The 46,334-nt window shown below is 38.3% G+C and carries 52 protein-coding genes and 5 pseudogenes; 31 read left to right on the forward strand and 26 right to left on the reverse strand.

Annotated features, from left to right (window positions below; genetic code table 11):
• The first annotated feature begins 1,071 nt into the window (after window positions 1-1,071).
• Both JCM19033_RS26635 and JCM19033_RS26640 read left to right on the forward strand, forming a co-directional pair.
• Window positions 1,072-1,326: a hypothetical protein gene (locus JCM19033_RS26635; protein WP_269758404.1), complete on the forward strand. Its 255-nt coding sequence runs from the start codon at window positions 1,072-1,074 to the stop codon at window positions 1,324-1,326.
• Window positions 1,327-1,929: 603 nt separating this feature from the next.
• The gene (locus JCM19033_RS26640) at window positions 1,930-2,064 is read left to right on the forward strand and encodes a hypothetical protein (protein ID WP_269758405.1); all 135 of its coding nucleotides are present in this window, start codon (window positions 1,930-1,932) and stop codon (window positions 2,062-2,064) included.
• A 761-nt stretch (window positions 2,065-2,825) separates the two neighbouring features.
• Here JCM19033_RS26640 and JCM19033_RS19140 read toward each other — a convergent pair.
• From JCM19033_RS19140 to JCM19033_RS19185, 11 genes and pseudogenes are all read right to left on the reverse strand, one after another.
• Window positions 2,826-3,911, reverse strand: a complete 1,086-nt coding sequence (locus JCM19033_RS19140) for a Ger(x)C family spore germination protein (RefSeq protein WP_054637506.1) — start codon at window positions 3,909-3,911, stop codon at window positions 2,826-2,828.
• A gap of 154 nt (window positions 3,912-4,065) precedes the next feature.
• Window positions 4,066-4,998 (reverse strand): annotated as a pseudogene (locus JCM19033_RS26645) (GerAB/ArcD/ProY family transporter).
• Between the two features lie 23 nt (window positions 4,999-5,021).
• Window positions 5,022-6,512, reverse strand: a pseudogene (locus JCM19033_RS28480) (spore germination protein).
• A gap of 874 nt (window positions 6,513-7,386) precedes the next feature.
• A complete protein-coding gene (locus JCM19033_RS24505; RefSeq protein WP_198153578.1) occupies window positions 7,387-7,896 on the reverse strand; it encodes a glucosaminidase domain-containing protein in 510 nt (169 codons plus the stop codon).
• Entirely contained in the window at window positions 7,863-8,726 is an 864-nt protein-coding gene (locus tag JCM19033_RS24510; protein ID WP_198153579.1) for an N-acetylmuramoyl-L-alanine amidase, read from the reverse strand. Before JCM19033_RS24510 ends, JCM19033_RS24505 begins: the two co-directional genes overlap by 34 nt.
• 523 nt (window positions 8,727-9,249) lie before the next feature.
• Window positions 9,250-9,456 (reverse strand): hypothetical protein, encoded by a 207-nt coding sequence (locus tag JCM19033_RS24515; RefSeq protein WP_198153580.1) that lies wholly within the window; start codon window positions 9,454-9,456, stop codon window positions 9,250-9,252.
• Window position 9,457: 1 nt separating this feature from the next.
• Entirely contained in the window at window positions 9,458-9,742 is a 285-nt protein-coding gene (locus tag JCM19033_RS24520; protein WP_054637509.1) for a UDP-N-acetylglucosamine 2-epimerase, read from the reverse strand.
• A gap of 78 nt (window positions 9,743-9,820) precedes the next feature.
• Window positions 9,821-10,255 carry a UDP-N-acetylglucosamine 2-epimerase gene (locus tag JCM19033_RS24525; protein WP_269758411.1) on the reverse strand — a complete coding sequence of 145 codons (435 nt, stop codon included), beginning with the start codon at window positions 10,253-10,255 and terminating at the stop codon, window positions 9,821-9,823.
• Window positions 10,256-10,393: 138 nt separating this feature from the next.
• Complete coding sequence (locus tag JCM19033_RS26650) at window positions 10,394-10,672, reverse strand: SAF domain-containing protein (protein ID WP_269758412.1); 279 nt, start codon at window positions 10,670-10,672, stop codon at window positions 10,394-10,396.
• Window positions 10,673-10,684: 12 nt separating this feature from the next.
• Window positions 10,685-11,436, reverse strand: a pseudogene (locus JCM19033_RS19180) (N-acetylneuraminate synthase family protein); the annotation flags it as partial.
• A gap of 47 nt (window positions 11,437-11,483) precedes the next feature.
• Complete coding sequence (locus JCM19033_RS19185) at window positions 11,484-12,587, reverse strand: DegT/DnrJ/EryC1/StrS aminotransferase family protein (RefSeq protein ID WP_054637511.1); 1,104 nt, start codon at window positions 12,585-12,587, stop codon at window positions 11,484-11,486.
• 250 nt (window positions 12,588-12,837) lie between these two features.
• Here JCM19033_RS19185 and JCM19033_RS19190 point away from each other — a divergent pair, with 250 nt between their 5' ends.
• From JCM19033_RS19190 to JCM19033_RS19295, 24 genes and pseudogenes are all read left to right on the forward strand, one after another.
• The gene (locus tag JCM19033_RS19190) at window positions 12,838-13,809 is read left to right on the forward strand and encodes a polysaccharide biosynthesis protein (RefSeq protein ID WP_054637512.1); all 972 of its coding nucleotides are present in this window, start codon (window positions 12,838-12,840) and stop codon (window positions 13,807-13,809) included.
• 176 nt (window positions 13,810-13,985) lie between these two features.
• Window positions 13,986-14,342: a hypothetical protein gene (locus tag JCM19033_RS24530; protein WP_054637513.1), complete on the forward strand. Its 357-nt coding sequence runs from the start codon at window positions 13,986-13,988 to the stop codon at window positions 14,340-14,342.
• Complete coding sequence (locus JCM19033_RS19200) at window positions 14,342-15,166, forward strand: CDP-glycerol glycerophosphotransferase family protein (protein ID WP_054637514.1); 825 nt, start codon at window positions 14,342-14,344, stop codon at window positions 15,164-15,166. Before JCM19033_RS24530 ends, JCM19033_RS19200 begins: the two co-directional genes overlap by 1 nt.
• 33 nt (window positions 15,167-15,199) lie before the next feature.
• Window positions 15,200-15,922, forward strand: coding sequence for a cytidylyltransferase domain-containing protein (locus JCM19033_RS19205; RefSeq protein WP_054637515.1), 723 nt, complete (start codon window positions 15,200-15,202; stop codon window positions 15,920-15,922).
• Window positions 15,906-16,613 (forward strand): SDR family NAD(P)-dependent oxidoreductase, encoded by a 708-nt coding sequence (locus JCM19033_RS19210; protein WP_198153582.1) that lies wholly within the window; start codon window positions 15,906-15,908, stop codon window positions 16,611-16,613. The genes JCM19033_RS19205 and JCM19033_RS19210 overlap by 17 nt, the downstream gene beginning before the upstream one ends.
• On the forward strand, window positions 16,582-16,701 hold the full coding sequence (locus JCM19033_RS28485) for an SDR family oxidoreductase (RefSeq protein ID WP_198153587.1): 120 nt from the start codon (window positions 16,582-16,584) through the stop codon (window positions 16,699-16,701). Before JCM19033_RS19210 ends, JCM19033_RS28485 begins: the two co-directional genes overlap by 32 nt.
• The gene (locus tag JCM19033_RS19215) at window positions 16,695-17,021 is read left to right on the forward strand and encodes a hypothetical protein (protein ID WP_054637516.1); all 327 of its coding nucleotides are present in this window, start codon (window positions 16,695-16,697) and stop codon (window positions 17,019-17,021) included. The genes JCM19033_RS28485 and JCM19033_RS19215 overlap by 7 nt, the downstream gene beginning before the upstream one ends.
• The gene (locus JCM19033_RS19220) at window positions 17,012-17,635 is read left to right on the forward strand and encodes a hypothetical protein (protein ID WP_157049978.1); all 624 of its coding nucleotides are present in this window, start codon (window positions 17,012-17,014) and stop codon (window positions 17,633-17,635) included. The genes JCM19033_RS19215 and JCM19033_RS19220 overlap by 10 nt, the downstream gene beginning before the upstream one ends.
• The gene (locus JCM19033_RS19225) at window positions 17,619-18,443 is read left to right on the forward strand and encodes an SDR family oxidoreductase (protein WP_054637518.1); all 825 of its coding nucleotides are present in this window, start codon (window positions 17,619-17,621) and stop codon (window positions 18,441-18,443) included. The genes JCM19033_RS19220 and JCM19033_RS19225 overlap by 17 nt, the downstream gene beginning before the upstream one ends.
• 37 nt (window positions 18,444-18,480) lie before the next feature.
• Window positions 18,481-18,954 carry a Gfo/Idh/MocA family oxidoreductase gene (locus JCM19033_RS19230; RefSeq protein WP_054637519.1) on the forward strand — a complete coding sequence of 158 codons (474 nt, stop codon included), beginning with the start codon at window positions 18,481-18,483 and terminating at the stop codon, window positions 18,952-18,954.
• Between the two features lie 504 nt (window positions 18,955-19,458).
• The gene (locus JCM19033_RS19235) at window positions 19,459-20,430 is read left to right on the forward strand and encodes a Gfo/Idh/MocA family oxidoreductase (protein ID WP_054637520.1); all 972 of its coding nucleotides are present in this window, start codon (window positions 19,459-19,461) and stop codon (window positions 20,428-20,430) included.
• The gene (locus tag JCM19033_RS19240) at window positions 20,430-20,729 is read left to right on the forward strand and encodes a hypothetical protein (protein WP_054637521.1); all 300 of its coding nucleotides are present in this window, start codon (window positions 20,430-20,432) and stop codon (window positions 20,727-20,729) included. The genes JCM19033_RS19235 and JCM19033_RS19240 overlap by 1 nt, the downstream gene beginning before the upstream one ends.
• Complete coding sequence (locus tag JCM19033_RS19245; RefSeq protein ID WP_054637522.1) at window positions 20,729-21,901, forward strand: UDP-N-acetylglucosamine 2-epimerase; 1,173 nt, start codon at window positions 20,729-20,731, stop codon at window positions 21,899-21,901. Before JCM19033_RS19240 ends, JCM19033_RS19245 begins: the two co-directional genes overlap by 1 nt.
• Before the next feature lie 15 nt (window positions 21,902-21,916).
• Window positions 21,917-22,348: a hypothetical protein gene (locus JCM19033_RS19250; RefSeq protein WP_054637523.1), complete on the forward strand. Its 432-nt coding sequence runs from the start codon at window positions 21,917-21,919 to the stop codon at window positions 22,346-22,348.
• A 99-nt stretch (window positions 22,349-22,447) separates the two neighbouring features.
• Window positions 22,448-23,395, forward strand: a complete 948-nt coding sequence (locus tag JCM19033_RS19255) for a hypothetical protein (protein WP_054637524.1) — start codon at window positions 22,448-22,450, stop codon at window positions 23,393-23,395.
• 5 nt (window positions 23,396-23,400) lie between these two features.
• Window positions 23,401-23,967 (forward strand): cytidylyltransferase domain-containing protein, encoded by a 567-nt coding sequence (locus JCM19033_RS19260; RefSeq protein ID WP_198153585.1) that lies wholly within the window; start codon window positions 23,401-23,403, stop codon window positions 23,965-23,967.
• A 148-nt stretch (window positions 23,968-24,115) separates the two neighbouring features.
• Window positions 24,116-24,226: a hypothetical protein gene (locus JCM19033_RS26655; protein WP_269758406.1), complete on the forward strand. Its 111-nt coding sequence runs from the start codon at window positions 24,116-24,118 to the stop codon at window positions 24,224-24,226.
• Window positions 24,227-24,237: 11 nt separating this feature from the next.
• A complete protein-coding gene (locus JCM19033_RS19265) occupies window positions 24,238-24,741 on the forward strand; it encodes an acetyltransferase (protein ID WP_054637526.1) in 504 nt (167 codons plus the stop codon).
• Between the two features lie 187 nt (window positions 24,742-24,928).
• Window positions 24,929-25,336 carry a hypothetical protein gene (locus tag JCM19033_RS19270; protein ID WP_054637527.1) on the forward strand — a complete coding sequence of 136 codons (408 nt, stop codon included), beginning with the start codon at window positions 24,929-24,931 and terminating at the stop codon, window positions 25,334-25,336.
• Between the two features lie 23 nt (window positions 25,337-25,359).
• Window positions 25,360-25,584: a YheC/YheD family protein gene (locus tag JCM19033_RS28490; RefSeq protein WP_374701272.1), complete on the forward strand. Its 225-nt coding sequence runs from the start codon at window positions 25,360-25,362 to the stop codon at window positions 25,582-25,584.
• Between the two features lie 31 nt (window positions 25,585-25,615).
• Window positions 25,616-26,040, forward strand: a pseudogene (locus JCM19033_RS28495) (YheC/YheD family protein).
• A gap of 216 nt (window positions 26,041-26,256) precedes the next feature.
• A complete protein-coding gene (locus JCM19033_RS19285; RefSeq protein ID WP_054637544.1) occupies window positions 26,257-27,582 on the forward strand; it encodes a S8 family peptidase in 1,326 nt (441 codons plus the stop codon).
• A 485-nt stretch (window positions 27,583-28,067) separates the two neighbouring features.
• Entirely contained in the window at window positions 28,068-28,712 is a 645-nt protein-coding gene (locus JCM19033_RS23800; RefSeq protein ID WP_054637530.1) for a hypothetical protein, read from the forward strand.
• Window positions 28,658-29,431, forward strand: a complete 774-nt coding sequence (locus tag JCM19033_RS19295) for a YheC/YheD family protein (RefSeq protein ID WP_083465600.1) — start codon at window positions 28,658-28,660, stop codon at window positions 29,429-29,431. The genes JCM19033_RS23800 and JCM19033_RS19295 overlap by 55 nt, the downstream gene beginning before the upstream one ends.
• A 590-nt stretch (window positions 29,432-30,021) precedes the next feature.
• Here the strand turns inward: JCM19033_RS19295 and JCM19033_RS19300 are convergent.
• The 5 genes and pseudogenes from JCM19033_RS19300 to JCM19033_RS19315 form a co-directional block, all read right to left on the reverse strand.
• On the reverse strand, window positions 30,022-30,228 hold the full coding sequence (locus JCM19033_RS19300; RefSeq protein WP_054637532.1) for a hypothetical protein: 207 nt from the start codon (window positions 30,226-30,228) through the stop codon (window positions 30,022-30,024).
• Between the two features lie 511 nt (window positions 30,229-30,739).
• On the reverse strand, window positions 30,740-31,144 hold the full coding sequence (locus tag JCM19033_RS19305) for an ectoine synthase (RefSeq protein WP_054637533.1): 405 nt from the start codon (window positions 31,142-31,144) through the stop codon (window positions 30,740-30,742).
• A gap of 193 nt (window positions 31,145-31,337) precedes the next feature.
• On the reverse strand, window positions 31,338-32,084 hold the full coding sequence (locus JCM19033_RS28500; RefSeq protein WP_374701273.1) for a DJ-1/PfpI family protein: 747 nt from the start codon (window positions 32,082-32,084) through the stop codon (window positions 31,338-31,340).
• A gap of 201 nt (window positions 32,085-32,285) precedes the next feature.
• A pseudogene (locus JCM19033_RS28505) lies at window positions 32,286-33,472 on the reverse strand (catalase); the annotation flags it as partial.
• Between the two features lie 346 nt (window positions 33,473-33,818).
• Window positions 33,819-34,373 (reverse strand): HPP family protein, encoded by a 555-nt coding sequence (locus JCM19033_RS19315; RefSeq protein ID WP_054637534.1) that lies wholly within the window; start codon window positions 34,371-34,373, stop codon window positions 33,819-33,821.
• Window positions 34,374-35,111: 738 nt separating this feature from the next.
• Here JCM19033_RS19315 and JCM19033_RS19320 point away from each other — a divergent pair.
• Window positions 35,112-35,309 (forward strand): cold-shock protein, encoded by a 198-nt coding sequence (locus JCM19033_RS19320; RefSeq protein WP_054637535.1) that lies wholly within the window; start codon window positions 35,112-35,114, stop codon window positions 35,307-35,309.
• A 1,487-nt stretch (window positions 35,310-36,796) separates the two neighbouring features.
• On the opposite strand, the gene cobT is transcribed toward JCM19033_RS19320, so the two are convergent.
• Window positions 36,797-37,849 carry a nicotinate-nucleotide--dimethylbenzimidazole phosphoribosyltransferase gene (gene cobT, locus JCM19033_RS19325; protein ID WP_054637536.1) on the reverse strand — a complete coding sequence of 351 codons (1,053 nt, stop codon included), beginning with the start codon at window positions 37,847-37,849 and terminating at the stop codon, window positions 36,797-36,799.
• A gap of 298 nt (window positions 37,850-38,147) precedes the next feature.
• On the opposite strand from cobT, the gene JCM19033_RS19330 reads away from it, so the two are divergent.
• Window positions 38,148-38,405, forward strand: coding sequence for an AbrB/MazE/SpoVT family DNA-binding domain-containing protein (locus JCM19033_RS19330; protein ID WP_054637537.1), 258 nt, complete (start codon window positions 38,148-38,150; stop codon window positions 38,403-38,405).
• Window positions 38,405-38,794 carry a type II toxin-antitoxin system death-on-curing family toxin gene (locus tag JCM19033_RS19335; protein WP_054637545.1) on the forward strand — a complete coding sequence of 130 codons (390 nt, stop codon included), beginning with the start codon at window positions 38,405-38,407 and terminating at the stop codon, window positions 38,792-38,794. Before JCM19033_RS19330 ends, JCM19033_RS19335 begins: the two co-directional genes overlap by 1 nt.
• Window positions 38,795-39,437: 643 nt before the next feature.
• Here JCM19033_RS19335 and JCM19033_RS19340 read toward each other — a convergent pair.
• From JCM19033_RS19340 to JCM19033_RS26670, 6 genes are all read right to left on the reverse strand, one after another.
• On the reverse strand, window positions 39,438-39,635 hold the full coding sequence (locus tag JCM19033_RS19340; RefSeq protein ID WP_054637538.1) for a hypothetical protein: 198 nt from the start codon (window positions 39,633-39,635) through the stop codon (window positions 39,438-39,440).
• Window positions 39,636-39,754: 119 nt separating this feature from the next.
• Window positions 39,755-39,886 carry a hypothetical protein gene (locus JCM19033_RS26665; protein WP_269758409.1) on the reverse strand — a complete coding sequence of 44 codons (132 nt, stop codon included), beginning with the start codon at window positions 39,884-39,886 and terminating at the stop codon, window positions 39,755-39,757.
• A 187-nt stretch (window positions 39,887-40,073) separates the two neighbouring features.
• A complete protein-coding gene (locus JCM19033_RS19345; RefSeq protein WP_083465601.1) occupies window positions 40,074-40,427 on the reverse strand; it encodes a toprim domain-containing protein in 354 nt (117 codons plus the stop codon).
• A 699-nt stretch (window positions 40,428-41,126) separates the two neighbouring features.
• Window positions 41,127-41,390 (reverse strand): propanediol/glycerol family dehydratase large subunit, encoded by a 264-nt coding sequence (locus tag JCM19033_RS28510; protein WP_198153586.1) that lies wholly within the window; start codon window positions 41,388-41,390, stop codon window positions 41,127-41,129.
• Window positions 41,314-41,577 carry a hypothetical protein gene (locus JCM19033_RS19355; RefSeq protein WP_157049979.1) on the reverse strand — a complete coding sequence of 88 codons (264 nt, stop codon included), beginning with the start codon at window positions 41,575-41,577 and terminating at the stop codon, window positions 41,314-41,316. Before JCM19033_RS19355 ends, JCM19033_RS28510 begins: the two co-directional genes overlap by 77 nt.
• Before the next feature lie 3 nt (window positions 41,578-41,580).
• Entirely contained in the window at window positions 41,581-41,709 is a 129-nt protein-coding gene (locus JCM19033_RS26670; RefSeq protein WP_269758410.1) for a hypothetical protein, read from the reverse strand.
• A gap of 224 nt (window positions 41,710-41,933) precedes the next feature.
• Between JCM19033_RS26670 and JCM19033_RS27730 the strand changes: the two genes are divergently transcribed.
• Window positions 41,934-42,167 (forward strand): hypothetical protein, encoded by a 234-nt coding sequence (locus tag JCM19033_RS27730; protein ID WP_306301408.1) that lies wholly within the window; start codon window positions 41,934-41,936, stop codon window positions 42,165-42,167.
• A gap of 565 nt (window positions 42,168-42,732) precedes the next feature.
• On the opposite strand, the gene JCM19033_RS23805 is transcribed toward JCM19033_RS27730, so the two are convergent.
• A complete protein-coding gene (locus tag JCM19033_RS23805) occupies window positions 42,733-42,894 on the reverse strand; it encodes a hypothetical protein (RefSeq protein WP_157049980.1) in 162 nt (53 codons plus the stop codon).
• Window positions 42,867-43,691, reverse strand: coding sequence for a helix-turn-helix domain-containing protein (locus JCM19033_RS19365; protein WP_054637542.1), 825 nt, complete (start codon window positions 43,689-43,691; stop codon window positions 42,867-42,869). Before JCM19033_RS19365 ends, JCM19033_RS23805 begins: the two co-directional genes overlap by 28 nt.
• A 383-nt stretch (window positions 43,692-44,074) precedes the next feature.
• On the opposite strand from JCM19033_RS19365, the gene JCM19033_RS19370 reads away from it, so the two are divergent.
• Window positions 44,075-45,226, forward strand: coding sequence for a tyrosine-type recombinase/integrase (locus tag JCM19033_RS19370; protein ID WP_054637543.1), 1,152 nt, complete (start codon window positions 44,075-44,077; stop codon window positions 45,224-45,226).
• Window positions 45,227-45,499: 273 nt separating this feature from the next.
• On the opposite strand, the gene JCM19033_RS19375 is transcribed toward JCM19033_RS19370, so the two are convergent.
• On the reverse strand, window positions 45,500-46,334 hold an 835-nt coding region (locus JCM19033_RS19375), incomplete at its 5' end, for a transposase (RefSeq protein WP_157049981.1).

Here is a 46,334-nt window from a genome sequence, read left to right on the forward strand (position 1 = left end):
CCTATCCTCTTGAGTTATTGTGTTGTATCACCCCACTGTTTGCTTCTCCCAATAAATATTTATGATTTAAGGGCTCCCTCAGGTAACGCCAATTCACTTTTTATTCCGTACACCTCCAAATAGTAAATATTCATTGTAAAGAGTTGATCTTTTCTCTACTTAATTGTGAGATTTCCATTTCATTGGTTGGCCATATATAAGGATAAACATTAATTGTGATGAAAGTTTGATTAAAATAAAAATGAGCCTTAAAAAACCCTGTCGACGATTATCAATAGGGTTTTTAAGGCTCATTTTAGACTTATTATATTAATGAGTTGGTATGTCGCTATATAAAGGGTGAGGACGATCATTTTGATATTCAGCATCACTGTCGTTAGACATGTTAGTGATGGATATATTAATCACAATAAACAAAACAACTAACAACCAAAACCACCATTTTTAATCATATGAAACCTCCTTTTATAATGTTTCACTGATAACCTTTCTATTTTCAATACCTTTTTATCCTTAAACCACAAAATAGATGTCATTGTGTTTTACAGCATGGTCGAACATAATATTCTAAGGGCCGATACACAGTACTGTATTCAAAATACAAAAAGGATCGTTCTCTTTGATAGAAACCTCTACTATCTTGATTTATAAAAGAAAGGAAGCTAGGCATACCTGTTGTCTGACTTTGCTAAATTGGGTATTTTGTACGCCGCTCCATATCAAATAGACGTGAAATTGCTTATGTATTTTCATTTTGCAACTTAGTAGAGATTCTATTGCCTTTTTTTGTACGTACTCAAGTTTTACAAACAGTAAAGAATTTACAAAGCGTTTACTTAAGTAGAAGTATCTGTCTTCACTCTCTCTACATAAATTTTTGTTATACTGAGATTGTGTAATAAATTTAAAAAGAAGGTTATCTTCATTTGAGTAAAACACCACAGGCAAACAATAATTCTAATAAACAGCCGCGTCCACCAAGCACACCACGGTGGGTAAAAGTTTCAGTCCTTTCCCTGATCGTAATACTCTTGTTGGTAATAATTATTATAATCATTACCGGAGGAAACCATGGACCTGGGATGCATTTTGGGCATTAAGAATAGAGGAAAGAAAGCGAATACACACTTTCGTAAGTTTGCATTAACCGTTCACGTTACAGTTTCGATCGGATGGATAGGAGCAGTATTCGCCTATCTAGCTTTGGTCATTACAACTTTAACTAGCCGGGATGCTCATATAATACGTGCAGCTCTTATCTCCATGGAACCAATCACCTATTATGCTGTTGTTCCCTTAGCGTTGGCCTCCCTGCTTACCGGCTAATTATGTCACTGAGTACACATGGGGATTATTTCGTCACTATTGGGTTTTGGCAAAATTTTTGCTGACTATAATAGCTATCTTTATCCTATTCCAATACACGCAGACTATCAGTTTTGTAGCAGAATTAGCAAGAGAACCAAGTACTGATCTTGATGAGCTAAAGAGAGCCCATGGTCTCCTCCATTCAGTAGGATCTCTAGTGGTACTGCTTCTTAATGTGATTTATCAATGTATAAACCAAAAGGTATAACCAAATATGGATGGCGTAAACAATACGAAAAGTCTAAACGAATATAGGGCACCAATAAACTTTATAAAGCAAATAATTCAGGCAGTTTATGCTCACAACTGCCTGAATTACTTTTCATTTCTTGGTACTCTGAGTGATTTATTAAAAAATATTGCTCTCTTGTTTTTAGCAGAGCCGCTATAAGACACTTGTGTCCATGTTCTCTTCAAATATCTAAAAAACTCTAATTCTTAAATTTCTAAGAAAGAAGGGAATTTCTAAAACAAGTAAGAACAACTCTACTTCCTCGAGAATAACGTTTGCATTGCTTGGTTAAAATAATAGAAAAGATAACATAGAGGGAGTGAGTTAATTTGAAAAAAGTGTTTGAGTTAACAACCACGAGCCTGTTAATTTTAGGCCTTATTGTTTCATTGTACAACCAGGTAGAAAGTAATCAAAAGAATTCAAATACAGAAGTAGTGAAACATGCCTGTTTTCCAAATTAAGGAACGTCTTTTATAAAAAATAAGGGATGCTGCATGTTAAAAAACTCGTAAAAATCCGATTTAATGACCACACCTGAATCATACTCTTACTTAGTCCTGTTATGTAACTTTATAAAATATTTTATATTCATTAAATGTGTATTTCACGCAAATATATTAATTTTAACACTCCTCTTTTGGATTTTACTATGCAATGCTATTTCCTTTATTTAGAGGTAAGTTGTAGGGAAATCCCCAGAGAGTTGAATACCTTATTATAAAGAAAAACGATAACGTAGGCCACAAGCGGGTACATTTAGCCAAAATGATGCTACTTACAAACTTCTTTTAGCGCACGAGGGTGAATGTGGGTTAAACTATGCAAATTCTAAAGGACAAAAAAGGGCGAAATCCAATGGCGGTGTTGGGCAAGTGCGTTAATAAATGCCTGATTAAGTCATTTGAATTCTGAGAATTCATGTATGGTTACGCTCCCCTAATCCAAAAAAACCTCTTCATTTGATTCTAATCCCGTCATATTGATTTTCTGAATGTTAAAGGCGAATAAAAGACCGACTCTCTCATTTCCCGCACCACATGAATTGCACGTGCACATTTCCGAATCTTGGGCTTAGTTTTATATTTCCCTCAATTCCCAACGTATTTTCAGGTCCATGGCTTGGGCTTTTTCACATACTTGGTTTTACATCCTATCCCATCCTCTCCTGCCGTTTTGTTGTTCTATTTCTCTTGCACTTAGTGGATTACTATTACTACCAAATTCACTCTACCACTCCAGCATTGGATACTTGAACATTTGTTTCCACTTTTATGTCCAAACGTGCGTATTTTCTTTTCCAGTTTTCATAATCCCACTTTCTTGTCCGAGAACGAACCTGATCGCCAAAACCAATCGGATCCACTTCTAAGGCTTGAAATTGTGTAATCATCTTTTTTGCTCGTTTTTGAAGTTCTTCTTCTGCTTTATGTTGTATCTCTTCGATTTTTTGGTCATCAAGCTTAACTCCGGAATATTCACTAATCCTCCCTTCAATATCTAAAGTTACCGTGATTTCAGGGGTTTGATTCCCATTTTCTACATGATAGCTAGACCGTGCTTGTAAATTGAATATATCTGCGTATTCATCTGGTGACAAAGTGACCTCATAGAATCCATTATCAAAGTTTTCGACAAACATCTTAAAGATAAACATCTCTTCCCTATCTATTGTGGTGACCATCTTGTCGTCTTTTAAGATGGCCAGTCCTTTCACTTCTACTTGATCTTCTGTTTGCTCAAGCAACGGGAGATAGGGATCCATGCCGGGAGCATTAAAATGATACAAGTAGACATGCAGATTGGTTGTCGGAAGCCCTTGAGCTTCGGTATTTTGACTGATAAGATCAGACAAATATTGTGAAATTTCAGGTTCTAATGGGGAATCCAAGTTTAAAAGCTGTTTTGTTTTCCCTTCCAATACGGCTAAAAATACCCTTCTCCCTATGATCGGATCGCGACGCAAGGTATCAACAAGTTCCATAATCCCGTATTTAGCCAATTCATCATTGTAAAGGACGATCGCAAGTTTGCTGCTATTTAACTCATACCGGGATCTTGCATTTAGTTGAGCCCGAAGGTCTTTGCTCGTACGGGCTATTCCGGAAATTGTTTCACTCCTTACGCTGCCCCCACCTTCATGTAGTTCCGGTCCATAAATGGGAACACTCACACTCCCCTCCACGACATCATCCTTGACAAAATCATATCCGATGGTACTTATGAGTTGAATCTCATCAATAATTTCCTGATTCACACAAGCCCCAAGAGTGCAAAGAACCAAGATAAAATACATCCACAGCTTTCTCACTCTCTTCCCCTCGCCTTCAATATTACGTGTTGAGTTATCCATAAAAAAGGAATATACACATATACAAAGTAAAAGCCGACTTCAGAAACATAAGAATTTAGGTATTCAATTTGCTGTCGGGTTTGAAACAAAACAGTACCAATCAATACAATAATTAGTAACAAAAAGAGTATCCTTCGTTGATTACAAGAAAAGAGAAGACGTATCCCTCGGCTAGCAGCCACAGTGCTAAACAGATATTAGGAATCACCACCAACAACCATAGGGAAATTCCGGTATACTCAAATCGTTCTAAAAAAGGAAGCTCAAAAATTTGCCAAAGAGAGACGGTGGCCCAAATCGTTATTTCAAGCTGTTCTTGGCTAAAGAACACAAAGGAGACAAAGGCGATGAAAAGATAAGTAAATGTCGTAATTATGTTTCCGACTTGCGCCCATTTCATAGCTTGTTCAGGATTTTTGATAAAAGGATAGTAAAAGAAAGCTAACTTTATACCAAGGAAACTAAGTGCCATGGCTTTTGTACCGGCTAACAAATCAATCATATTATGATCCAGTACAGGTAAAACATTTCGGTAATTAGCAAACTCCAAAGCAGGCAAAAATGAGAAAAGGGTTAAAAGAGAGACCATGGTTCCGATAAAACAAAGACCTACAACCAGGCGAAAGCCTTTGGTTACCACCTAAAAGCTTAGCAGTAATAAACCAAACGCCATTGCCCAAGTAGGCATCGTCGGAAACATCCAAACTTGTATCACTTCTATGTACGTTCTAGTCACTACCAAGGCCAAAGAAAGAAAGTATAGAATTAAAAGACAGCTTAGCAAGCCGCCAAACCATGTGCCGAACAAATCCTTATGAATAGATAAAATATCGCCCTTTCCTTTTTTTAAAACACTGAAGATTAACCCTATAGCTGCGGCAATACTTAGGCTAGACAAAAGAACAGATATCCAGGCATCATAGCCTGCATCTTCGGCTATGGATCGGGGAAAACCTAGTATCCCTACCCCCACTTGCATGGAGTTAAAGATAAATAAGACTAAAAACGGAGGAATTAAGTGACGTTCTGCAACCACGGAAGACACGTTTCTATTTCCTCCTTTAGTGATTAATCATCGATATCCTTCTTTTGCTGGGCTTGAGCTTTGTTAAAACGATAAGACTCTGAGGTCGAACTTGCTTTGGCCTTCTCGATTGTTTGGTAAAAGGAAGGCGAATAAATGAATCTTTTAAGTCTGGAAGCCGTAACGGATAAATGGGAGCTAAATATGGTCTTCCAAGTGATGTAAGGCCTAATAAATGAACGAGAAGAAAAGCCATTCCTAAAGAAACTCCTATCAACCCCATAGTTGCGCTAGAAAAAGAAAGGGAAATCGAATAAGCCTAATTGTATTACCAATTCGATAAATAGGGGTGGTAAAGGAAGCAAGTGCGGCAAGTGCTACAATAATTAGCAATACATTGCTTGTTAATCCTGCCTCAACAGCTGCTGTTCCAATTACAATTCCCCCTACAATACCAATGGTTTGACCTACTTTTGTAGGCAGTCTAGCCCCTGCTTCACGAAGCAGCTCAATGGTCAGCTCTAAAAATATTGCTTCAATTATAGGAGGAAAAGGTATCGCTTCTCGTGACATAATTAAAGTAGATAATAAATCCCTAGGGATTAAAGCTGCATGGTAAGTAATAACGGCAACATAAATGGGTGTTGCCAGTACGCTGAAAGCAACAGCAAAGAGGCGAATAAGCCGAAACGCCGAGGCGATATGCCAGCTTAAAAAATAGTCATCAAAGGATGAAAAAACTCAATAAGAGTAGTTGGTCCTGTGATGGCAGTAGGCGAGCCATCGACTAAAACAGCTACCTTCCCTTCAGCCAAAACAGCAGATACACGATCGGGCCGCTCAGTATCAATTAGTTGAGGGAAAGGTGAATTCGAATTGTCTTCAATCATTTGGTTAATATAAGCACTATCACTGATATGGTCGTATTCAATATCGCGAATGCGTTGAATCATGGTATTTACATTTTCAGGATCTGCAATCCCTTCTATGTAGATCACAGCTATCTTTGTTTTCGATAAGCTTCCCACACGAAATTCCTTTAAAGTAAGATTTTTATCTGGAAGTCTTTTTCTTACCAAATTGATGTTTGAATCAATGGATTCTACAAAAGAGTCTTTAGGACCTAAGACACTGAATTCCACTTCAGGGAGCGAAATGTCGCGCTTCTCTGTTGAGAAAGCAGGAATGAGTAAACAACTGTCCTTGTTTTCTTCTGTTTGAATGGAAATGTAGCCCTCTAATAATTTATTTTCAATCTCTTTATTATCCTCCGTTATGACTATTTGATTAAAGGGGAGCTTTCCAGTTAGTTCATTAAGATTTTTAAAAGGTTCACCTTGCAGTTGTGGCAGTATGTCATGGTGAAGAGCAGAGTGGTCAATAAGAGTTTGAAAATAAGAGATCCAAAACGGAGTCTTTGACGAACTATGAAACGAATGTACAAAGTCCTCCGACGACCCACACTTTTCCATCAGTTCAGAGACGGTTGTTTGTTCAGTTATAGCAGCATATCGTTTCTCCAGCCATCTCCTCAATGTTCATTCACCTTTCTTTCTCCCTAGGCCCTCTCTTTGCAGTGAGTATGGTAAGTAAGACGCAGCGCACGAAATGTTTAAACCTTTACACTGGTATATTGGTTAAAATTGAGGAAATTTATTCAAATGTTTCCTACCCTAAGAACAATGAGAGAAATATGCCGACAATACTACTGTTTAGATTCACTTTATGATGGAAATGTATATTGCAAGTATCCATGATTGGCTAAAAAATCACATTATTTATAGATTCAATTTTTCTAACAGAGAAAATAAGATTAATGGTAACGTTCAAATTCATATTGCCCCAAAAGGAATAGGTGCTGTAAAACCCAGCAGGATAGAACACTATTAAATAGAAAAGAAGCATCTACAAATTTGATAGACGCTTCTTTTCTATTTAACCTGACATTCACTTTTCTTTGTTTTCCAAATAAAGTTGAGAGCTTCCTTTTGTGTCTTCCCATACCGAACGCTTCTTTTCCCACTATTCAACTCTTCAACAAAGGCTAAATATTGTGACCCATCCCACCATAACGTGATTGTGTACTGTCTTTCTCCCTGAGAAATATTTCGCTTAGAAAGAAACCCAATTTCCTTTTCCACTATAGAAAAACCTACCCTTTGTACATTGTAGAGAAGACAAGCTTTCGTGGTTTCATAGTATACTTTCTGACAACAATAAACAAGACACCGAAAGCGAAAACTGAAACCATGCGATTATATCTAAAAGCCTAGGGCTACGCTTCCTTGCGTTTTTCTGTTTTTTCTATAGGTGATCCTTGTCTTCACCTTTATAACTTGGTTGAGGAATATTGAGAAAATAAATTCCATGTTAAAGAGTTTTCAAATCATTATTTCTTTATTGTGATGCTTAAGCTCTTATTTGTTCCACTAAATCTTCTAACGCTTTTTGACTAAATCGAATGGCTCTTTCGTAAATGTTTAATATCATCTCTCCGTATTCATCTCCTGGAACAGCCCACTTTCCGTTTAACCCCGTCCAAGTTACAGCTGAACCTCTTTCAACCAAGTCAAAGCGTGGATCCAGTAAGGGATATTTATCGGGTAACTTGGAAGTCGAACTGTAAGCAAATAAGTGTTGGATATGAGCGAGGACTCCCTCTTCTGGTGTATCAAAACTGGCTCCGCGATTGTCTGGATCTGTAGCCCCTAGCCCGCAAAAGTTATTTTGCTCTGGTTGCACTATTCCAGTAAAACGAAAATAATCGGTTTCATGTAGAGCTTGAGCAAAAGCAATATCCCCTCTTATTCCGTAAACCTCCCCAAATTTCAAATAGTAGGAGCCTAACTCAGGGGCATTAGCGTTGACGGTTTTAAGATATCGGTTTAAAAGGGATGGCGATAGAATGGTCTCCCCCATAATTGAATATCCATTCGGCGTGGTCTCCTCTGCCCCATGTTGTCAATAATGATAAAGGCATCCGAAATGCCGATCTGTTCTAACTGATTTTTCCGCCTCTCAGCGTTTTCCCTGTATTTAAATGAACCGGCTTGTACCCGGTACCATTCTTCCCCATTGATCATAGTTCTTACGATAAAGGCATCAATACCATTCGATTCAAGATGCGCTATCTGCTTCTCCGCATTCTCTTTGGTTTTAAAAGAGCCTGCGATGACCTTATACATAGAACCAGAATCCTGTTTCATTTGTAGATTAAACGCTTCTTCTAACCCATTTATATGTCCTCGAGCCACGTCTTGTCGCCAAGAAGAATCCCTCATTAGGGCAGCGTCTTGACGGTGATCAATAAAACCATTTTCTGTTAATAAAGCTGACATCCTTGTTTCTCGCAAAACATGAAAATTAGCTTTCTTTTTCCCTCGGTTTGACAAACGATTTAAAGCGGTAATGTGTTTATGCATAACATCACGGTATTGGGCTGTTTGTGAAGAATCAGATAAACTATTGTGAATGTAGTCCTCATACCCTCTGGCTTCTCCATTAAAAGCATTGCAATGGATAGACAAAAAATAATCGGCATTCCATTGATTTGCTTCATTTGTTCTCTGCCTTAAACTAACAGTCGTATCAGTGGTCCGGCTCATTCTCACTTCTACGTTTTGGTATTCATTGAGTAAAATATTTCTAATCCTAAGGGCAATATCCAATGCCACGTCTTTTTCCAATAAACCATTCCCTGTGGCTCCAGTGTCACTTCCACCATGACCAGGATCTAAATAAAGTTTCATAACCATTCTCCTTTCCTTTGTCATTATATGAAAAGGAAGAGAAACAAGAGCGGACAACTTACCCTGGAGATAAAACCATACTTTAAGGTTTTGAAACATCATTTGAATTTTGCCAACCATCTACGTTTGTCCTGTTCGGGTACTCAGTAATATGTACCTTAAAACCTTCTTCCCTCATTCTCTAATCTGACTTAGATCCATGTAGAAAATTCTGCGGGTCCAGCCACACAACCAAAACTATAAGGAGAATGGTTATTTTGTGTAATTTTCGTTTTCCATGGTTGTAAACAGAAAGTGAATAGCCTTTGGGGATTTTATTGATAAAAAAGCCCCCGCTAAAGGAGGTAGTTAAGATTTTCATGGGTGTTAAAATAAAAATGACGGGGGCTTATAATAATATACGAGAAAGCTTTTGTGAGGTCTGGGCATTTAAAGGTTGTTCTATTCATTTTGCATCAATTTATATGTCTCTTCTTCTCAGGATAGCAGTAGCTTTTTAGCAAGCCAAAAAAGGAATTCCATCCTATAAATGTAAAAGTTTCCTCATTACTTTCACCATTTCTTCAGCAGGTGACTCTGCAACATCATAGGGATTTTTTTTATTCTTCCATTCACTTGCTAATGCTTTCTGTATACCTCTTTTAATATCTGCTGCATTTTGTTTTACATGTATGACATTCTCTCCGTGTTCTCGGTTTCGTTGCCTATTTCCAATGTTAACAAAAGGCACATTAAAAAAAAGGGGCTTCAATGATACCGCTACTACTGTTTCCTACCAATACATCGACTTGTGACAATAAAAATAAATACTCACTTGGAGGGAGTGAATCAAAATATGCAACATTCTTATATTGGTTGACAAAAGTATTAATGGATTTGCGAAATATCTCTCCCCCGGTATCACTATTTGTTCCAAGAAGAATAAGCTGAGCCTCTGTAAAGTCCTTCATGGCTTCTAAGGATTCATTTATCTGCATAAAGAAAGGAAGGTTATCTTTAGAATCAGGATGCACCACAAACAAAATCTTTTTTTGTCTTTTGACCTAAATTTAATTTTTTAGTGAGCCCTAACTTTTCTTCCTTACTCATCCTTCTTATTTCTTGAATGTCATGCTTTCGCAAAGACCCAATGACAAAAATGTTGGTTTCTTGTTCCCCCATAGAAAGTAGTCGTTGTTTGGACTGCACAGAAGATACAAATGGTAGGTGGATAATTTAGATATCGCATGGCGCACCGCATCATCTGCCGATCCCGACTTCTCTCCCCCATGCAGGTGTATGATCATCACGTTTTGATAGTGAGCCGTCATCGCAGCCGCTATCATTTCTCCTCTATCTCCTAAAATAAGAACAGCATCGGGTTCCGCTTGTTCAATAATATCGGCAAAATATAAAGAAGCCAATCCAGTTGCCTTAGACATAGCCCCCCTTGTATCTCCTTTGACTAAAATCGAGGGCGTAGAAAGGATATAAAAGGGATCTTTGCGTACCTCATTTATGGTAACTCCGTATTCTTCTAATACATGCATGCCAGTCACTACAAGCTGCAACTCAAAACAAGAAGATTTCTCTATTTCAAATAATAAGGGCCGGTAAATACCATAATCTGCTCGCGTACCCGTAAAACATAAAATCTTTTTTTTGTTTTACTCAAACTACACCTTCCTTTACTTTTCTTGATCTAAGTCCTTCCACCATAGAGGGTCTCCAGCTTTCTTATCGATTTTCATTTTTTTTCCTATGACGTCTTTGAAATGCTTTGATTCTATTGACGTCGCTGGTCGTAAGTAAGTTAAATCCTCTATGGATAACCTATGGCCTTTTTTTACTTCTCGATTCAGATAAATCCCTCTTCGTACTTTTTCTTTTGTTTCTTCTTCAGAGGATGTGACTTGCTTGGTTTCACTTCCTAATGCTACCTCAATCTGTCTTATCCCCTTTACCATTTGGTGGAAGTCGGTGGGGTTCAAGGAGGCTTTATGATCAGGTCCCTCCAAGCTAGTGTCTAAGGTTAAGTGTTTTTCAATAATTTTATAACCAAGACTCGTAGCCGCATAAGGGACTTCTACACCCAAGGTGTGGTCGGAGTACCTATCACACATCTAAAATGTTCCTTGAACGTTTTTATCGCTTTTAGATGGACCTCATTATAAGGAGCGGGATAAGCAGAAGTGCAGTGGAGCAAGGCCAGTGGTAGATTTTTGGGGAGAAAGTGTACAGTATCTTTTATTTCTTCTAAAGTTGCCATCCCAGTGGAGAGGATGAGTGGCTTTTTATATGTCGCTAACTGCTCAAGTAATGGGTAATGGGTTAAGTCCCCACTCCCTACCTTGTATGCGTCCACACCCATCTCTTCTAATAGTTCCGCGCTTTTCCTATCAAATGGTGTGGATATAAAGCTAATATGGCATTCCTCACTATACTTCTTAAGTTCTTTAAACTCTTGTTTATTTAATTGATATTTTTTTAACATATCAAATTGCGAATGATGATTTGTCTTCTTTTGATAGGTCGCCAATTTGCTTTGAGGTGTGACCAATTGTTCGGTTTGGTATGTCTGAAACTTTACCGCATCAGCTCCTGCCTCTTTTGCTGCATTGATGAGCTTCTTTGCCAATCGTAATGATCCGTTGTGGTTGACACCAACTTCAGCTATGATAAATACTTTTCCTTCATCAGTCACTCGGGTGTTTCCAATTGTGAAAGGCATTTTCCCATCCTTTCCAAGACAAATATTATCTTGCTAAGAGACCCGTTTTATAAAAGGCGTTGTAACTGGAGTACCACGTATTTCTGCTCAGTAAGAGTAAGATTTGAGTGAAAGGGAATGGCTAACGTACGACTCGACATGTCTTCACTAATAGGAAAGCTTCCCGGCTGGTGCCCAAATCGTTTTTTAAAACTGTTTTGTAAATGAATAGAAGGAAAGTAAGGTTTTGTAAAAACTCCTCTTTTTTCAAGTGAAGAGATCACCTGATCTCTGTTTATTTTTTTAGGAAGAATAATAATAAAGACAAACCAGCTTACCCTACATTCTTTTAATATCGCAGGCAGCGTGACCGGTAGATTCCAATGAGTAAGGAGATCTATATAACGTAAGGCCACGAGTTCGCGCTTTTTTAAAATTTCGGTTAACCGTTCCATTTGGGCTAACCCTACAGCAGCCTGTAATTCAGACATTCGGTAATTATAGCCAATGTAATCATGGTCTAACCATTTGCTGGTTAGACTCCTTCCTTGATTTCTTAGGATGGAAGCTGTTTTGTATACTTCTTCCTTGTTAGTTACCAATACGCCTCCTTCCCCCGTAGTTATTTGCTTATTTGGATAAAACGCAAATACCCCGGCATCTCCTAAAAGCCCCACCGGCTTGCCATCCCACGTTGCACCAATGGCTTCACAAGCATCTTCGATGACGAATAAATTATGTTTAGTAGCAATTCTTAAGATCTCATCCATTTTGCAGGCCTGCCCAAATATATGAACAGCTAAAATAGCTTTGGTTTTTGAAGTGATCGCTTGCTCTATCTTTGACACATCCATGTTTAGCGTGTTTGGATCTATATCTACAAAGATTGGGGTGACTCCTTCATACACTAAACAGTTACCAGAAGCGATGAAACTGTACGGAGTCGTAATGACTTCGTCGCCTGCTTTTAGCCCAAGGGATTTTACCGCCACATGTAAGGCGCTCGTTCCACTATTCATGGCTACAGCGTATCCGGCATGAAAGCGTTGTTGAAAGGTTTTTTCAAATGCTTTAATTTTCTCTCCCATACTTAATTGGCCAGAATCTAACACTTCTTCTACATATTTTTTTTCTAAAGAGGATATGTCGGGCTTGGAAAGCGGAATAATCATTCTCTACCCACTCCTTCTTCGTTGGCATTGGCTTCTTTTTGTAGTAGGAGCTAGATACACATAGACTCATCTGACAAAAAACCTTTCCCACTCTGAGGGTGCCCGATTTGATGTCGTTCTCTAAAAATAGTTTTTTTATCTAGAGCATGACCACCTTCTTGTTCATACCTTATCTATTAGTAACTTAAATAAATAAAGGTGGAATTCTTATGGACAAACAAACACCGCTCAAAAAGTTTTTAGAGAGAAGGTGATATTGGTTACTGGAGGCACCGGCTCCATTGGACAGTGTATTGTTTCTTCCTTAGTAAAATGTCACCCTAAAAAAATCATTATCTTCAATAAAGATGATAGTAAACAATATTTAATGAAACAGCAGTACTCCAATTATTCCAATATCGACTTTCTATTAGGAGATATTCGAGAGTTTGAATCAGTGGAATACGCTACGAGAGGTGCAGATATTGTCTTTCATGTAGCCGCTTTAAAACAGGTACCTATATGTGAGGACCACCCATTTGAAGCTGTCAAAACCAATATTATAGGAAGCGAAAATGTCATCAGGGCAAGTATATTAAATAAAGTCCAAAAGGTGATAAATGTTAGCACGGACAAAGCAGTTAATCCTACCAACACGATGGGAGCAACCAAACTAATCTCAGAAAAGCTCTTCTCTAACGCAAACTTTTTAATACACAATCATCAAACCATTTTTTGTTCAGTGCGGTTTGGGAACGTCATTAATTCTAGAGGCTCTGTCTTCCCTCTTTTTATTGATCAAGCGAAGTCTGGCAGCCCTATTACGGTTACAGATCCTAACATGACTAGATTTATCATGAGTATTTCTGATGCAGCACAATTAACTTTAAAATCTGCCTTTTTTTCAAAAGGGGGAGAAATTTTTATTTTCAAGATGAAATCACTAGAGATAGTAAAGCTGGCTGAAACAATTAGGAAATACTATCATACACAGGGAGTGACCTCCCCTCCTATTAAGTCGATAGGGAAACGAAGTGGTGAGAAGCTATTTGAAGAGTTAATATCTTATCATGAGAAGGACCAGGTTGTAGAAGACGAAGAGTTATATGTTGTTCTTCCAGACCCTACTTCTTCCTTTCATCACTTTACTAAGACAACAAACCCTGTTCTTAGATCTGATCAAATAGAAAGTATAAATGAAAAGGAGATTATTAAATTGTTAGAAGAAATTGAAAACAACTAGGTGATTGTTGTGAATAAGAAAAATAAAATTATTTGGCTCTGCACACTTGAGTTTCTTTCTCGGTTTCATCCTATCAAGTATGATCAAGTTCCATTAGTCCTGCCTCTATTAAGAGACTTTCAAAAATATATTAAAAGACATTACAAGAAGGCTTATCACTGGAAAAAAATTCTCCTTTGAAGAAAGCTGTGCATACGGCCTGCGAACCTTATTTAATAAATGAACAGCCAGTGGTGAAAAAAGAAAGAAAATTACTTGTGCGCGCTCAATTGTTCCCCTTAACAAAACATTTTAAAAATTCTCAGTGTATATATATAGCACATCATAAAAAAGAATACCAAGAAGCTCGAACCCATAAAGAATGTAGGCCTTTATTGTATTTACCTCGCATTCCAGAAACAATAATAGCGGGGACTGCGGAAAAAAAGATTCAGAACCAACTAAAGAAGATATTTCGTTCAAGAAACACGCCCCGTTTTTTTCGCACCAAGCTTTTACCACATGGATGTGGAAAAATACCAGGAATCTGCTAATGAAAATCAGAAAAGTTCATACATTGTTTAAGAAATATTCCTTTTCAGGGGTGTTATATGGTTCAACGATTAACCGGCACGGAGCCTTGGTCACGACATTTGCCCAAACCCGAAAAATAAAGACCGTGAATCTTCAACACGGCTTATTGGGTGAAATTGGGCATTTACCTGTAAACGCACACTTAAATTTCGTATGGGGGAAATCCCATCAAGATTATTTATTGGCTTTTGGCGCGCCTAAACAAAAAATCAAAATGGTGCCTCCCGTGTTTATCAGAAACAACAGCTTGGGTCTTTCCGATTTCACTGACAAAAGGTCTGTTCCACCTGCTCCACCTTTGAAAGTCTTAGTTGCTCTTCAACCGTTGGGGGCCCAACATAACCATACAATGATTCGTAGGATTGAAAATGCAGCAAAACGCTACCCAGGTAAAGTCCTAGTGTCTTATAAACTACATCCTGATCAAAGTAGAAAACTTTATCAAAAACAAATCCGTTCATCTTCTTCTAAACTTTTGTCGCATTCCGGCAATTCCCTTCATAATCTCATGAAATGGTGCGACATAATCATTACTCCTTATTCCACCGTGGCCTATGAAGGCCTTTTATGTAAAAAAGCTGTAGTGTTTTATGGACGACCACAACCTTTTTATTATTTAAAAGGATGCGCTACCTTTGTAAAAACCGAAGAAGATATAAAAAAGTTATTCTTACAACTCATAAAACATCCTACATTTTTATCCACCCTCATCAATCAACTCTCATTGAAAGACAATATAAAAAATCATTCCTATGCTCCTCTAGCCATAGAAAACTATTTATAAAACTAACTTTATTTATATAAAAGGGGATTTTTTATGAAAACAAATAAACGAGTCATTGCCCTGATTCCTGCACGGGGTGGAAGTAAAGGGATCCCTTATAAAAACATTAAACTTTTTAATGGAAAACCTCTTTTAGCTTGGGCAATTATAGCAGCGAAACAAGTGAAAGAAATTCAGCGAGTGATGGTTTCCACTGACGACAGGAAAATTGCTGAAGTCGCGAGACATTACGGGGCTGAAGTTCTGGAAAGACCAAACCATTTGGCTGAGGATGATTCTTTACCCCTTGATGTAGTGAAAAATGTCATCACCACCTTAAGAACGCAGGGGGAACATGCCAGGTTTATGGTCTACCTAGAGCCAACGAGCCCACTAAGAAAACCCGTAGACATTAAGCGGTGCCTAAATCTCTTATTAGACGAAGGTGCGCCTTTTCATTCAGTAAGTACCTTTACAGAAGCCGAGCTTAACCCTCACCGCGCTTGGAAAATAAAAAATACTACTCCAACGGTCTTTCTTCCAGAAGCCAATCCTTGGCTTCCACGTCAAAAACAACCGAAAGCATACCAACTGAATGGGGCCATCTATAGTTTTCATATGGATCACTTGTTGAAAAACTCTTCCACCCTGCTTCCTCTTCCTACGGCCGCCGTTTTGATGCCAAAAGAACGATCTGTAGATATTGATGACGAAGTGGACTTTTTACTGGCTGAATTACTTATGAAGAGGAGAATGGAGCATGAAAACTCTGAATGAACTGTTTTCACTAAGAGGTAAAACGGCTCTTGTGACGGGTGGAGCAGGATATTTGGGAAGTGAAATATGTTACACCTTGGGAGAGCTTGGGGCTGACATTATTATTGCTAGTCGAAATGTAAAACAATGCAAAGAAAAAAGCGTGGAGCTCACAAATTATTTTAATAATCAGGTGAAGGTGACACCGATGAAATTAGACGTGATGGATAAAGCGTCTATTGCTCAATGTTTTAAGGATATCCATCAAACGTTCGGCGGCCTCGATATTCTAGTGAATAATGCTTGGTCCGGAAACAAAAATTCCTTAGAATCTATTTCCTATGATGACTGGGAATATGATATCAACATGAGTCTCAACTCTGTTTTTTACTGTGTGAAAGAAAGTTTACCTGGATTAAAGAAAAACCAAGGTGTGATATTGAATGTGGCCTCTATGTATGGGCATGTAGCGCCTGATTACCGTATATACGATGGTTTAAAACATACCAACCCTCCTAGTTACGGAGCAGCCAAAGCCGGGGTTATCCAATTTACTAAATACTTAGCAAGTTTTCTTTCGCCCTATAAGATACGAGTTAATTCTCTAAGCGGGTGCCTTTCCTCATGGAAATACTACGCAAGACACCGCCTTTGTAAAAGAGCTGTCTTCAAAAAACCCAATGAACAGAATAGGAGAAGCCCACGAAATTAAAGGTGCAGTCGCCTTACTTTGCTCCAATGCGTCAAGTTATATGACGGGGCAAAATATTTGTGTCGATGGTGGGTGGGCCATATGGTAATGAAAATCGGGGTCGTGGGAGTGAATGAGGGAAACGGTCATCCTTTTTCTTTTAGTTCCATCATAAATGGCTACGAAAGCAGATATCTTTTACAAGCCGGATGGGACCTCATAGAAGATTATTTAAGAATTAGAGACCCATCGGAGTTTGGTTTTGAAAACATAAAGGTAACTCATGCTTGGTCACAGGATTTTAGATTTACCAAGCTATTATGCCAGGCTTGTAAGATTCCGCACCCCGTTCAACATTTAAATGAAATGAGCAAGGCAGTGGATGCAGTCATTATTGCCAGGATGATTATAAACATCATATGGAGTTAGCTATGCCTTTTTTGAAAAAAGGCCTTCCCGTATTTGTAGATAAACCTCTTTCGTTAATCCCTACCGAGCTCCAACTGCTTAAACCATATCTTCTCACAGGTCAATTAATGTCCTGTTCAGCTATGCGTTATGCGAAAGAACTTGATGAGGTGCGAAACAATATCCATGCGTACGGGGAACTTCCTGTCATTCGAGGGATTGGTCCTAATTTGTGGGAAACGTACGGTATTCATTTACTAGAAGCTATTGTGTCGACCACTGATATAGAAGCAACATCTGTCCTATCCCTTAATGCTGCCCATTCTTCCATAGTGATTCAAACAGAAACAGAAGGGGTGGTACACATCGACACGGTGGAAAGCGTCAAAGGAGCAAAAGGGTATTCCCTTCCTTTCCAAGTTGACTTTTGGGGCACGAAAATGCATACCTCTGTAAATATTAAAGACAATTTTTCGATGTTTCGAAGAATGCTTTGGCATTTCTTTCACTCCATTTCAACAGGGAAACCAGCAATCAATTCCAACGAAACCTTACACATCCTGAAAACGTTAATTGCCGGCCGCATTTCGAAGCTACAAAACAGAAAGGTTTATATTCATGAAGTTAACATATAAGAATCTTTTTTCCTTACACAACAAGACGGCGATCGTTACGGGTGGGCTAGGCATTTTAGGAAGACACTTTTGTGCAGGGTTGGCTGAATGCGGTGCAAACGTCGTAGTGGTGGATCTTGATGAACCACAAGCAAAAAGCTTCGCCAACGCATTAGCGAAGGATTACCATGTTCATTGTATCGGGATTGGCTGTGATGTATCCTCTCCAGAACAAGTAAAAGATATGGTGAAACAAACGAAACGTACATTTAAAACCATTGATATTTTGCTCAATAACGCAGCAAGTAAAACAAAAGATGTTACTCATTACTTTGCCCCCTTTGAAGAATATTCCTTAGCGGATTGGCGTAAGGTGATGTCTGTGAACATCGATGGAATGTTTCTGGTTGCTCAACAGGTTGGAATCGAAATGGTGAAACAAAATCAAGGGGGATCCATCATTCAAACCTCCTCGATTTATGGAATTGTAGCCCCAGACGGGCGTATTTATGAAGGTTCATATTATTTAGGAACTTCTATCAATACTCCAGCTGTATACTCTGCCTCAAAGGCTGCGGTATGGGGACTAACCAAGTACTTAGCAACTTATTGGGCGGAGAAGGGAATAAGAGTCAATATGCTCACCCCGGGTGGAATTGAAAGTGGGCAAAACGAAACATTTAAACAAAAATATGCTCACCGAACACCTTTAGCCAGAATGGGAGTTCCTGAAGAAGTGGTGGGAGCGGTTATTTACCTCTCCTCTTCTGCCTCTAGTTATGTTACTGGACAAAATATTATTGTGGATGGTGGTTTAACTACTTGGTAACCGTGGTGTGATTTTTTGAGAAAGGGTTTGAGGCCGGATGACCAACACAAGAATTGCCGTGATAGGGATGGGCCAGATTGGTAGACGACACCTCCAAGCTCTCACTCGGATTGACCGGCCAATCCATATTCAAGTGGTGGATCCAAGTCCTTCTGCATTACAACAAGCCAGAAAGGCTTATCATGACATGAAACCCCCTCGGTATCCACAGCATGTCGAGTATTTTTCAAGGTTAGATTCCCTTTCACCACACTTACATTTGGCCATCATTGCTACTACCGCAGAAGTGAGAAAAGCGACTGTGGAGCAGTTACTCCGCCTAAAAAATGTTCACCGTCTTATCCTTGAAAAGGTGGTTTTCCAATACCCAGATGATTTTGTAAATATAAACAAGGTTCTTCAAGAAAAAAACGTGAAAACATGGGTGAACTGTCCGCTGAGAATCTACCCCTTTTTTTCAGGAACTAAAAAAAAATATAAAATGCCAAACAAAGGAACCAGCTCCTATTAATTATTTTTTAAGTGGATGCCAATTTAATTTGGCCTCCAACACCATTCACCATTTAGATCTTTTTTCTTATTTGACGGAGACAACGCAGGTCACGTTGGATGAATCGTTACTTTCCAAACAGGTTCTTCCCAACAAACGCAAAGGGTTCATGGAGTTTACTGGAACGTTACAAGGATCAACCAATGCGGGAGACCGTATCACACTTACATCATACCCCTCAGGAGCCTCGCCCTTGTTACTACATGTTAATAACAATCATGTTCGGTGTATCGCAAAGTTTAATGAAAATAAAGCGTGGGTATCCTACTCACCTACGTGGTCTTGGAAAGAGGTGGACTTTCACGTCCCTTATCAAAGTAATTTAACCCATCTGGTTGCACAGCAAATATTAGATGAGGATTACTGCAAACTTCCTACTTATTCAACATCCTGGCAATTACATCTCCCCCTACTGCATTCTCTCACACGTCATCTCCATTCAACCGGAAATTGGAGTGAGAAAAGATGTCCCATAACTTAAACCCGATCCTATTGGTTGGCGCAGGGAGAATGGCAATAGAGTATGCGAAAGTACTCCAGAAACAAAAGGTTCCCTTTATTTGTGTCGGACGTAGCGCCTCTACCGCTGAAGCGTTTGAAAAGCAAACTGGCGTTTCCCCGAAAACCGGGGGCCTTACTCGTTTTTTAAATGAGAAAAATTGGCCTCCCTCCCGTGCGATTGTATGTGTAAACGTTGAGGAACTCTGTACATCTACGCTTGCCCTTTTGAATTACGGGTGCACAAACATACTTGTCGAAAAGCCCGGCGGGCTACACCTAGAAGAGATTGAGAAGGTTGCTTGTGAGGCACAATTGAAAAAAGCAAATGTTTACGTAGCCTATAATCGGCGATTTTATGCGTCAACTAAAAAAGCTAAATCGCTCATTGAAGAAGATGGCGGTGTCGAGTCCTTTCATTTTGAATTTACAGAGTTATCATCGCGTATTTCCACGTCACCGCTTTCACCTAAAGTGAAAGAGAATTGGTTATTAGCCAATTCTACTCATGTAATTGATCTGGCCTTCCATCTAGGGGGAGAACCCAAGAAGATGATAAGTTTTTCACACGGAGGAACGACATGGCACCCGGTGGCTTCCGTGTTCACTGGGGCAGGTCTGTCAGAGAAAAATGCGCTATTTTCCTATCACGCAAATTGGAATACTGCGGGGAGATGGGGAATCGAGGTAATGACAAAGAAAAGACATCTCGTTTTTCGTCCTTTAGAACAGTTGCATGAATTAAAACCTGAAACGTTCTCTTTGAAAAAAATACCCCTCCATGATCAGTGGGATCAAGATTATAAACCTGGTTTATTTTCGTTAGTGGAGGCGTATCTTTCTTCTCCTAAAAATAAAGCGTTAGTTTCAATCGAAGACCAATATAGAAAAACCCTTTCTTGGTATGAGCAAATTAAATACACAAAGGGGACTATATAATGTATGGCGAAGAGAAATTAAATAATCACTATATAATACGATATGGATTAACCAAAGAGTTTTTTGAGGGATTTGCCGGGCTAAAACATTTAGATATTGAAATACCTTTATGCTTAATTCGCCATTTTCATATATGGATCCAGCCTTTTGTTGATTTAAATTTATCAAACAAGGCCTATGTCCAAACACTACAGAGAAAACATCATCTCTACTCTGCTGAAGATATTCAACATCGCCTTCAAGCAAGAAACCAACCAGCCAACAAAAGAAAAAAAAGGGATCAAAAAAAGTCATTGTGATGCCGGCTCGGTTTGTTGATTTAGCCCTTCAACGTTTTTATAAGGATAACGTTTTATTGATTATCACTACCGCACAAGAAGGAGCGACCATTAAAGAAAAGAAACTCCCAAACCATTTTGATACCTTTTACGTAAGTAAAGCTTTAGCCAAAGTGCAACTATCTGCACCATCCAGAAAACTTTTAACCGAAAAATTAGATCGTACTCTCAATAAACACAGGTATCACCCCGTTTTCGGAAAAGATGATTTCGGAAAATGGCTTCGCGGATATACATTTCGAATGGCCAAAATGCTGGAAGCCTTTGATCTCTTGTTTCAAGAGTACGAGGTGGGCGTAGTACTTGATCATTTAGAAATTACCGTTCCCGCAAATATTACTTCCTTGCTTTCTCTAAAATACGGTGCTCCATTTATCATTCTTCCTCAATTACTTCTTAGTGACAGATCCATATTACCCACTAGAGCTGCTTACCATTTTGTGTGGGGAGTTAATTATAAGGAATGGCTTCAAAAAAGAGGAGTAGAATCCTCGAAAATTAAAATCGTGGGAAATCTAAGATTTGAACAATACCAAACATCGCCAAGTATGACTAAAGCTGAATTTAGATCTCGACTAAACATCCCACGTTCAAATTTAATAATTACGTTTACCTCTCAGCCATTACCAGAGGAAGTAAACCATACCATACTAAAATGGATTCACGCTGCCGCAAAGAATTTACCTGTCACCTTTCTCATAAAACCGCATCCCTCGGATAAAGTTGACTACAGTGCTTATATTCAAATACCCAAAAAGATTATTCTTCCTGCTTCTTGTGATCTTTATAATATCTTAGCCAATACAGATATTGTTACGACAGTATCTTCTAATACTGCTATTGAAGCAGCAATCATGCAGAAAGGCATACTGATCTTACAGCCTACCATTCCGTACCATTACGAGTATCATAATAATGATTTCAATTCCCACCTTGTAAAAGCATCTGCGGGAGCTCCCATTTATAACGAGCAGCAGCTTATTCAAGAAATTCGAGAGTTACTCAATAACAAGAGAAGGAGCAAAGACCTTTATATGCAAGGGCAAGCATTTTTAGAAAATACCATATCTTCTTCTTCATACCCTTCCCCTTCCACACGAATTAGTCAGCTCGTGCATACTTTAATAAAATAAATGGGAGAGACGTCTATGTATGGAGAAGAAAAATTAAATAATCATTATATTTTGAGATATACGTTAACCAAAGAATTTTTTGAAACTTTTCATTCACTAAAATATCATGGAATAGAACTGACACTCCCCATAGTAAGGCAATTTCATATTTATATTAAACGGTTTGTGAACGCGAACCGTTCAAATCAACAATATGTCAAGCGGCTCCAAAAGAAACATAAACTATACACCATGAAAGATGCCCAGCGTGCGTTAGCCCGTATTCCAAGACGTGTGAAAAACCTCTCCAATCAAACACAGCGTAAGACAATTTTACTACCGGGACGTTTTGTTTCCTTTGCCCTTAAACAATTTCCAAGCGCCAACATTGTTTTTTTAGTCTCAACCAAAGAAGACGAAAAAAGCTTTACAAAGTGTAGTAATCCCATCAAATATGAAAGTGTTTAACTATCATGCTTCTCTTAATATAAAGGCTATCCCTAAAAGCGTAACCCAGTCAATTGTGAAAAAGCAAATCGATTGTTAAACAAACAAAAGAGACACAGAGTGTTTGGGAAAAAAACGTTTCGTAATTGGTTTCGGAAATTAATAAAAAAATCAATCAAGATCATCGCTACTTTAGAAGAGTTACTCTTAAACAATCCTATAAAAATAATCGTTGATCATGTAGAAATTATTAATCCCGGGACGACTCTTTCCTTACTTGCTCGTAAGTTTAATTTACCTTTTGTAAATATGCCCCAAGTATTGATTGGAGACCGGTCCCTCATTCCTACCAGAGCAACTTATTATTTTGTTTGGGGGAAATTATATAAAGAGTGGTTAATCAAAAGAGGGATACACCCCTCCAGGATCAAGGAAACAGGAAATATAAATTTTGAATATCAAAAGAATAATCAAACTATGTCAAAGCAAAGAGTGTGTCAGTTGATGCGAATTCCATCAAACCATCTAATTATCACCTACACTACACAACCATTTAGCAAAAGTGTTAATCAACAAATTACGAATTGGTTCACAAGAGCCGTACATTCCTCCCTGCCTTTGACTATTGTTATTCGTCCTCATCCCTATGATAAGTTAGATTATTCTCGACTATTTCAAGGGAAACCCAATATCGTGGTAGCTCCAAAAACATTGAAGCTTTATGATCTACTGTATAACTCAGATATAGTAGCGACCATTTCTTCAAATACGGGCATAGAAGGAGCACTGTTAGGCAAAGCACTTTTTATTTTACAACCAAAGATTCCTTATCATTATGAACATCATAATAATAATTTTAATGCGCACCTTGCAAACGCAAAGGCTGGGCCAGCCATATATAACCAAAGACAGTTAGCATCCTATTTGTCAAAGGTCATAGCCTCTCCTACTTATAGAGATGTACTCAGAAGACAAAGTCAACGGTTTATAACACAAACGTTAAACCCAACCAGTACTCCGTCTGTTCACATCCGACAGTTAATGACCATATTAGTAAGGAAAAGGTGATTGTTGTGAGTGAAGTACTAGCGGTGATTCCAGCAAGGGGAGGGTCCAAAAGACTGCCAGGGAAAAACATCAAACTTTTACATGGGGTTCCCCTTATAGAATATACAATAAAAGCGGCAAACCGTTCTTCTTATGTTGATCGATGTATTGTCTCTACCGATGATCAAAACATAGCAACTATTTCCAAAAAAGCAGGAGCCGAAGTTCCTTTTTTACGACCAGCTAAGCTTGCCATGGACCATTCCCCGGTTATGGATACTTGTTTACATGCTTTACGTTATCTACAACAAACAGAGAAATATGAACCTGATATTTTTTTATTATTACAACCCACTTCCCCCTACGTAACGAAAAACATATTGATGAGGCCATTGACTTGCTCCATAAGCAAAATGCAGATTCCATCGTTAGTGTTTATAAACTCAACTCTTCCATTAATCCTTTTTATAAACTTAATTCAAATGGCACCCTCTCCCCCATTTTTCCTGAAAGGAGAATGCAGCGTTCTTCTACAGACAAAAATGTTTATTGTCTCAACGGAGCGATCTATGCATCTAAAACAGCATTTTTAAAAGAAAGAAAATCTTTTTTGGGTGAGAGGTCATACCCTTATGTCATGTCAGATAAGAGTTCAATAGACATTGACACGAGCCTGGACTTCCAGTTTGCCTCCTTCCTACTCAACTAAGGAAGGATACAGAGAATTAGGAGGGGACTGTCATGGGAACGATTGGGATCATTGGGACGGGAGGCCATGCGAAGGTCATTACAAATATATTAGAAAAAACTCTTCCCTACTCTTTTTTTCTGCCTCCAACGCACCTTTTTTAGGGAAGTATAGTGTGAATAAAGACTCAGTGGACAATTTATTACTTTGGAAATCAGAAGTAGAAGGATGGCACGTGGCTATTGGGGACACAACCATTCGTAAAGAAAAAATCATCTTCCTGCTAAACTACAACTTCCCTTTAACTTCGGCTATTCATCGTCAGAGTATAATTTCTAAGTGTGCAAAGATAGGAAAAGGAACTTCCATCATGGCGGGGGCTGTTGTAAACCCTCAAACGACTATTGGCGAAAGTTGCATTATAAATACATCAGCTAGTGTAGATCATGATTGTAAAATTGAAGATTATGTAAACATAGGACCTGGGAGCCGCTTAACCGGGAATGTCCTTATTGGAACGTTAACAGACATTGGTGCCGGGGTGACCGTTATTCCCAATGTGAAAATCGGGAAAAACTGCAAAATTGGTGCAGGAGCCGTTGTTATTTCCGATATTCCAGATAATAGTGTGGCCGTGGGGGTCCCAGCAAAAGTGATTAAAACGAATGCTCCTCTTTAATAAGATAACCTGTCAAAAAACATTTTCCCCATTTTTAACAGACAACGGGCCTTATGAATCTCCATGAGAGATTTTTTTGACGGTCAATTACACTAAAAATGTACGAATGAGGTAGTTTTGTACCCCTCACTCCTTTATTTCCCTTCATATAATATATAAGGCATTTTTAGATAAAGGAGTGAACTTGATGCTGCCAACCAAAACGAAAGTTGGAGTATTGTTAGGCGCACAGACAATCAGAAACCTTCACAATAAAAAGCAGATAAAGTTTAATATTAAAGAATTGTTAGAAGCTAATAAGTCCGTTGGCACGGAGCTTTTTTTCTTTTCTAAATCAGATGTTCATATAAATAGAAAGTACATTCTAGCCACGTATTATGACGATGTAAACCAAAACTTCAAGAAAAGAGTAACCTCCTACCCTCACGTCCTATATAGCCGTACTCGTGCTATTGATCACAAGAGCCATAGAAATTTCAGAAAACATCTCAAACATAGTGGTGTTCTTTTTTTAAATTCCAAAAGTGCTTTTGATAAATGGCTTGTTCATCTTAAATTAGTAGAAGAAAAAAATTCGCTGTTCATCTCCCATTAACGAAACTTTATCATCCAAAAGCATTGCAACAGATGTTTAAACAAACCGATACCATTTATATTAAATCAAGAACTGGACGAAAAGGTTTTAATATTATTCAAGTAAGAAAGGTTGGAAGAAAAACCTACGAATATAAGTACTTTTTAAAGAAATTAGTGCATAGAAGAGTTACATCAATAAGCAAGTTGACTAGAGTCATACGAAAAGCTTTAAAAAGGAAAAAAAGCAATCATGCAAGCAGAAATTAAAACCATAAAACTAAATGGAAAAATAATTGATATGCGAGCCGAGGTCCAACGCAACAAGAAAAATGAATTAAACATTACTGATTTGTTTGTTAAATTGGGAGCACCTAACGCCCACATTACTAACTTACTTTCAGGAGCAACGTTTCATCGATTTGAACCTTTTTTTCATCTCATTTGAAGTATTCAGAAGAACAGATTAAGACGTTAAAAGGTAGAATCGTGAATTTCGTGAAGGAAGCCTGCTTAAGATTAGAAAGTATCTATGGAAATCTTGGAGAGACTGCAATTGATTTTGCTTTAGATAACGGAGGCAAACTATGGTTTATAGAATGTAATGCAACGTCTACAAAGTTAGCCTATCTAGTAGGAGGCTCTCCCCCACAAGTACGGAAACAGGCTTTTATCAACCCTTTAGAATATAGTAGATATCTTCATCATGGTTCGTCTGGGAGATGAGGCATCCTGACCAAACAATTGCAGGTGCCCTCCCACCCCTGTCAAAATCACTCCTTAATTAATAAGTATTTGTGAAGGTGCGATAAAGATAACCGAGGTACCTTATCCATAGAGCCTAGAAGAAAAACTCTTTACTTGTTGGACAAGTGCCGGTACACTCTTCTTTTCTTTTTCATATTTTATGAAAAAACCATGAAAAAGAAAGGAACATTTTTTATGTCTAACGATAACATGGTCAATTCCTTCCGCTCTTATTCGCATAAACTAGACCCCTCCTTAAGAGAGAATCTCCTATTTTCTTACCAACCTTTGAACAGGACACCTCGTTTTTTGCGTGTCTTTTATGAAAGGTTTATCAGCAAGACTAAAAAGTTGTCTGTCATCGTTGAATTTGACAAAGAGCAGTGTACGAAAGGTCTGCTTGAAGTAGAAGAGATTATACAACACCATAAAAACTGTAAGATGAACCATCACTTCACTAGAATTTCTTGCTGCAGTGCGAATATTACACCTGCAGCATTGCAAGACATGCTTTCTAGGTGCTCTTCTATTAAGAAAGTACATTTAAACCGAGAAATCAAAGCCTTACTCAATACCGCTATTCCTGCTGCGAAGGCAAAAAGCGTGAAGAGAGACAATACTGTATTAACGGGGAAAGGAATCACTACGGCAATCATTGATACAGGGGTGTATCCTCATGAAGATTTAACTGGAAGGATTATAGATTTTGCGGACTTTATTAACGAAAGGACCGAACCCTATGATGATAACGGGCACGGTACTCATTGTGCGGGTGCTGTAGCGGGAAATGGTCTAGCTTCTAACGAGAAGTATAAGGGGCCTGCACCTGAGTCAAACATTATCGGTGTGAAAGTTTTAGATAAAATGGGTGCTGGCTCATTAGAAACCGTCATGCTTGGAGTAGAATGGTGCATTGAATATAATGAAAAACACCCAAACAATAAAATTGACATTATAAATCTGTCCTTAGGAAGTCTCGCCCAAAGGTTTGATAATGAAGAAGAAGATCCCCTGGTACGAATCGTAAATGAAGCATGGGATCAAGGAATCGTCGTTTGTGCAGCCGCAGGAAATGATGGTCCTAAGGAAAAAACCATATCAAGCCCAGGTGTGAGTGAAAAGGTGATCACAGTTGGCGCTCTTGATGATAAAGATACTGCATCAAGAAAAGATAATGAAGTGGCGGATTTTTCTAGCCGCGGACCAACGCCTTATGGAAAGGCAAAACCGGATATTTTAGCTCCCGGTGTCGATATTATCTCCTTACGTTCCCCACTCTCTTATATCGACCGATTACAGAAACATGATAGAGTCGAAAACGATTATTTCACCATGTCAGGCACTTCAATGGCTACTCCTATTTGCGCTGGAGTGGTTGCCTTGCTCCTTCAGCATAATCCCGAACTCACGCCACAACAAGTAAAAAAAATGATACTAGAGGGAGCAGATATGTGGAGTGATAAGGACCCAAACGTGTATGGTTCTGGATATATAAATGCAGAGAACTCTATATCACAGTAACTTAAATGAGTTTTGGAGGTTCTCTTAAAGCTTCTTGGTGAGCGTTTGTATTTTAAGGAAGCGGAACCTTACGCCTTTCGATAAAAATAAACACTACTAATGAAACCCATGAGGCTACTTAACTGCATACTTTTTCTTACTGCTAGTCTCTACCTAATTATGATCATCCCCCACTTCCCTTTATCTCGTTACAGATTTTAACAAGCAAAAAGAATAACGCACAATAAAGGTCCAGTATTAGCCACTTCGATATACTATAAAATGATGGCCCACCTCCTACGAAATATAGGTGACTATCAAACCGTCACCCCTTATTTGGAAAAACACACATTTTTACAGGACTCACGTTACCCGTGTTATTCGATACCTTTTCATCCTAGCACTCATTTATCAATTTATAACCTTGTCCTCCTAACAAAGAGTATACATCGTCTATACCTATTTTCCGCAGTACTCATACATTAATAAAAAAGGGTGGAGCAAAAGTGAAGATAAAGTGGTTACGTACGATTCCATCTGCAGAGATCTATTTGCCAATACGTTTGAAAAAGGAATTTAGATCACAAGCAGGCAGGATCACCTTTCACTTTGGATCCTGGAAAAAGAAAATGACGGTCCAGTTTAAGAAAGACCTGCCAGTCAATATGATTGGTCTTTCAAAGAGCTTTAGAAACGTTCTTTTTATCCCCGAAAACCTTTCCTTTGAGTATAGAATTAAAAGAAATTCATTTTATCTAGGCCCAATGATACTGTGGGTCGCAGCAAACGACAATGAACGTTTAGAAAAGCGTCTGAAAAACTTACAGAAAAGGATTGACAGCTTTGTTCCCGTCAGAGGTATGATCTGTGTCTGTTCGGAAGAAGGCATTAATACCAGAAAGAAAGAAATTGAAGGCTATTATTTTCAACCAAATGTAAAAATTGGAGAACAGAAATGGAAAAAGGCCGTTTTCTATGCCCCCGGGGCGGTCTTTAAACGAGTTCCTCTTGAAGAAGAAACTAATAAATTTCTATATAAATGGACAAAGGGACGTATCTTTAATTCGTACTTTTTTAACAAGTGGGAGATGTGGGAATGGCTATCCCTGATCTTACATTACGAAAACACCTTCCGTATACAAACAAAGTAACATCTATTAAAGAAGTTAAAAAAATGCTAAACTCTTATTCCTCCTTGTATGTTAAACCTATCAAAGGTTCTGAGGGCAGGCGCATTCTGCACATCGAGAAAGACGGGACTACAATTAAGATAACAAACGACACAAAAGGAAAATCAACCGTTAAACGACTAGACGATTACCCTCTTTTAAAAAGAAGGATCAAAAGCAATAGACCATATCTTGTGCAGCAAGGAGTTGCAACGAAACACGAGTCAAGAAATATAGATTTTCGCATATATATGCAAAAAAACGAAAAAAAGAAATGGGTCTCTTCGGGGATTACTGCCAGAGTCTCCAAACCCGAAAGTATTATAACAAACTTGCGCCAATTGGATTATTGGATCACCGGGCCAGAGGCCTTATCCCAAATTTTTAAGTTGGATGAAAAAAGCTTAAAACGGCAAGAAGAAAAAATAGTTAGTATTTGTACTCGTGCTTGCAAAAAACTTGATAAAAAAGGTACCTTTGGAGACATTGCTATTGATTTTGTGGTAGACAAGAATCTCCATGTCTGGATTCTTGAAATGAATCTAAGACATGTTTATCCAGTGGAAGACCCTAATTTAGCTCCTGAGGTGAAACGGACCCCCTTTTTGTATGCAATGTCCCTGGCCGGTTTCCCTTTAAAGGAGAAAAAAGAATATTCTAGACTTTCCTATTCGAAACTTCCTTCATTGGAAAGAAAGTGAACATAGCATTCAGCGGTGCCATGTTCACTTTTCAATTTAGCGTCTTTCCCCTACATATCCATTACAAAAATAATTCACCAAAAGGAATACGGATTGTTTCGTTATATCCTCCCCTGTCAGCCTCTACAAACTTCCACTCTAAACAGCAATTATGTACGTTATAGGTACTAAGTGTGATAATCGTCATGACATAAAAAAAGCAGGTGTGACCCTTATGCCTTGACTTCATCGTTTTTAGGAGACGGTTAGACGATAAAGCAAAGCATAAGCACCTGCTCAGAAAATATATATGCACCTAAAATTAGGCTATGCGCGAAAAAACACACCACTTTTCAATAAAAGTGGTGTGAAAAGAACTGGTTAGAAAGGTTGTGATACAATTTTATTATATTAAGAACTACAAGATATGTTTGGACTTCTGCCCACCTTATAAAAATTGGATCCTGTGTTTTCGCTCTTCGTTTCCTTTCTCCTTTAACGTTGACATCGCTTGATTTTTTCCCTTCTTTTGCCTATAAATCACAATTTTAGTCAGAGGACTCCCATTCATGCTGTGGTCTTTAGCGCAATCAAAATAGAAGCCCTCCATGTTATTTTGAGTACTCCGTAGAACCTGTAAAATCCCAAGTAAGAATTACATAGTGGCCACATAAACGAATGGCAGCATAGTTGGGGCAATATAGAGACGGATACTGGATACTTCCTGATATAATCATTCCTAATTGCAAGAGAGCAAAGCCAATGAAAATAATACCCCTTATATAGGCATGGAAAGATACATCGCTGTTACCCTTCATTTCCCTCAACTCCCACTCTCTAGTTCTGTATGTAAATAAATAGAAATAGGGTACATTGGAAAACAATTTTTACTAATTACCAATCATTTAATATATATTGCTATAGAAAAAAGTAGACCAACTTCTTGTGAGTTCGTCTACTTGGCCATAACAATCTCTTTTAATATTTTTAACCTGCCCTTTCACGCCCGCAGCTACTATCTACTCAGAGATTATAAACAGGATAATCAAAGGAGTCCTACAAATCCAGTATCTTTGCATCATATCTTTTATGGTAGGGGGGTGACTCAGAAAAACAGTGACGGTATCGAAAAAGCATTATTATTATGTCTTGGATTTACTACAAACGCTTGGAAGGAAATTACTCGGAGCAATTTGAAGAATAAAAAAACTTTATCAACCGCTCAATTTTCACTCTAGAATATTAATACTTTATACGGGCAACACTGTTAGAATTTCACCCAAAAAAGCTTCCACACTTAAAAGTGCGGAAGCTTTTTTATGAAACACATTAGTCTGCATAATCTACTGTATCAATGTCAGCTGGATATACTCCATTTTCATCATGTACTTCTCTGCCACTGATCGGCGGGTTAAACACGCAAACCATTCTCATGTCTTGCTCCGCACGAAGGAGATGCTCGTCATGCTTATCAAGTACATATACTGTGCCTGCTTCTATTGGCCAAATCTTACTATCTGCTAAGGTCTCTACTTCACCTTTTCCTTCAATACAATAAACAGTTTCAAGGTGGTTTTTATAGTGGATATGAGTTTCTGTACCTGCACGAATAATTGTATCGTGCACAGAGTATCCCATATTGTCCTTCTTTAAGACAAGACGGCGGCTGACCCAATTTCCATTATCAACCTCTTGTTCCGTACCAATGATATCTTCAAGTTTCACAACTTTCATAGTAGTTACCCTCCATTTCTGTTAGTGTATTTTCAGATGGAAAATGTATCCCAATTGGTTATCGGTCTCCAGTAATTTGGGCCCCCATAGATTATATCTTTAGATTCGAGAACGTGAGCTACTGATTTTTTAATGAGGGAAAGTCCTAACTCGACTTCCTTGTCATCGATGATAATAGGAGGGAACAGCTAAATTATCCACTCATCTTTCCGTCCTGATTTTGACGCATCCAATGCCGGTGTTGGGCAACGGCGTTAATAAATGCCTGATTGAAGGAATTTAAATCCTGTGCATTACGTATGGTGACAATCCCATAATCCGCAAATACCTCTCCATTTGACTCTACTCCTGCCATTGTGATTTGCTGGATATCGGTAGCAAGCAAAAGGTCCACTCCTTCATTTGTAGCCCCTATGGCTTTCGCATGAACAAAAGCCTCACTAATAAAATCTTTGGCGTCCTTATGCATGCGTAAACTATCGACTGATTGTTTCCCGCCGGGAACAAAGAGGGCGTCACACATTACAGCGCCACTGTTTGCGTAGCTTTTATTCGCCTCTATCTGCTGCCCCTCCATACTTGATATCATCCCTAGCTGTTTGCTAATCACATCGATGTGGACACCTGCCGCTGCTAAAGCGGTTGTCGCTTGAGTGACGTCATGGTAACTAAAACCCTGATCGATTAGGAAACCGACTTTCCTGGTTCGAGCACTTCTAATCGTATTTTCCTGACTGACTGCTGGAGAAAGGTCTGTAACTCCAGTCCCCCCGGGATTTGAAGGAGGATTGACACCAATGCCTTGAGCAATTTGGACGGCGAGCTGTCCATCTACATTGTTAAACATGTCTACGACTCTCTGCTTAAGCTGCTTATCTTTCACACTGCCTACTTCAAAATGGAACGCCTTAATAATATGCTGCTTTTCAGCGGGCGACATGCTGTTCCAAAACAGTGTTGCTTGCCGGTAATGATCATGAAAGCTCTCACTTCGTTTTCGAATTTTTTGTCCTTCCACTTTTTCAGCGTAATGAGTAAACCCATGTTCCTGGTCTGACGCCGGATGAGGAGAATTTGCTCGTAATGAATTAGGTGAATAGCTCACGGCTCCTTTATCAATAGCTCTTCGGTGAAATCCGTCACGTTGATTATTATTCACAGGGGCGATAGGACGATTAATTGGGATCTCGTGAAAATTTGGACCGCTTAAGCGCAAAAGTTGCGTATCAGTATAAGAGAATAACCTTCCTTGGAGAAGAGGATCGTTACTAAAGTCTATACCTGGAACCACATGGCCAGCATGGAACGCCGCCTGTTCGGTTTCAGCAAAGAAATTATCTTGGTTACGATCTAGCGTCATCTTTCCAATTCTTTTTACAGGGATTGTTTCCTCCGGCCAGATTTTTGTTGGATCCAAGATATCAAAGTCGAAGGCAAATTCCTGTTCTTCTTCAATCATTTGCACCCCAAGTTCAAACTCTGGATATTCCCCCATTTGAATCGCATCCCAAAGGTCGCGTCGGTGAAAATCAGGGTCTTTTCCCGCTAGTTTTTGGGCTTCATCCCAGGTAAGTGAGTGAACCCCTAGTAAAGGTTTCCAATGAAATTTGACAAATCGGGCTTTCCCTTGCTCGTTTACAAAGCGAAACGTGTTAACGCCAAAACCTTCCATCATACGAAAACTTCGTGGAATTGCACGATCTGAAAGGAGCCACATCATCATATGGGCAGTCTCCGTGTTATTGACCACAAAATCCCATAACGTATCATGCGCTGCAGAGGCTTGTGGTATCTCATTATGAGGTTCGGGTTTTAAAGCATGGACGATATCAGGAAATTTAATCGCGTCTTGTATGAAAAAGATAGGAATATTATTCGCAACCAAATCGTAATTTCCATCTTCCGTATAAAACTTAGTCGCAAATCCCCTCACGTCCCGGACTGTGTCTGCAGATCCACGGGACCCTACCACGGTGGAAAAGCGAACAAACACGGGTGTCTTTGCGGAGGGATCTTGTAGAAAACTAGCTTTCGTGTATTCCGCCATTGGTTCATAAACTTGAAAATATCCATGAGCCCGAAACCTCGCGCATGGACCACTCGCTCAGGGATCCGTTCGTGATCAAAGTGAGTCATTTTTTCACGAAAATGAAAATCTTCCATTAACGTAGGTCCCCGCTCACCTGCTTTCAGCGAGTCATCTGTGTTGGTCACAGGCACCCCTTGATTCGTGGTAAGCTTCGTATTTTCGTGGTCAACTCGGTAGTTATCTAACTGCTGATTCTTTTTATTTCCAGCATCTGAATTGTTGGATTGGTGTTGATCCATGAATAGTCTCCTTTCGGTAGCAAGATAAAATCCCCTCTCGTCCCACCACTAAGGCAAACTGCTTTAGAAAGGGATTAGAGAATTCTTCCATTTTTTGTATTTTCTTCTACCGAAAGATTTTTATACGGATAACAAGAAAAAGGAGGAGATATTCTCAGTACATTTCCTCCTCCCCTCCAACTGGTCTTCTTTCTCCCATTTTACAACCAGGAAGCGTCAGGTTTACCGTCCTGGTTAAAGAGACAACTAATCCCCCGACATGCGGAAGGCATGAATCAAACCTTTCCTACTCATATAATTTCTGTGCCTTTTAAGGTTGAAGGGGATTTTTCACATTCCGTTTCTATCACATCCACTGTTTCGGATAGTTCCTGTCTTTAAATAGGTTATTATAGAGAACCGAAATAGCTATAACGACCAGAGAACTTATAATGACAGTGAGAAGGAAAATCCATCCTGACTGAGAGTTAATAGCCACAATCGCACTTGCAGCAGCGGGTGGGTGCATAACATTCAAAAGGATCATGAGGATGAGCACAACCGCTAGCGTCAGGCCAATGGTCAAGTGACTCTTTCCTAACATATCCCAAATGGCTAAAGCAGCAAGCGTTGAGACGAAATGTCCTCCTAAAATGTGCCGTGGTTGTGAAAACGGGCCATGATGAGCGGCAAACACTAACAAACAGCTTGCTCCAATGGGCCCAAGGACCATGGGATACCCTAATGCCACAGCAATCACACTCACTATGCTTATCGTAATCAACCCACCGATAGCTGATATGATATTATCTGAAAGGTTGATACGAGTTACGTTTCCTTGTTCGCCTTTCATCTTAGAAATATATGTAATAAACATTTCATAAAGGAGACTGAGTTTACTAGATTCTCTCTCAAATCGCATTTTTTATACCCCTATCCTTACCTATTTCAAGATGTTTGTAAGAAATTCTTCCATAAAACTTATTGTAAATAATTTTTAGAAGATTTTAAAGTTTTGTGACACTTTGATTAAATTCTCCCAGCCGGAAAGCTTTAGACACCATTGAAGCAAATAAGCTCATTGCGTTATACTAACTAAACACACATCTTATGACCAAGTTAAAGGGGCAAACTATAGATCGTAAACACCGTGGCGTGTATGCTTCTGGTTTTACCACCAAAGATCAAAGAGAAAAAACTCGGAGTTTGATGAGAGACTTTATTCAAAAATGAAAGAAGACAATAAGTAACGAAAGAAGCTTACAGAAATGTGGGCTTTTTTCTGTTGCTAAAAGTAAATATTTAAATTAAGAGGTAGGATTCTATCCTTCTATGTCATGCCGCCTTTTGGAATATTAACTGTGTTTACTTCTCTTCTTTTGCCTAGTGAATAAAAACCTCTAATAATTTCACCTAAAATAGTAAAATACTAGAAACTTATTAGCTTTAAAACATACCTCCTGATTAGGGGAAAATCTAAGAAAAATCTATGGACCAATAAACAACTGAAAAACGAGCAGCGAGTGAGTTCCTACACTACAGTTATATAACTTTGGCTTTTAGGTAATAATGATATTTAGTTTGAGCAAAAAAAGTTGTACTACGTGTGAAAATTTAAGAAAAATTATTGTGCATGTAAAGCACTCAGGAGGATTTGTACATGGAACAAGGGAAAGTTAAATGGTTTAACGCCGAAAAGGGTTTTGGTTTTATTGAACGTGAAGGTGGTGAAGATGTATTCGTACACTTCTCTGCTATACAAGGGGATGGGTTTAAAACACTTGATGAGGGACAAAATGTTTCTTTTGACGTTGTTGAAGGTCAACGAGGACCACAAGCGGGTAATGTTCAAAAATAAAAATGAGAAAAGCGCTGCATTAATAATAGCAGCGCTTTTCTCATTTTTTATTGTATAAGTAGTTTAAATCAAACGTTTGTTTAAGTATAGAAAATTTTGTTCCTTGTCCATATCTAATCTTTTATAACTGTTTTTTTGTAAGCCTCCACTATAGCTGGCTTAATCATTCAAATACCAGGGCAGCGAATTCAAATGCATTGGAACTTTGTTTTTTAAAGCCTGCCACTCATTGCGAACATTATAAAGTGACCTTTCGCTAAACCTTCTTATTTTTCCTCTTTAAGGGGCTTTTTCCCAGCTTGCCATAGCAATACTGTTTAATGCTTCCGCAAAGATATATATTATTGTCTTTTAATCCTTATTAAAAAAGCCTCTATCTTGAATCGTTTGCTAAGTGATGAGTAATTTCACTTTTGTTATCTGCTTGTTATTATTCCAAAATTCTTTCTCATTACTATTCCTTCTATCTTAATGGCTTCTTCTAAAAGTAAGTCATCGTCATCCTTGTCCTCTAATTGGTTCTCGATTGAATCTTATAGGTCCACTCCAATTAGTTTAAATATTCAATAAATTCTGTTATGATGTAATTGGACGTTAAGGACCTCCCTCATGGTTTCTTTCTGCTCCACAGAAAGGCTGGCCTTTTGGGTAAGCCTTTCCTTAATTTTTTGGTTTTTGGAAGGAATAGGAAAAAAGCCGCTTTACGCGGCCCACTGTTTCCCTAATACTTTTCGAGCAGAACTCTGCCAGAGACAGGGTAGAAGTAAGTTTGAAGCCGTCTAATCTCTTTTCTCTTTAGAATTCTGTGATTCGTTTTTGGTGTCAGTATTTGTTCCTTTTCTTGGTTGAGAAGGTTCTTTTTTACATATTTTTTTAATACTCTTTAGCATATTATCCCTCCCATTTTTTTACTTACTAATATTTTACCAAAACATGGGAGATGGGTATAGATAGAAGGTTCTATTTGTAGTAAATCAACACCTTCTTCCTAAATGTCATGTAAGTACTACCCTCAACTCTAAATATTAGTGCCCACTCAAAGCTAAGTAGGCATCTATGTATATAGAATACTATTAATTAGCGAACAAGACTCTCCTGGCGATCACTTCACTTAGCACCAGCATCTAAAAAGTGTGAGAATCATTATTCTTTTCTGGGATCAATCTAATTCACAGTCCTTCATAATTATTCATACTGAGTCCTTTTTTCTAGGTTAATGCTACTCCGCCCCTTCGGAAGTCACCTGAAATATTTTAGGGTAAAATCTAGCAGTTAAGCACTTTATTTATGAGTATTAGTTGAAAAAATTAGGTCGTTATCTATTTTGCAAGCAAAGGGATTAGTGGAGACAATTATACTTTGATCTATGCTCATAACCACGTTATATAAGCGAGATGCCTTTTTTGGCGGGCTTACAGAATAAATGTTCTCTAGCGGGAATAGATACGGACACAGACGTTTATTTTGTAAGTTTAAATTAAAATAACTCAGCTAATTCCAGAGACCTTTGCTTCTTCAAACGTAGCCATTTTATGGACTATATGGACGGCTGACCTAACAATTGGCAGGGAAAGCGCAGCCCCACTCCCTTCTCCAAGGCGGAGGTGCAAATCAATGAGCGGTTGCAGCCCTAAAAGTTGATTCACAACAGCATGGCCCGGTTCCATAGATTGATGGGAAGCCATAAGGTAATGCTCACATAAAGGAGCGATACGAACGGCTGTAAGAGCAGCTACTGCTGTAATAAAACCATCTAGTAATACTGGAATGCGTGCTGCCGCGGCACCTAAAACAACTCCTGCAAGCCCTGCTATTTCTAATCCACCGACTTTTGCCAACACCTCAATTGGATCATCAGGGTTTGGTTGATTGACTTTAATGGCGCGCATAATTACTTGTATTTTCCTTTCTATCCCTTCCTCATTTATACCTGTGCCAGATCCAACTACTTTATCAATAGAGGCATGGCTTAATACTGACAGTATGGCGCTACTTGCTGTAGTGTTCCCAATTCCCATCTCTCCTAGAGCAAGCAGCTTAGCGCCCTTTTGTATGGCTTTCTCTGCAACCTCAATCCCTTCTTCTAAGGCTGTAATTGCTTCTTCTCTCGTCAAAGCCGGCCCTTCCACCATATTATTTGTCCCCAAACGGACTTTTTTATTGATTAAACCTGGGATTTCTAAATGTTCCTTTACACCAATGTCTACTACTTCTACAGAAGCATTAGCCACTTGTGCCAACGCATTAATAGCTGCTCCCTCGTTCATAAAATTATGTACCATTTGCTTAGTAACCTCTGAAGGAAAGGCTGACACTCCTTCCTTCGTTACCCCATGGTCTGCTGCCATTATAACTACCGCTGCTGGGTCAACCTCAGGTTGAGTACTTCTCCCTATTCCTGCTAATTTAATTGCTAGTGGTTCTACCGAACCTAAACTTCCCAACGGTTTAGTTAGTGAGTTTATATGCTGTTCCATTTGTTTTTCTGCTTTCGTATCTATTCCTTCAATTAACCTAATTGTTTCGTTTAATTTAGTCATAACCTTTCCTCCTTCGTGATAATTCCCGACCACAAAAAACCTCAGCTTTAATAAGCTGAGGCATAGTTGGGGCAATATAGACTGTCTCATATAACTAGGTCAGTCTAAAAGAACACCTCGTTTTTTCATCATTTGGTACTTTTTAGTGTAACAAAAATACTATAAAAGAGAATAGTGTTTGCACTAAATACTCCTGAATAAGAGGAGAACCTTGTTTTTTTGATTATTATTGAATTATAATTGTTATAACAGTTATAAAAATATACCGATTTGTATAGCGTAATAGGAGGAAAATCGAATGGCGGTGAATAACATGGAACGCAAAGTAACGAAAATCGGAAATAGTTTAGGCGTAACGTTTCCCACAGAATTGCTTAAACGTCTTGGTGTAACGCACGGTGATGATGTTTTTATTGAGGAACAGGATGGCGCCATTGTGATTCGCAAAAGTCAAAAAGTACAGTTACCCAAAGGTGTGAGCGACGACTTTTTTGATATTCTAGATAAGAATATGAAACAGTATGATGAAACCATGAAAGGGTTAGTTGACCGTTGATACGTTATATAACTGAACAAGAAGTGATTGCCATCAATTTACTGGTCATTGAACGATATAGCCCCAAGGAACAAAAAGGGGTGAAATTGCCTGAACTTCTTAATTCCGCTATTAATCGCCCCAAACAATCCGCTTTTGGTGAAGAGGCTTACCCGACCATCTTCGGAAAAGGTGGAGCTTTGTTTGAGTCATTAGCCAAAAATCATCCCTTCCATAACGCAAACAAGCGAACGGCCTTTTTGGCATTGATTCAATTCCTTGCCTACAACGGCTTTCAGTTTACTATGAGTCAAAAGCAAGCCGAGGATTTTGTTGTGGATGTGGTGAATCAAAAATATGAATTTGATGAGATGGTGGCGATCATTAAAGAATATAGTGTAAAACGGTAGCCTTGTATCCGTGATACAGGGCTTTTCATAATGAGGTTCTTATGAGTTTTCTTCAGGGAACTAGATATAGGATTCGAATTCAAAAACATTGCTTTTGGCATCGTATTTAACTTTTCAGCTATTATTAGAAATACAATCAAACAGCCTTCTTGTACCATAACAAACCCAACCTATCACTGTAAGCGCCGCGAACCCAGCAATGTATTCCCCTGCTCCATTTGCACGTACTCTTGCAATACTTCAGGAAAATTCACAAAAAATTTATAAGTCAGCGTCAGCCGATGTCGTAGTACCATGTAGTATTAGTTCGTTAAGAAGGGATAAATTATGAAAATAATCAAAGCGAATGTATTAGAGCAACACAAAGAAGGGTTTATTGTACCCTTTTTATTCAATGTGTTCACGTATAATAATGTGATTATAGCCTAATAATAAAGGTACAACTAAGATCACCCTTATGAATATCTTGTTAATAATGAAGCAGCCTGGTCCATACTTTGGTCTAGGATGCTTCTTTATTTTTTGGATCCCCAGGAAAATATAAGATTTTTCTTTAAGGCAACCTCTTTATAGTCTTCCTTCAAAGATTCTAATTCATTTGCAAGGGTTTCAAGCCTGCTTTTTAATTCTACATTTTCTTTTCTCAGTTCTCATTTTTAACCTCAATTTGCTTTATTTGGTCAGCCTTTTCTTTTTCCAAATCTGATTGAATCCTAGCAAACTCAGCGTGATTATCACTAATGTTAAGATGTCTTCTTTTAAAGAAATCAATCGTATGTATGTGTTCAGCCAGCGTCAGTAATATATCTTTTACTCCTAATTCTTCAAGTGCATTTTCCATGGATTTTTGCATCCCTGATTTCAGATAAATTCGTTTGTTCTTTTATCAACCCTTATTGAACAAGCATTCTACGAAAGGTTTCCGAAGAAGTTTTTTGTCCCTTTTCTTTTTTGATTTCCTTAATCCTTTGTATTTTCTTGTCCTCTTCCCTTTTTGACTCGACCAAGCTCTTCATCCCATCTAATATTAACTAACCCATCGTCCCACCATTTTCGTATTGAGTAATCTTTTATATTATGTCTTTTTGCCATTTCTCCGATTCGATTCTAATCGCTATCTAACATCTTTCTCCCCCCTTACCCTTATATTCAGGTAATTATCATATTTATAATCCTTGTTATAAAAGGATTAACTCACACTTTTCCCAACTCCCCTGATTTTCACCTGATAATAACCTTATAAACACTTAACTATGCCTGTAAACCAAGGGATTAAGCATCAATTTAATCCAACCTCTATTTTTACCTTTTGCGTTTGTTTTTTCTTCACCATTTTACTACTAGAAAGAGAGTTTTTTCGTTCATTGATCCAGTCTTTCGCTATTAGCCGGTGATCAACCAGAACGTCTTCTTTCAAGAGAGACTGCAGCTTTTCATGAAATTGGTTTCCAGCCTTATCGTGATCTTCCGCCGATATGACTTTTTCAATCTTATATCCCTTTTCCCCTGCATCTTTGATGGCTCGTTTTAACGAATCCATTTTTAACCCACCCATGCTGACCATCCGGGTATCTTGAACCTTTTCTTTTTTCACTGACCAATAGGAAAGCAGGTCAAATCCTTGTCCTTTAATTGCTTCTCGGAATGAATCTTATATGTATACATATTAATGAAATTCTCCCCAACAAGCTTTAATATTCAGAAAATTTTGTTATAATGTAATTGGACGTTAAGGACCTCCCTCATGGTTTCTTTTTGCTCCAAGGAAAGGCTGGCCTTTTGGTAAGCCTTTCTTTAATTTTTTTGGACGGAATAGGAAAAAAGGCCGCTTCACGCGGCCCTCTGTTATTCTACTAATTTTCGAGCAGACTTCCTGATTTCTTGCCAAGGACAGGTAGAAGTAAGTTTCAAGCTAGTCTAGTCTCTTTTCTCTTTAGAATTCTGTGATTTGTTTTTGGTTTCAGTATCTGTTCCTTTTTTTGGTTGAGAAGGTTCTTTTTTAAATATTTTTTGATACTCTTTAGCATATTAATACCTCCCATTTTTTACTTACTAACATTTTACTAAAATATGGGAAAGGGGTATAGATAGCCGGCTCTATTTATAGGAAATCACACCTTCTTCCTAATTATCATAGACTTAAGAACCATCCCTAACTCTTAGTTATTAGTACCCGCTCAAAACTAAGTAGGTATTCTATGTATATAGAATACTATTAATGACCGAACAAGACTATCCTTGCGATCACTTCATTTAGCAAACAGCATCTAAAAAGTGCGAGAATCATTATTCTGCTCTTGGTTCCAAGTGATCTAAAACCCTTCCTATATAGTCATTCATACCGAGATCTTTTTCCTATCTGAATGCTGCTCATCCATTTGTAAGTCTGCTGCGTCTGTTGCCTAAGAATAGGGATTTTGGTTACGTGACATTGTTTAGATGGCATTTTTCTTGCTCTTAGTTTTTGAAGATCCCTCATTAACTCAAAGATATTCAAATGGTTAAGTACCTCCACAACTTTAGAAGGGATCATTATTTTGGTTACCTTTAATATCTCTGTTCTTAAGACAATAATGGCTACTAATTTTTCTTGCAATCTGTAAGGTATCCATTCCCATGACTACCTCGGCCACCAAAGCATCAATCGTATAGTCAGCAATAAATTGATTTCTTTTTGATTCTGCGGAGTTCTTTTTCGTTTCCTTCATCTCGGTCGCCCTCCATAACCCTTGAGGATCAATATCCCAATCCCAGTTGGTTGTTTCCACATATAGATTGGACATCGTTTAACATGCGTGGAACACCGGAATCTTTAGAGGAACCTTTTTTCCAGTCGTGTTTTTCAAACCGATATCCACACCACCATCTATCGGATTCTTCTCCACCAAAGTGGTCCGGTAATAATTGACACCCAAACTCAGATTACCACCTTAAAATGGACGGTATATACTAATGTCACGTAATCAAATAATTCAAAAGTGATTGAATCTCATTGAACTTATACATGTATTGTTTCAAAAAATTTGATAAGTGAGGTGATTTTTCAGATGAAACGGTGGACAAAAGATATTGAAATAAACGCTCCAATTGAACAAGTTTGGGTGCTTTTTGACGGTTCTCTTGAGAATATGCAAAAATTATGCCTCAAGTAGTTGAACATAAGCAGATTAAAATAACCGAAGAGGTTGTTGGAAGTGTATATCGCCAAAAATATAAAGAAGGGAAACGCATAGAAGAATATGAGGTAGAAACATTAGAATATACAAATACACCTCAAAAGAAAAAGCTAAAAGTTGGCTTTACACTTGCCAATGTGTTTGAAATAACAGCTTTATATGAATTAGTAAAATTAATGAAAATAAAACTTTATTAAAATATACTGTGACCAATCGCCCATTAAAGTGGTTTGTGAAATTGTTGTTATTGGTTGCATCTGAAAAAGTAGTAGTGAGATTTTTAGAACGCGTAAAAAAAGTAGCTGAGTCCTAACTTAGAAGTTAAAAACGGGTGCTTTACAAATAACTTTTTATGCCCAGTACAACAATAATATTCAGTAAAAATTAATATTTCATAATTGGCTTGATTGCGGAAGGACACTAATTCCTCGTTAAAGAGGAATAGGTTATTGCACTAAAAATTGTTGACGTCTTCCATTGGTAAACATGTTAACATCAAGTGGTAATTTGGAGGTATGTGCTCCTAAAACCACGTCAGGGATGGTACATGCTTGTAGCTGTAATCAGGAAAACGAAGGAAAAGAAGAGAGACATAAATCAAACGTTTGTTTGAAGAAAAACAATAGTTGTGTCACTTACAGGGGGGCCACCTCTATTAGTCTGTTTAATAAAAAGAAAGCAGAAGTACTTTGTCCCTTCTGCGTCTTCCTATCCTAATTGGCTTGTTTTTTCGTTTCAAAGTTTATTTCTTAAAATATATTATCAATTTTGATAAAGCCGATCTAAAACATTTCCAACATACTCATTCATACTCAACCCTTTTGCGGCTGCTTCTTTCTTTAATTTTTCCTTGGTGGCTGCTTTAACAAAAGCTTGTATGGTCTCTGTATCACTGTTTAAATAAACTGTATTTTCACGTAACATACTAGAGCCTGAGTCATATACTTGTTAACTATTCCCTCTATCGTGAAAGGATTGTCTTCAGCTGGGATGGGTAAATCAAAACTTCTCACAGAAAAAGAAATCGTAGATTTATTTCGCTGAACCAACGCATTTTGTAAACCCACTTCGTTCATTACATAGTCCATGAAATAATAGGTAGAAGAATACACATTGTCGCTAGCTGGGAAAGTAAATGCCACATAACCTGGTTTCCGGACTTTCTTGCCGTTAAAAAGTGAATTCTTTTCCTTCGTAGGCGCAAGGTTTTTCGCTTCCTCTAAAGAAAGTCTTTCTCCATTTATGCTTTGAATGATAAGTTCATCAAGCTGAAGCACTCTCGCAGCAAGGGTCCCATCTTGTTCGTAGAGCGGCTGAAAAAGGTAGAATCCTAGAGTCTCGTCATATAGCTTCTCTTGTTTGTTGCGAAGAATGCGGGAAGCATACACCTTAAAGTCTTCTTCCTTAACAAAATATCGCTCTAACCCCTTATACATTTTCCTCTCTGCAGGCAGTTCTCCACTTTTGATATGCCTTGTTACCGTATAGGAAGTGATTCCCAACTGATCAGCAATATCTTTTGTAGAAAGACCGGGCTTTTCTTCTTGAGCATCTACGAGTTTAAGAGCTTCCTCCTCTGAGAAACGGTACTCTCCATCTATTTGCCAGCTGTCCTTATTATAAGGAATCACTTTCCCTTCTCTTATGTATTTATATATGGTTGCTTCTGTTATGTTTAACAGTTCAGCCAAATCCTTAGAAACATAGTAAGACTTGTCCATACCTCTCCTCACCCTTTCTCACTAAAACAAACAATCTATCATTTACACGAAATTAAGTATGATATTAGTTTTATATTTGTTTTTTCGTTAATAATATAAAAAACTTACAAAAATGATAAGTAACAACTTCATCATTTTATATACTTATCATAGTAAACAAATAGCATATTATAAATAATACATTAAAACATGTTATGATGTTACCTTATTTTTCAACAAATTATTATTCTAATTAATGTTTATATAAATGAAAAATGAAGGATTATTCGTGTAGAGATAGAATTGGCATATTACTAAACATCAAGTAAAATGATAATTATAGAAAGCATGTTTCTAAATAGAGTTATTACCTAACTTTAAAATAACAGAGGTGATTTTCGTATATGTCTTTTCCTTATACATTAATGGATCATACTCCCATACATACAAACGAAAAAGATGTACTTTTATCTCATAAAAATCAGTTACTTACACACCTGAGTGATTCTTCCTACCTTCCATCGGTTTATTCCAAAATTGAAGAAAATGAAGATGCATTGCTGCCTGCTTTTTCTTCATTATCTGATCTAGAAGTAATGTATTTTTTTGTCCATCGAGAAACGCATGACGATGAAGCCAAAAACCGGAAAAACCAAACCAAAAAAGAATACCTCCGAGATCTTCTTCAGTTTTATACGTTCCTTCAAGTGCAGCTGCAGAATGAAGAAGTCTCTTCTACTTTGTTCCCTTATATAAGGAAGAAACACGTCAGAGCTTATCAGGAGTGGTTAAAGGATGGGGAGTTTCAACATAGAAAACAAGGGTATGCGGTGGCAACTCGTGCGAGGAAAATTACCGTGGTTAAAAGCTTTTTAGAGTTTTTATATGAGGAAGAAATCGTGGAGTTTCCGTTACAAGTGGCGTTTAAAAAAAGCACTGTGCGGAGAAAGGATAAACCGAAGCGGGAACTAACCTATGAAGAAGTGAAGTCATTGCTGGATTACTATAAAGATCATCCGATTAATCATGCGATCTTGTTGTTGCTTGCCACCACAGGGCTAAGAATACAGGAAGTAGCGAAAGCCAAGTGGGGAGATTTGTATTATGATCCTTCCATTAACGGAGGAACCTATTTTTTAAAGGTGATTGGAAAGAATGATGTAGAAAGACATGCAGTAATATTGCCCTCTACCTTGGAGAGTATAAAGCGCTTTCGAAAAAGAAGGGACGTTTCCGTGGATTTAAATGCTGAGGATCTGAATCCTTTGTTTACAACCAATAAAGAAAAGGCATACGGATATAAGTATTTAAGCCAGTACGTGACCAGGATAATAGAAGAAACAGAGTTATCTTGGACAAAGAATAAGGGGCCGATTACCCCCCATTACTTCCGCCATTTCTTTGTGAATTACTCTGTTTTAACCCTAGGACTACCGATTGAACAAGTTCAAAAAACAGTGGGCCATCAATCAAAGGTGACTACAGAGGGCTATGTTGCTGATACAATTACAAAAAGAAAAGATGCTGGTTTATATTGGAGTGAGGATTTATTATAATTCCCCTTTTCAACTTAAAAGATTTACAGCATAAAATGTTGCTGAGGTCTTCAAAACCTTCAGGGTGGCTCGTGCAGAGAATAGACCTCCTAAGTAGGCGATTATTCCACCAAGTATTGCCCTTCCTATCGCAAACTGCAGTAATGTGTCTTGTCACATTGTCATTTCCTCCTGTAACCGTCAAGTGGAAATGGTTCTTACGAACTTTTGGGGAAAGTACACCCACTGACGTGATAAGGAGTAGGGGTATTTTTTCAAAATAACTTATCAATTCTAGGAAGGCTCTGTACGGTAAAGTACTTTCTGACGCAAAAGATCAAAATTCCCTCTGCCATACATGATTGCTTTGTGTACTTTCAATCGGTTGATATGACCTTCGGCCACCCCGTTGCTCCATGGTAAATGAACTGCATTTCGGACAGCTGTTTCGTCTTTACGGATTCTTTTGATGAATTGTTGAATGGCGGGGAACTTACTTTCCTTATAATTGTTCAACCATTGGTCAAACAAGGATTCTTTTTTTTCTTTGAAGATTCTTCTAAAAGAAAGAGCTAATAATTGTAATTCCATTAAAACGGGTTGTTTTTCTGTCCACGACTCTTCCAAAGAGACGTCGGATTCATTTGGATCTGCTGCTTTCCATAAGCGGGTAAGGATTTTTGATCTTCTGACTGACTTTGGGGGAGCTGGGGCATTCCTTCTTTCTTGTGCGACCATTTTATTTAATGTAGATCGAGAACCTGTATATCCTTTATTCCTGCAAATTCTTTCTATTTCATTTGCACCTTTATTACTTTTGAGTAAATCACTGGGGCGGAAAGCATCAAAGCGCGAAGGTCGTCTGTGGCTTGGAGGTTCCTTGATTTTTAAATACTTATAGACAGTATTTCGTGATACATTCATTTCTCTGCTAATCGCACTAATGTTCTTTCCTTTTTCATGCTTCATCTGTACCTTTTGAATCAATTCCCATCGCTCCCTTTCACCCTTTTCCCGTTTTTTATCTTCCATTCTTGTAGAGGTTTTAGTAGAGGATCGGTAAGACGATTCATGTTTTGAATCAATACTCCAACGAAGCGGTACCAGACGATTGATTTCCTCTTTTACT

Source organism: Thalassobacillus sp. C254 (genome assembly GCF_001310615.1).

Coding starts and splice junctions, on each gene's coding strand:
- JCM19033_RS19200 (WP_054637514.1), top strand. CDS start 14,342: ATGAAAATCAGAAAAGTTCATACATTGTTTAAGAAATATTCCTTTTCA.
- JCM19033_RS19225 (WP_054637518.1), top strand. CDS start 17,619: ATGAAGTTAACATATAAGAATCTTTTTTCCTTACACAACAAGACGGCG.
- JCM19033_RS19230 (WP_054637519.1), top strand. CDS start 18,481: ATGACCAACACAAGAATTGCCGTGATAGGGATGGGCCAGATTGGTAGA.
- JCM19033_RS24525 (WP_269758411.1), bottom strand. CDS start 10,255: ATGCATGTATTAGAAGAATACGGAGTTACCATAAATGAGGTACGCAAA.
- JCM19033_RS26665 (WP_269758409.1), bottom strand. CDS start 39,886: ATGGCAAAAAGACATAATATAAAAGATTACTCAATACGAAAATGGTGG.
- JCM19033_RS19340 (WP_054637538.1), bottom strand. CDS start 39,635: ATGGAAAATGCACTTGAAGAATTAGGAGTAAAAGATATATTACTGACG.
- JCM19033_RS19295 (WP_083465600.1), top strand. CDS start 28,658: ATGGCTATCCCTGATCTTACATTACGAAAACACCTTCCGTATACAAAC.
- JCM19033_RS28500 (WP_374701273.1), bottom strand. CDS start 32,084: ATGTCGCCCGCTGAAAAGCAGCATATTATTAAGGCGTTCCATTTTGAA.
- JCM19033_RS19220 (WP_157049978.1), top strand. CDS start 17,012: ATGGAGTTAGCTATGCCTTTTTTGAAAAAAGGCCTTCCCGTATTTGTA.
- cobT (WP_054637536.1), bottom strand. CDS start 37,849: ATGACTAAATTAAACGAAACAATTAGGTTAATTGAAGGAATAGATACG.
- JCM19033_RS19270 (WP_054637527.1), top strand. CDS start 24,929: ATGCTGCCAACCAAAACGAAAGTTGGAGTATTGTTAGGCGCACAGACA.
- JCM19033_RS19185 (WP_054637511.1), bottom strand. CDS start 12,587: ATGATTATTCCGCTTTCCAAGCCCGACATATCCTCTTTAGAAAAAAAA.
- JCM19033_RS19305 (WP_054637533.1), bottom strand. CDS start 31,144: ATGAAAGTTGTGAAACTTGAAGATATCATTGGTACGGAACAAGAGGTT.
- JCM19033_RS19300 (WP_054637532.1), bottom strand. CDS start 30,228: ATGAAGGGTAACAGCGATGTATCTTTCCATGCCTATATAAGGGGTATT.
- JCM19033_RS23805 (WP_157049980.1), bottom strand. CDS start 42,894: ATGTTACGTGAAAATACAGTTTATTTAAACAGTGATACAGAGACCATA.
- JCM19033_RS19320 (WP_054637535.1), top strand. CDS start 35,112: ATGGAACAAGGGAAAGTTAAATGGTTTAACGCCGAAAAGGGTTTTGGT.
- JCM19033_RS26655 (WP_269758406.1), top strand. CDS start 24,116: ATGGGAACGATTGGGATCATTGGGACGGGAGGCCATGCGAAGGTCATT.
- JCM19033_RS19285 (WP_054637544.1), top strand. CDS start 26,257: ATGTCTAACGATAACATGGTCAATTCCTTCCGCTCTTATTCGCATAAA.
- JCM19033_RS19330 (WP_054637537.1), top strand. CDS start 38,148: ATGGCGGTGAATAACATGGAACGCAAAGTAACGAAAATCGGAAATAGT.
- JCM19033_RS19235 (WP_054637520.1), top strand. CDS start 19,459: ATGTCCCATAACTTAAACCCGATCCTATTGGTTGGCGCAGGGAGAATG.
- JCM19033_RS19370 (WP_054637543.1), top strand. CDS start 44,075: ATGTCTTTTCCTTATACATTAATGGATCATACTCCCATACATACAAAC.
- JCM19033_RS24505 (WP_198153578.1), bottom strand. CDS start 7,896: ATGGGGGAGACCATTCTATCGCCATCCCTTTTAAACCGATATCTTAAA.
- JCM19033_RS19365 (WP_054637542.1), bottom strand. CDS start 43,691: ATGGACAAGTCTTACTATGTTTCTAAGGATTTGGCTGAACTGTTAAAC.
- JCM19033_RS19240 (WP_054637521.1), top strand. CDS start 20,430: ATGTATGGCGAAGAGAAATTAAATAATCACTATATAATACGATATGGA.
- JCM19033_RS19210 (WP_198153582.1), top strand. CDS start 15,906: ATGAAAACTCTGAATGAACTGTTTTCACTAAGAGGTAAAACGGCTCTT.
- JCM19033_RS19205 (WP_054637515.1), top strand. CDS start 15,200: ATGAAAACAAATAAACGAGTCATTGCCCTGATTCCTGCACGGGGTGGA.
- JCM19033_RS19250 (WP_054637523.1), top strand. CDS start 21,917: ATGTATGGAGAAGAAAAATTAAATAATCATTATATTTTGAGATATACG.
- JCM19033_RS19355 (WP_157049979.1), bottom strand. CDS start 41,577: ATGTCCAATCTATATGTGGAAACAACCAACTGGGATTGGGATATTGAT.
- JCM19033_RS26635 (WP_269758404.1), top strand. CDS start 1,072: ATGGACCTGGGATGCATTTTGGGCATTAAGAATAGAGGAAAGAAAGCG.
- JCM19033_RS19245 (WP_054637522.1), top strand. CDS start 20,729: ATGCCGGCTCGGTTTGTTGATTTAGCCCTTCAACGTTTTTATAAGGAT.
- JCM19033_RS19315 (WP_054637534.1), bottom strand. CDS start 34,373: ATGCGATTTGAGAGAGAATCTAGTAAACTCAGTCTCCTTTATGAAATG.
- JCM19033_RS19215 (WP_054637516.1), top strand. CDS start 16,695: ATGGTAATGAAAATCGGGGTCGTGGGAGTGAATGAGGGAAACGGTCAT.
- JCM19033_RS28485 (WP_198153587.1), top strand. CDS start 16,582: ATGAACAGAATAGGAGAAGCCCACGAAATTAAAGGTGCAGTCGCCTTA.
- JCM19033_RS26650 (WP_269758412.1), bottom strand. CDS start 10,672: ATGGTAAAGGGGATAAGACAGATTGAGGTAGCATTAGGAAGTGAAACC.
- JCM19033_RS27730 (WP_306301408.1), top strand. CDS start 41,934: ATGCCTCAAGTAGTTGAACATAAGCAGATTAAAATAACCGAAGAGGTT.
- JCM19033_RS24510 (WP_198153579.1), bottom strand. CDS start 8,726: ATGAAACTTTATTTAGATCCTGGTCATGGTGGAAGTGACACTGGAGCC.